A 54278-nucleotide genomic window follows, 5' to 3' on the forward strand; every position below is an offset into this window, starting at 1 on the left:
CATTAAGTCCCAAATATCCTGCTACAAGTGGTCCTAAAATCATCGCTAAGATAAATCCTATAAAGATTCCAGCCCCCATAATCGCCATTGCTTTGGTGCGTTGCTCTTCTCTTGTCAGTTCGGCGATTTGCGCGCTTATCACACTGCCAATCGCCCCTGCTCCTTGTAAAAATCGCCCGACAATAAGCATAGCAATAGAGTCTGAAAACGCACAGATAAGAGAGCCCGCGATAAAAATCAGTAGTCCTACAATAATGATTTTTTTCTTGTCGTATTTGTCGCTTAAGATTCCAAATGGGGTTTGAAAAATAATCTGTGTGATAGCATACCCACCAGCGGCAATGCCTGCCAAAAATGCGCTTGTCTCAAAACTTTTAGTATAAATGCCAATAGCAGGCAATGCGATAAAAAGCCCAAAGAAGCGCAACGATGAAACGAGTGTGAGTGCGAAAATGTCTTTAAACATTGGTGATTCCCTAAAATTTTTTATGATAATATAATCGAGTATGTTAGCAAAAAATAGCAATAAATGAGAATCTTAGGGCAAAATTTATTTTAGGATTTTTTTATATTGCAAAGTGATTTTCTGTAAAAACATTCGATTTCTATGCTAGAATTTCTTAATTAAATAAAATTATTAACAAGGAGTTAATTATGACAAAAATTTCTCACGCAATGACGACACGCAGTTCCCCCCCCCCCCCCCGTAAGCTAATCATCGCTTCTCTTGTGATAGCGATAGCAGGCTTTATCCCATTGCAGGCAGCTCCTAACATTGATGATTTATTTGATGCGAGGGCGAGATTTCAAAATCAAAAGAAAAAAATCAAGCCCAGTGATAAGAATGGCTTTTTTGTTGGTCTGCAAGTTTTATATGGCGACTTTTTATACAACGAAAATCATAAACATAAACAACTCTCAGGCTTAACTGTAACTAATGGCAAAGGAGATCCCATTAGCCATAGAGATAATGGGATAGGATATGGGTTTTTAGCGGGATATAACCATTGGTTTGGACGACATTTTGGCTTAAGGGTCTATAACTCGGTATTTTATAACGATTTTACCTTTGAGAGCAAGGAGTTGAGTTACAACAATCTTTTTACTATACCCGGTGGCAAGAATATAAAAACTTATCAAATCAATTTTAATGCCAATGTCGATGTAATGCTAAATTTCTTTTTCCGCAAGAATTTTACGGCAGGCGTATTTACAGGGGCGAGTGCTGGGATACAGTATTGGAACTCTTCACGCTTAGAAGAAATCTTAGGCGTATATAATGACCTTCAAAATACTTCCGTCAATGGTAACATTGGTGGGTATAATAAAAATAATCAGCGATTAGATGATAGTCGCTTCGGGCTTGATATGGCGATTACGGCGGGCTTAAGGGCGAATACTTATGGCTTTCAGACTTGGGAATTAGGCGTGCGAGTGCCGATATACTCTAGAGCAGTCCTCGATGGCGAGACAGCGACTAATATGCAAGGTGGCGGTATAATGCACGTAATGAATAATGTCATCAAATCAAGACAAGGATGGAATGTTTTTTTGAGGTATATGTTTAATTTTTAGGAATTTAGATACTTCATACTTTGAGCATTTTGCCTTTCAATACGACAAATTTGCATTTGTCATTGCGAGAATCGCGCAAGCGATTCGTGGCAATCTATATAGACTTCACTCAGTCATATTGTAAATATCCAAAATCTTATTTGTCATACTGAGGCTTCATAGAAGCTAAAGTATCTCTTTTTGTATTATTTTTAGATATTTCGCTTCGCTCAACATAATAAAACAATTTTATTTGCACCATACATAAATTTCCTTATAAAAAGGAAATAAATTTAAATTAAAATGCCAAAAGTGTGAAAAACTCTTGCAAAAAAATAATTTTTTTACTACAATTCACACCTTAAAAACATTGCAAAAGTAATGAGTTCTTTGTGCAAAAAGGATAGATATGGAAAAGATTAGATTGAAGTTAAAGGCTTATGACCACAGGGTTTTAGACCGCTCTGTTTCGGCTATTGTCGAGGCAGTTAAGCGCACAGGTTCAGAAATCAAAGGACCTATCCCACTACCGACTAAAAAGAGACGCTATACCGTGCTCAAGTCGCCACATATCAACAAAGATTCACGCGAGCAGTTTGAAATCCGCGTGCATAATCGTATCATTGATATAATATCAGCTACACCTGAGACCGTGGATAGCTTAATGAGTTTGGCACTTGCCCCTGAGGTTGATGTAGAAGTAACTTCAATGGATAAGTAGATTTGATTACATTTATAAAAGGATAGTTGTATGGAGTTTATCGTTGAAAAGATTGGTATGAGTCGCACCATAGGGAGCAAGAGCGAGGCGGTTACACTGCTTCGTGTCCTAAATGCTAAGGTGTGCGAAGTGGGCGAAAATGGTAAAGCCATAGTAGCCTACTCTAAAGGCAAGGGCACAAACAAACCCATAGCGGGAGCACAAAAAAAGTATAACTTAAGTAAAGAATTTAACAAGTTTGCTACACTTGAGTTAGAGGGCGCACAGCAAGGTGATTTGAGCCTTGATGTTTTAGAATCTGCTAAAACAGTGAAAAGCATATTTTACACCAAAGGGCGTGGATTTAGCGGTGCGATGAAGCGGTGGAATTTTCAAGGTGGTCCTGCGGCGCACGGCTCAAGATTCCATAGACGATTAGGCTCTATTGGGAATCGCGAGTGGCCTGGACGCGTGCAAAAGGGCAAAAAAATGGCTGGACATTATGGCAATGAGCTTGTGAATGGTAAAAATGTGGTGCTTTCGTTTGATAAGCAAAGTAATATCTTGGTGCTTAAGGGCTCTGTCGCTGGACATAAGGGTGCTTATGGCAGAATCCAAGTGATTTAATTATGGATTTATTAAAAAAGTTAAAATAAAGGTTAGGCAATGAGCAAGGCAATTTTCTTAGATGAGAATCTTAAAAAAAGTAGTGAGGTCGAGCTACCAAAGGCGTATGCCGACATCAACGAGCATAATCTCTATTTGTGTGTTAAGGCGTATGAGGCTTCTATCCGCGCAAATGGCGCATTAGCAAAGACTCGTGGCAATGTAAGTGGCGGTGGCAAAAAGCCTTGGGCGCAAAAAGGTGGCGGTAGAGCGCGCGCAGGGAGTATCACTTCGCCTGTGTTTGTAGGCGGTGGTGTGGCGCACGGACCGAGCAAGCGTAACTATACATTAAAAATCAACAAAAAGCAAAAGCGTTTGGCATTGGAATATGCGCTAGAGAAAAAGGCACAAAATGGAGCTTTATTTATCGTGGATTCTGTGTCGGTAAGTAGCGGGAAGACAAAAGATGCTTTTGCTAAGTTTTCAAAGCTTGGTGTGCGAGACGCGCTTTTTGTCGCGCAGTTTAGTGATGAAAAGAGTGCGTTAGCATTTCGTAATTTGCGTGATTGCTTTTTGGTAGATTTTGATGAGCTTAATGCGTATCTTGTGGCGACCTTTCGCTCAGTAGTAATAGAGAAGCAGGCTTTTGAGGCACTCATCGGTAAGGAATCTGCACAAAAACAAGACAAAGTAAAGCAAAGCACACAAAAAGAGGAGGCAAAAAAGCCCTCATCTAAGCCAGCAAGCACAAAATCCACAAAAAAACCTAAAGAGGCATAAGGAGCGACAATGGCAGATATAACAGATATTAAAGCAATTCTTTATACAGAAAAGTCGCTTTCTATGCAGGAGCGCGGTGTGCTTGTCGTGCAGACAGCTGATGGCGTAAGCAAAAATCAACTTAAAGCTGTTTTTAAAGAATACTTTGGATTCACCCCTATTAGAATCAATTCTTTAAGACAAGAGGGAAAGTCAAAGCGATTTCGTGGAAGAGCTGGCAAAAGAGCTTCTTTTAAGAAATTTTATGTAAAGATTCCAGAGGGCGCAAAAATCGATGCGCTATCAGTATAAGGAGTAACAAATGGCAATTAAAACCTATAAACCATATACGCCATCTCGCAGGTTTATGAGCAACCTTAGCTCAAAAGATATTACCGCTAAACCTAGTGTGCGCGGACTTTTGACAAAATTGCCTGTGAGTGCAGGGCGCAACAACAATGGCAGAATCACGAGCCGACACAAAGAGGGTGGTGCAAAGAAACTCTATAGAATTATTGACTTTAAGCGCAATAAATTTAATATCGAGGGTAAAGTGGTGGCGATTGAATACGACCCATATCGCAACTGCAGAATCGCGCTTGTTTCTTACCCTGATGGCGAGAAGCGATATATTTTACAGCCAAGTGGGCTAAGTGTAGGCAGTGTAGTCATTGCAGCGGAATCTGGGCTAGACATAAAGACAGGCTATGCGATGAAGCTAAAAGCTATCCCCATAGGCACAATCGTGCATAATATCGAAATGCACCCCGGTGCTGGCGGACAGCTCGCTAGAAGTGCAGGAGCAAGTGCGCAGATAATGGGGCGTGAGGGCAAATACATTATCCTAAGAATGCCAAGCGGTGAAATGCGCTATATCTTAGAAGAATGTATGGCGACAATCGGCGTGGTAGGAAATGAAGATTTTATCAACATTTCTATTGGTAAGGCAGGGCGTAATCGTCATTTGGGAGTGCGCCCACAAACTCGTGGTAGTGCGATGAACCCTGTAGATCACCCACACGGCGGTGGAGAGGGCAAGACAGGCTCTAGCGGACACCCTGTTTCACCTTGGGGCACGCCTGCTAAGGGCTTTAAAACTCGCAAGAAAAAAGCGAGCGATAGACTTATCATCTCAAGAAAGAAAAAATAACAAAGGAAGCAACAATGGCAAGGTCGATTAGAAAAGGTCCTTTTATAGATTCTCATTTGGCAAAGAAAGTCGCCAAAAGCAAAGAGGCAAAAGACAATAAACCTATCAAAACTTGGTCGCGCAGGAGCACGATTCTCCCTGATATGATTGGACTAACTTTTAATGTCCATAACGGTAGGGCATTTGTGCCTGTGTATATTACAGAAAATCATGTGGGATACAAGCTCGGGGAGTTTGCACCTACACGGACATTCAAGGGGCACAAGGGCAGTGTCCAAAAGAAAATTGGCAAATAAAGATTGATAAGTAGAGGTAGAAAATGAGTAAAGCATTGTTACGAAATATTAGACTTTCTCCAACAAAGGCGCGTTTAGTGGCAAGAGAAGTGCAAGGAATGAACGCAGAGCTTGCGCTTGCAAGTTTGGAATTTACACCTAATAAGGCAGCACGGGTGATTTATAAAGTCATCGCTTCAGCTGTGGCAAATGGAAGCTATGACGCCAAAGAGGTTATTATTACTTCTTGTAGGGTTGATGCAGGTGCGGTTTTACGCCGTTTCACACCTAGAGCGCGTGGTCGAGCCACACCTATTAGAAAGCCAATGTCGCATATTTTTGTAGAAGTTGGGACACAAAAATCTCAAGAAAAACAAAAACAACAAGCAAAAACTAAAAACAATGACAAAGTGGTTTCTAAAGAGACACAACAAAGCGCAAAAACTAGCACAACTCAACCTCAAGCGACAAAAACAAGTGCAACAGCTAAACCTAAGACTAAGGAATCTACACAAGTGGAATCTAAGTCAAAAACAACACAAACTAAACCTAAGGCTACAAAGGCAAATGTGCAATCTAGTGTAGATTCTGCAAAGCCAAAACAAACTAAGCCAAAGGCAAACAAAAAAACTGAAGGTGAGGGCAAATAAGTATGGGTCAAAAAGTAAATCCGATTGGGTTAAGATTAGGGATAAACAGAAATTGGGCTTCACGCTGGTTTCCAGCTTTTGATGAAGCACCTTCAAATATTTTAGAAGACCATAAAATTCGTAAATTTTTGAAAAAAGAAATGTATTATGCAGGGGTGAGTGAGATTATCATTGAGCGTGCAGCTGGGAAAGTCCGCGTAACTGTGGTCGCCTCTAAACCCGGACTTATCATTGGTAAGAAGGGTGTAGATATTGAGAAAAACCGAGAAATGCTTAAAAAACTTGTAAGTAAGGAAGTAACTATCAACATAAAAGAAGCAAAACGCCCACAAACAAACTCTCAACTTGCTGCAGAAAATATCGCAACACAATTAGAAAAGCGTGTGGCGTTTAGAAGAGCGATGAAAAAAGTTATGCAATCAGCGATTAAATCAGGCGCAAAGGGCATTAAAGTAAAAGTCTCTGGACGCTTGGCAGGAGCTGAGATGGCTCGCACCGAATGGTATATGGAAGGTCGTGTGCCACTTCATACACTTCGCGCAAAAATCGATTATGGCTTTGCTGAAGCATACACAACTTACGGAATCATAGGTATAAAAGTGTGGATTTTTAAAGGCGAAGTTTTGCAAAAGGGAATCCAACAAGAAAGAGATGAGAGAGAAGAAAGAGACAATGGAGCAGAAAGAGATTCTCAAAAAAGAACAAAAAGAGGGAGGCAATAAAAAATGTTAATGCCAAAAAAGACAAAATATCGTAAGCAGATGAAGGGGCGCAATCGTGGTAAGGCGATGCGTGGCTCGAGCTTGGCGTATGGAAATATCGGTATCAAGGCATTGGAGCTTGGACGCATTGATTCTCGTCAGATTGAGGCAGCAAGGATTGCCCTTACAAGACATATCAAAAGGGCTGGTAAGGTTTGGATTCGTGTTTTCCCCGATAAGCCACTTACTGCAAAACCACTAGAAGTGAGAATGGGTAAAGGAAAGGGCAGTGTGGAAAAATGGGTTATGAATATCAAGCCGGGTCGTATTATTTATGAAATGACAGGGATTGAGGAGAGTTTGGCACGCGAAGCATTAGCCTTAGCGCAGAGCAAGCTACCATTTAAGACAAAAATTATAACGAGCGAGAGTGAAAATGAAATTTACTGAGTTAAAAGATAAAAGCATTGCCGAGTTGCAAGAATTGTTAAAAGAAAAGAAGTCGTTGCTCTTTGAAAAGAGGCTTAAACTAAAGACAATGCAGTTGCCAAATACAAGTGAGCTAAGGGTTGTGCGCAAGGACATTGCTAGGATTAACACCGCCATAGGTGCGAAGCAAGATGTCAAGCAAAATACAAATAAGGATACAAAATGAGTGAAAAACAAGCACATAAAAGGGTGATTGCTGGCAAGGTTGTAAGTAAGGCTGGTGATAAGAGTGTTGTAGTTTTGGTGGAGCGCAAGGTGCTTCACCCAAAGTATAGAAAAATCGTAAAGCGATTCAAAAAATACACTATCCACGATGAGGGCAATAGTGTAAAAGTAGGTGATGTGGTAAGCGCGATTGAATGTAAGCCCATCTCTAAAACAAAGGCATTTAGCTTAAAGGAAATTATCACTAAAGGAGTCGAGCTATGATACAGAGTTTTACACGCTTGAATGTCGCTGACAATAGTGGTGCAAAAGAGATAATGTGTATAAAGGTGCTTGGTGGTAGTCATCGGCGATATGCGAGGGTTGGTGATGTGATTGTGGCTTCGGTAAAAAAAGCTATCCCCAATGGCAAGGTGAAAAAAGGGCAGGTAGTTAAAGCAGTTATCGTGCGCACAAAAAAAGAAATCCACAGAGAAAATGGTTCTCTTGTGCGTTTTGATGAAAATGCGGCAGTGATACTTGATGCCAAGAAAGAACCAATAGGAACGAGAATATTTGGTCCTGTTAGCCGTGAGGTGCGCTACGCAAACTTTATGAAAATTGTTTCACTAGCACCCGAAGTGTTATAAGGAGCGTATAATGGTAAAGTATAAGATTAAAAAGGGCGATACGGTAGAGGTCATCGCTGGCGATGAGCGTGGTAAAAAGGGCAAGGTGTTAAAGGTGATTCCCAAAAAGGCTCAGGTTATCGTTGAGGGATTAAAGATGGTAAAAAAAGCCATTAAACCTACGGAAAAAGAACCAAAGGGTGGATTTATCAATAAGGAAATGCCAATGCACATTTCAAATGTTAAAAAATCAGAAGGGGTTGAATAATGTTTGCATTACGAAAAAAGTATAAAGAGGAAATTGCGCCAAAGCTAAAAGGCGAGCTTTCACTTAGCAATCCTATGCTTGTGCCAAAGTTAGAAAAAATTGTTATTAGTGTTGGTGCTGGCGAACACGCTAAAGATTCTAAGATTATGCAAAATATCGCAGATACCATTTCGCTTATTGCTGGTCAAAAGGCAATTATTACCAAAGCAAAAAAGTCTGTGGCTGGATTTAAAATGCGTGAGGGAATGCCAATGGGTGTTAAAGTTACCCTTAGGGGAAATATGATGTATAACTTCTTAGAGAAGCTTATTGTTATTGCACTTCCTAGGGTGAAAGACTTTCGCGGGATTAAGCGTAGCGGTTTTGATGGACGAGGGAATTTTAGCTTTGGACTTAGCGAACAGCTTATATTCCCAGAAGTCGTGTATGATGATATTATGGTAACGCACGGTATGAACATTAACATCATCACTTCAACCAACAATGATAAGGAGGCATTCAAGTTGTTAGAACTATTTGGTATGCCTTTCTCAAAAGGACGATAAAATGGCAAAAAAATCAATGGTAGCAAAGGCAAAAAGAAAGGCAAAATTTGGTGTGCGCGCTTATACGCGTTGTAAGGTTTGTGGGCGACCGCATTCTGTGTATAGAGACTTTGGACTTTGTCGTGTATGTCTGCGAAAGATGGGCAATGAGGGGTTAATCCCCGGATTGCGTAAAGCAAGCTGGTAAGGAGCAAAAATGGTAAATGATGTTATTGCAGATTCTCTAACTAGAATCCGAAATGCTTCAATGAGACGCCTTGAAGTAACGAATTTGTATTATGCAAAAATCGTTGTTTCTATCCTTGAGGTTTTTAAGGCAAAAGGTTTTATTAGGGATTTTAGAGTAAATGAAAATAATGGCAAGCAGTCTATCACCGTGCAACTTCAATATGACGAGCAAGGTAGGAGTGCCATCAATGAGATTAAGCGAATAAGCACTTCAGGGAGACGCATATACAAGGCTCGTAGCGAACTAAAGCGGTTTAAAAATGGCTATGGTGTGATTGTAGTGAGCACAAGCAAAGGTGTGATTGCAAATGATGAAGCGTATCGCCAAAATGTCGGTGGCGAAGCGTTGTGTAGTATTTGGTAGGAGGGAAGTATGTCAAGAGTTGGAAAGCGACCAATTAGTATCCCTAAGGGTGTGGAAGTAAGTGTAAGTGGCTCTAAGATTCTCTTTAAGGGAGCAAAAGAAAGTCAAGAACTGGAGACTTTTGGACGCGTTGGCGTTGAGCTAAAAGATGCCAATCTTTGCTTTAGTAAAAAAGATGATAGCGTGCAATCTCGTGCATTTTGGGGGACATATAGAGCATTGGCGAACAATATCGTAGTCGGGCTTTCTCAAGGATTCTCTAAAAAGCTAGAGGTAAATGGTGTGGGCTATAAGGTCGCGGTAAATGGAAAAAAACTTGAGCTTGCACTTGGATTTTCACACCCTGTAGTATATGATATACCACAGGGCATTGAGATGAGTGTAGATAAAAATGTTATTACCATTAAGGGGAGCAACAAGCAGCAGGTTGGGCAAATTGCTGCTGAAATCCGTGAGTTTCGCCCACCTGAACCTTATAAAGGTAAGGGCATAAAATATAGCGATGAAGTTATCATTCGCAAAGCTGGTAAAACTTCTAAAAAATAAGGGATAAACAATGAGAGAAAATGTATTAGAAAGAAAAAAGCTTTTACGCATTAAGCGTAAGCTTCGAGTGAGAGGCAAAAATTCTGAGGGTAGAATCTATGGAGTGGCACAAGCACCTAGAATCTCTATCTTTCGTTCTAATAAATATTTTTATGCTCAGGCTATTGATGACACACAATCCAAAACAATCGCGGCGGTAGATGGCAAAAAGCTTGGTTTAAATAACAACAAAGAAAGTGTAAAGAAAATCGCTCAAGCCTTTGCCACAGACTTAAAAAAAGTTGGCATTTCTAAGGCGGTTTTTGATAGAAATGGATACTTGTATCACGGCGTTGTGGCAGCATTTGCAGATACTTTACGAGAAAATGGCATAGAGCTATAAAAAGGAAGCGTTATGGAAATCAACAGAGAAGAATTTAGTGAAGTAGTGGTGAATATTGGACGCGTAACAAAGGTGGTTAAAGGCGGACGAAGATTCCGTTTTAATGCGTTGGTGGTTGTTGGAAATAAGCAGGGACTTATTGGCTTTGGTTTAGGGAAAGCGAGAGAAGTGCCAGATGCAATCAAAAAGGCGATTGATGATGCATTTAAGAATATCATTAAAGTCAATATTAAGGGCACGACAATTCCTCACGACATTGAGTATAAATACAACGCAAGTAAAATTTTACTTAAACCCGCAAGTGAGGGGACAGGCGTGATTGCTGGTGGTTCAGTGCGCCCTGTGGTGGAGTTAGCAGGGATTAGGGATATTTTGACCAAATCACTTGGTTCAAACAACCCTTACAATATTGTGCGTGCGACATTTGATGCGTTAGCAAAGATGAAAGCCTAAAACATTAAGGAGTTTATAATGGCGTTAGAAAACATTAAGCCAGCTAGTGGTAGTGTAAAGAAAATCAAAAGAGTAGGGCGCGGACAAGGCAGTGGTATGGGTAAAACCTCTACTCGTGGTGGTAAAGGACAAACTGCTCGCACAGGCTATAAAGCAAAGAGAGGTTTTGAAGGTGGGCAACAGCCATTGCAAAGGAGATTGCCAAAGGTCGGTTTTACTTCTCGTGTGAAAAAGCCATACATAATCAATGCAGACAAAGCTAAGTCGCTAGATTCTCTTACAGAGATTACTGTAGAATCCTTACGCCAACATTTCAGTATCCCTTTGTATGTTGAGAAAGTCAAAATTATTGGTCAAAAGGCAAAGTCTTTTGCTACAAAGATTAAGGATAAAAATATCACAACAAGCGGTCAAACAAAGACCAAAGAAGCAAAGGCAAAATAGATGACGAGGGCATTGGTCAATAAGATTCTTATCACTCTTGCGTTTTTATTTGCGTATAGAATCTTAGCGTATATTCCCGTGCCCGGTGTCGATGTGGGCGTTATTAAAAACATTATAAACCAGCACGCAGATGGAATCTTGGGCTTATTTAATATGTTTAATGGTAATGCCGTAGAGCGATTTAGCATTATTTCTTTAGGTATTATGCCATACATTACTGCTTCGATTATTATGGAGCTTTTGAGCGCGACTTTTGCGGGATTAGCGAAGATGAAAAAAGAACGCGATGGAATGCAAAAGTATATGCAAATCATTCGTTATGTAACCATTGTTATCACAATTATCCAAGCAGTGAGCGTGAGTATTGGGCTAGGGAGCGTGCAAGAAGGCTCGCGCTCAGCTGTTACGCTAGATATGCCGACTTTTATGTGTCTTGCAGTGTTTTCAATGCTCACGGGGACAATGCTTTTAATGTGGATTGGCGAGCAGATTACCCAAAGGGGTGTGGGTAATGGTATTAGTCTTATCATTTTTGCTGGGATTGTTTCAGGGATTCCATCTGTTATCCAAACGCTCTTTGAGCTCGTCAATACAGACCAAATCAATATCTTTGTATTCCTTGGACTTATTGCAGTGGTGGTGCTTACCGTGCTTGCTATTATTATGGTGGAGCTTTCGGAGCGCAGGGTGCAAGTCTCTTATGCAAGGAAAGTAATTATGCAAAACCAAAATAAGCGCATTATGAATTACATTCCTATTAAAATCAATTTAAGCGGGGTGATTCCGCCTATTTTTGCTTCTGCTATTTTGGTGTTTCCATCTACATTACTTAATAGTGCATCATCAAATGATGTAGTGCGTGAAGTCGCTGTGATTCTTAGTCCTAATGGATATTATTATAATGCTCTTATGTTTTTGTTGGTAGTTTTCTTTGCGTATTTTTATTCTTCTATTGTATTTAATTCTAAAGATATTGCTGATAACCTCAAGCGACAAGGCGGGTTTATCCCCGGTATGCGTCCGGGTGAAAGCACAGCGACATTTTTAAATGCTGTGGCAAGCAATCTAACGCTTTGGGGTTCATTGTATCTTGCTATTGTATCTACGCTTCCTTGGCTTATTGTCAAGGCTACGGGCATTCAGTTTTACTTTGGTGGGACGGCTGTGCTTATCGTTGTGCAAGTAGCGATTGATACAATGCGTAAAATTGAAGCGCAAATTTATATGAATAAATACAAAACTTTAAGTGCAGTAAGTTTATAGGAGCGCGGATGGCTATAACAATTAAGAATCCTAAAGAAATTGCTTGTTTGCAAATCCCAAATGAAATAGTCGCGCAAGCTCTTTTGCTTGGGCAAAAAAGTGCCAAAGAGGGAATGAGTTTAAATGAGTTGGATTCTATTATTGAGGATTATATTTTATCAAGGGGGGCGACACCCTCATTTAAGGGGTTGTATGGATTCCCAAATGCTGTGTGTATTTCCGTGAATGAAGTTATCATTCACGGAATCCCTAGTGATTACACGCTAAAAAATGGTGATATTGTAGGCATTGATGTGGGTGTGCAGTATAATGGCTGGTATGGCGATGGAGCGGTAACTTTTGGGATTGGAGATATTAGCAAACAAGATGAGAATCTCATTAACTGTGCTAAAGACGCGTTGTATTATGCTATTGATTGTGTGCGAAGTGGTTTGCATTTTAAAGAGTTAAGCAAAATGCTTGAAGATTTTATCTATGCTCGTGGTTTTGTTCCACTAAGGGGATTTTGTGGACACGGAATCGGTCGCAAGCCTCACGAAGAACCAGAGATTCCCAATTACTTGGAGTCTCCAAATCCAAAGCAGGGTCCAAAAATCCGCGATGGAATGGTGTTTTGTATCGAGCCAATGATAGCGCAAAAAGATGGGATTCCAAAAATTTTGAATGATAATTGGTCGGTAATCGCACAAGATGGGCTAAATGGCAGTCATTATGAGCACACAGTGGCAGTTATCGGTGGCAAAGCACAGATATTAACGCAGGCATAGGAGAGCAAAATGGCAAAAGATGATGTGATAGAAGTTGATGGCAAAGTGGTTGAAGTGTTACCAAATGCCACATTTCGCGTGCAACTTGATAATGGACATATTGTGCTATGTCGTATTGCTGGGAAAATGCGAATGAATTACATCAAAATTTTGCTTGGCGATAAGGTGAAAATTGAACTTACACCTTATAGCCTCGATAAGGGGCGCATCATTTATAGGAGTAAGTGAGGTTAGATGATTGGGTTTGTAGAAGCTAGCGTTTAGGATTCTCGCCTAAATACAAAAGAGAATCTTAAGCGGTAGATTCTATAAATTTATGGAATCTAAGAAGGTTTTAATGCTTTTTTGTGTAGAATCCAACCTCTTTGGACACACAAAATAATCTTTTAAGGAGAATGGTATGAAAGTAAGGACTTCGGTCAAAAAGATGTGCGATAAATGCAAGATTATCAAGCGTAAGGGCGTGGTGCGTGTAATTTGCGTAACACCAAAACATAAACAAAGACAAGGATAACAATATGGCGAGAATTGCTGGTGTAGATTTGCCAAAGAAAAAGCGTGTAGAATACGCGCTTACTTATATTTATGGCATTGGGCTTAAGAGCTCACGGGATATTTTGCAGGCGGTTAATATTTCTTTTGATAAGCGCGTTAGTGATTTAAATGAGGGTGAAATCTCAAGTATTGCTAAGAAGATTCAGGAGAGTTACATAGTGGAGGGCGACCTACGCAAGAGGGTAACGATGAATATCAAGGCACTAATGGACTTAGGCTCTTATCGTGGTTTGCGACATAGAAAGGGATTGCCTGTGCGCGGACAGACGACCAAAAACAATGCTCGCACACGCAAGGGCAAGAAAAAAACCGTAGGTAGCAAATAATAAGGAGCGCAATAATGGCAAAACGCAATGTAACAAAGAAAAAAGTAGCAAAAAAAAATATTGCTAAAGCGATTGTTTGTATTTCGGCGAGTTTTAATAATACCAATGTAACTGTAACCGATGAAATGGGAAATGTTATTTGTTGGGCGACAGCTGGTGGTTTAGGATTTAAGGGAAGTAAAAAATCCACTCCTTATGCTGCGCAACAAGCTGTGGAGAGCGCGCTTGCTAAAGCAAAGGAACACGGAGTTAAAGAAGTGGGAATCAAAGTGCAAGGTCCGGGAAGTGGGCGAGAAACAGCGATTAAAAGCATTGGTGGAGTTGAGGGCATTAAGGTGCTTTGGTTAAAAGATGTAACGCCATTGCCACACAATGGTTGCAGACCACCAAAACGCAGACGCGTGTAAGCTAGATTCTATGAAATAATTGACAAAGGGAGCAAATATGGCACGATACAGAGGAGCAGTAGAGAAATTAGAAAGACGATTTGGTGTATCTTTGGCTTTAAAGGGTGAGAGGCGATTGGCTGGGAAAAGTGCGCTTGATAAAAGAGCGTATGGACCGGGTCAGCACGGAGCTCGTAGAGGGAAGATTTCAGAGTATGGACTTCAACTTGCCGAAAAACAGAAAGCTAAGATAATGTATGGGACAAGCGAGAGACAATTCCGCTCACTTTTTAAAGAGGCAAATAGACAAGAAGGCAACACAGGAGAAAATCTCATTCGACTTATAGAATCAAGATTGGATAATGTTGTATATCGTATGGGATTTGCTACTACAAGGCGATTTGCTAGACAGCTTGTTACGCACGGGCATATTTTAGTTGATGGTAAGCGAGTCGATATACCATCATACAGTGTGCGCGCAGGACAAAAGATTGAAATAAAAGAAAAAAGCAAAAATAATCCACAAATTGTGCGTGCTATCGAGCTTAGTGCGCAAACAGGCATTGTAGCTTGGATTGATGTGGATAAAGACAAAGCCTTTGGAATCTATACGCGCTATCCACAGCGAGAAGAAGTCGTTATACCTATTGAGGAAAGACTTATAGTCGAGTTGTATTCTAAGTAAAAATAAAAAGTAAAGGTGGTAAAAATGAAAGTAATTAAAACAGAGCCATATATTCCTGAGAGCGTTGAAGTCGAGGAGATAGGAGAAAATCGCATTAAACTCACGGTTTTTCCTTTTGAATCTGGCTATGCTATCACTCTTGCTCACCCTATGCGCAGATTGCTACTTTCTAGCTCTGTGGGCTACGCAGCTACTGCGCTTAAGATAGACGGCGTTACACACGAGTTTGATTCTATTCGCGGTGTGGTAGAAGATGTCTCACAATTCATCGCTAATCTTAAAAATATTCGGTTTAATATTGTCGATAAAAACGACAACAACGACTTGAGTAATGAGGTTACTTATAGTTTTAAAGGTCCAATGGTGCTTAATAGCAAGGATTTGCAAAACTCCGTTACTGATGTCGTGAATCCTGAAGTGTATTTAGCCACGATAAATGAGGGCTTTGAATTAAATTTTTCGTTAGTGATTAAAAAAGGCATAGGTTATGTGCCAAGTGAGGATTTGCGTCCTGATGTACAGGAGGGTTATATCCCGTTAGATGCGTATTTCACTCCTGTAAAAAGAGTAGTGTATGATATTAGCAATGTTTTACTAGAAGATAATCCAAATTTTGAAAAACTTGTTTTTGATATTGAGACAGATGGGCAAATTAAGCCATTAGAGGCGTTCAATGATGCTATCACCGTAATGTATAAGCAAATGAGTATTTATGGTGTGAATCTTAATGAGATTTCTCTACCAAACAAAAATGCAGAGGATTCTGGTGAGCTTAGAACGCTTCTTATTACTTTAGATTCTCTTAATTTAAGTGCGCGATGTTTCAACTGCCTTGATAGGTCGCACTTGAAATACATTGGTGAAATCGTGTTAATGCAAGAGAGTGAAGTAAAGGGTATCAAAAATATGGGTAAAAAATCCTATGAGGAAATCTCTAGTAAATGTAAAGAGCTTGGTTATCCCATTGGGGTGGAATTACCAAAGGAAGTGGAGCTTGCCTTTCAGCGTAAGCTCGCCAAACTTAAAGCATAAGGAAAGACAATGAGACATAATCACGGATATAGAAAGTTAGGGCGCACAAGTTCGCACAGAAAAGCGTTGTTAAAGAATCTTGCCATAGCACTCATTAAGTATGAGAAGATTGAAACAGGTGTTTTTAAGGCAAAAGAGTTACAAAGCTATGTTGAAAAACTTGTAACCACTGCAAGGAAAGGCGACTCAAATGCTCATAGGTTTGTTTTCTCTTACCTACAAGATAAGGAGAGCACCAAAAAGATTGTTACACAAATTGCCCCGCGTTACAAAGAGCGCAATGGTGGTTATACGCGTATCAATCGCACTCGCTTAAGAAGAGGCGATGCTTCTCCAATGGCAATTATTGAGTTTATCCAATAATTTTTACAAAGATTACAATCTTATAATTTTATAGAGAGCTTTTACTTAAGAAGTATCGCTCTCTGTATTTTAGATTTTTACACCCACGCGTAATTTCTGCATTATTCACAATAGACCTTTCATTTAAATCACACACAAAATCTTGCAATACCTCTTTTTTTACAAACACGGGCAAAAAGCTCTTTGGGCTTAAAGAAACAATCCCTAAAAACCTCCCGTTGCTATCAAAAATCCCCTTACCAAAGAGAAGATTCTCATATTCTTCACGCGCAATGTTGAAACCATAGGGGATTTCTCTATGTCTTTTTTCATCAAAGTAGCTCTCCGCACGCCCTAACTTTAAACTTTTTGGGACAAATGAATAGCCCTCATCGATAAATGAATAAAAGACTTTTTGGTTTTGAGTAAGTTTGCTCGTAGGGGAAAAAATATCAACAGCATATTTTTTTTGGATTCTATCGTGGTAGTAGCTTTTTTCTCGCACATTGCAATAATCATCGGTGCTAGCGATATTTTCAAGCAGTGCCAAGCCACTATCCATATCAATAGCTCTAAGGTCGAGTTTAAAGGCGCAAATAATAATGTTAGCACTTGTATCTTGTATTTTGGCAAAGATAGCACTCGGTATAAGGGAGTCACTATACACAATCTCTGAGGAAGTAAGATACAATCCATTCTTTACCATTGTGGCAAATCCCTTCCTCATACTGCCATCGTGGAAATGCACTTCGATAATAGCAGTAGAATAAATCCAACTTGGCAAAGGTTTTGTTGTAACTTTTTGCTGTGGGAGGAAAGGGTCTTTTTGTCTTTTTTGTGGGGCAGGGGATTTGGAGGGGGCTTTTTTGGTATTTTGAGGTTTTGGGGTCTTTTGATTATTGGATTCATCATCTTGTTTGTTGTCTTTATTTGTTTCATTGGTGTTTTTATCATTGTTTGCTGTGGTAAGTCTTTTTCGCAATTCTTCTTGCTCCTTAGGCGTGAGAGAGGAAATATTATCTGGGATATAATTCCACGCAGGTGATGCGCCTATGGGGTAATCCTCCTCTGAACACGCCACAAACGCCAAGATAATGCCAAGTAAAAGCCCGCCAATATATACTCTAATCATACATCAACGCCCTTAGTAAAAGCGGGGTAAAGCACTACTATAACTTCAAAAATAAGCCGTCCTAGCCCTGACATTTATCCTCTTTGTGGTTTTTGGTTTCTATGTATAAAATTTAAGCACTAATTGCAAATTGTTTCTTGTATATCGGTAAAATGTGGCTTTTTAAAAGCGAGATTGTATGTAAGATTCCCATTTGCAAGATTTGTGCTGGCTTTGGATATATGCAACACCGCTTAACAAACGCTAAAGGAACTACAATGAGTGAATTAAAAACATTTAACTTGCCACAAGAAGAGCTTGAGAAGCTTAATTATGCGACAATTACTACAAACAAAGGAAAAATGTGCATCAAACTTTTTCCAAATGATGCGCCAAATACGGTAAGCAATTTTGCTAGCTTGGCTAATGCAGGCTTTTATAATGGACTTAGCTTTCATCGTGTGATTGCTGGTTTTATGGCACAAGGTGGTTGTCCGCATAGCAAAGATAATCCACGCTTGGCTGGGACAGGTGGTCCGGGTTATGCGATAGCCTGTGAGTTAGAAAATAATCCTCATCTACACAAAAAGGGCACACTCTCAATGGCACACGCAGGGCGCAATACAGGTGGAAGTCAATTTTTTATTTGCTTTGCACCTCAGCCACATTTAGATGGAGAACACACGGTGTTTGGACGCATTAGCCCAGATGATACGCAGAGTTTAAAGGTGCTAGATTCTATCAAGCAAGGCGATGTCATAGAATCTATTGAGATTTCACAAGAAGTTTAAGGTTTGATTTGCTACAATTCTGCCTAATATTGTGTAAAAAGGACTTTTGCTTATGCATCGCACGCTAACAAACTTCACAAAGCAACCTACTTTTATCGACTTATTTGCAGGGCTTGGGGGGATTCGGCTTGGGTTTGAAAATGCAGGGTGTAAATGCGTGTTTTCAAGCGAGTGGGACAAAGACGCACAAAAAAGCTATGAGGCGAATTTTGGCGAGATTCCACGCGGGGATATTACCCAAATCACTTCAAGTGAGATTCCGCATTTTGATATTTTGTGTGCGGGGTTTCCTTGCCAGCCTTTTAGCATTATTGGCGAAAAGCATGGCTTTAGGCACGAGACGCAAGGGACGCTATTTTTTGAAATCGAGCGGATTTTGCGCGAGAAAATACCAAAAGCATTTTTACTAGAAAATGTGCGAAATCTACTAAGCCACGATAAAGGCAGGACTTTTAAGATTATTTTAGAACGGTTGCAAAATCTAGGCTATTTTACGCATTTTGCAGTGCTAAACGCGCTAGATTTTGGACTGCCTCAAAAGCGCGAGAGAATCATTATTTGTGGATTTAGAGAGAAGTTAGACTTTGCTTTTCCTAGCGGGATTTACGGACTTGGTGGTGATTCTCACAAGGCAAAATCCTTAAGCGAGATTCTAGAATCTCGCGTGGATAAAAAGTATTTCGTCCGCGAGGCAATCAAAAAATTGCGCATAGCACGAATGAAAAAAGAGATTGCAAAGCCCTATATCACGCACGAAAATGTCGGTGGTAGTGTAACGCCTCATCATTTTTCTTGCGCGCTTCGTGCGGGGGCAAGTGCGAATTATTTGCTTGTCAATAATGAGCGCAGACTTAGTGAGCGCGAAATGTTGCGCTTACAAGGATTCCCAGAATCCTATAAAATTGTCGTGTCTTATAGCGCGTTTAAAAAACAAATCGGCAATAGCGTGGCAGTGCCTGTGATAGAAGCAGTAGCAAGGCAAATGCTAAAATCAATGCAAGATTCAAATCACAAAGCTACGCAAAAAGTATGGATTAAGGCGGTATAATGGCAAAATCCACAAAAACTCCCTTTGTTAGATGAGTTTGCTGATTTTGCAAAATCTATCATTGGCATTAGTAGGGCAAATCTTAATATTACGCAAAAAGCACATTTTTATCGCGTAGGCGTTACAAACGCAGCAGATAGAGGGCTTGATATGTATGCAAATTTTGGCATAGCCGTGCAAATCAAACATTTAAGCCTTGAGGCAGAAATGGCGCAAAATATCACGCAAGGTGTGCGAAGCGATAAAGTTGTCATCGTTTGCAAAGACGCGGAAAAAGACATTATCGCCTCACTTTTATCCCAAATAGGCTATGGTGCTAAAATCGCTAGCATTATCACGCAATCGCATTTGGTTGAATGGTATGAAAAGGCGTTGCGAGGAAAATATAAAGACTTGCTAGGTGATGAAGTGTTGCGTAATTTGCAAGTAGAGATAATGGAGGAATTTCCACCTACAAAGGATTTGCCTAGTATGCTAACAAGCAGGGGATATGAATTGTTACCACAAGATGAGATTTTTAAAATTTAATAAGGAGTCAAAATGGAAATTGTAAAAACTATGGGTGAATTAAAAGAACAAGTGGTGTTTGTGATAGATGAAAATAATCACATTGCGCCAAAAACTACGCAAGATGAGGAAAATTTAATAAATGCGTGGGGAATTAACGATGATATTTTTGAAGCATTTTTGGACTTTCTCAACGAATCTACAAGCGATAATGACGAAAAAATCGCATTGATTAGTAGCCCCGAAAAATATGAATTTTTGGAGGGCGGGGAAATCTATTTTAAAGCATTGTATAGCTTTGATTCAGAACCTGCACAAGAACAATTAGAAAGCAAAATTGATGACATTGTAGAAAATGCTATTTTTAGCTGTGATGAATTGATTTTGATACAAAAAGATAGCTATTAGTTTTGGCAGGCGAATGGAAACTCAAAACAAAAAATCCTAGCTTGTTTGATTAGATTAAGCATTAAGTAGGATAATAGGAATTTTTGAGATTTTGTGGTTGTTGGATAAAATATTTAATTTTTTGCTATGAAGTCATCAATCGCTTGCATATTCCATTGTTTGTAGCTTCTACTATGGTATTTTGCAATGATTTCTTTGATAATGGGTTTTCTGCAAAGCTCCACTTTTATGCGCTTTATCTTGTGTTTCTTTGTAAAATTTCACTATTTCTATAAATTCGCATAAAAACGCATTCATATCCTTTTCAAATTCAACTAACTCATATTCTCGCAATAATGCGCTTTTTGTTTTGTTTCTAGGACTTTCAATATACTCAACAAGTGGTGTAAATATATAGTCTTGCAATCCGTATTGGTTTTCAAAACATACTTTAGTGTATATAATCTCATAAATGGTGTTAGACAATTTTCCCTTAGCTTTAAGTTGGCAAAGTTGCTTTGCTTTAGAATCCAGCTCCTTTAACCACACCTTGCGCGCATTGTCATCGACTATTAACAAGACTTTTGAAATATACTCAGAAACGGTAATATCCAAATCCAACCATCTATTTATAAAATCCTTTCGTGATAAAGGAAAGGCTATAATGTTGCTTTTCCACGGTAATTCTGTCATTTGTCGTTCCTTAATTTTTTGTGTTTTATATATTATACTTCGTTTAAAACTTCTTTATTATTGTGTTTTACAAATGCTTCAACAATTTGTGAAAAATATGTGAATTTTGGACTATTTTTAAGATTTTTTTAAGAATAATTACTATATTATACCCCGATAATTTTTGAATCCTAAGGGGTTAAGTATGGAACTTTTAAAAGAATATATTGATATTTGCATATTTTGCATATTAGGAATTATGAGTTTTTTAGTTGTATGGTTTAGTATCGAGCGTGTGTTGTTTTTTATGAAGTTAAATATCCAATCCTATCCAAACAAAGAAGAGTTAGAGGAAGCTTTAAGTAAGAATCTTACCGCGTTGTATATTATTTATTCAAATGCGCCTTATATCGGTCTTTTAGGCACGGTGGTTGGCATTATGATAACTTTCTATGATATGGGAGTGAGTGGCGGACTCGATGCCAAAAGCATTATGATAGGGCTATCCACTGCACTTAAAGCGACTGCGCTTGGACTTGTAGTAGCGATTCCTACATTGATTGTGTATAATGTGTTTTTACGCAAAGTTGATGTATATCTCAATCGTTACGCTATTTGGCAAGAGAAAAAATAATATTATTTTTGATTGAATTATGAGAATAAAGCTAATTATGGAGTATATGCTATGAGGCTTCCTAAAAAAGACGGATTGAATGTTATCCCGCTTATTGATGTAATGCTAGTGCTTTTGGCTATCGTGCTAAGCGTCTCTACCTTTATCGCGCAAGGGCAGATAAAAGTCGAGCTTCCTAATTCTAGCCAAGAGAGCACTCCCACAGAATCTCAAATCATCACACTTTCAGTCAAAGAGGAGGGTGAGATTTTTTATGATAATGTGGCAGTAGATATAGACACTCTCAAGGAACGAATTGCGGAGCTTGATTCTAAAGTGCTTTTAAAACTTGAGATTGATAAAAATGCGAAGTTTGATATTTTTGTTCAAATCGCAGATATTTTAAAAGAAAATGGGCACGAAAATGTCAGTATTGCCACAACAAAAAAATAATGCCGAATGCTTTTTTACACCTATGCGTGTGGGATTTTTATGTTCTTTGATATTGCATATAGCTGTGGCATTGTGTTTTGTTGATTTTGTGCGCCAAAGCGTAGTAGAAGAAAATGGTATGAATGAAGTTATGCTCTCTCTTGCGACTATCCAAAATCCAAGCAATGAAGATTCTCACGAACCAAAACCTAAGCCAAGACGCCATCATAAACCTAAGCCAAGACCTCACCACACGGCAAATCCTATCCAAGAGCATATCCAACAAGAGGAATCTTCTCAATCAACAAGAGCAGCCCAAGCAAATCAACAAAACGAAGGCGATGTAATCGAAACGCTTACATACCACGAGGGTGAGCACAACGAGCTGTATTCGCAAATTAGAAGAGAAATAAACAAAAAACAAAAACATCCACCAATGATGGTTAAACGCAGGCTTGAAGATGAAGTGTTGGTAGAATTTGTCATCTATACTGATGGTAAGGTTACTAATATACGCGTAGTGCGTCCATCTAAGCACGATGACTTCAATCGATATGCTATCAAGGCGATAAAAGATGCCTCCAAGCATTTCCCTCGCGTAACTAAAAACTTACGACTTGAGATTCCACTAGAATATAAACTCAAAAGACTTTAAGAATTTGCTATTTTTAAGAATTATTTTGTTAAGATTCATTAAACAAAATAGAGTTTTTGTTGAATTCTTAAAACAAAAGGTGGCGTGATGATAGAGTTTAGCATTGTAGAATCCACCAAAATCAAAGGCGTGTATATCATCACACCAAGCATTGCTAACGATAATCGTGGCAATATCTACACTTCATTTCTAAAAGAGCAAATTGAGGCACTTCTCCCAAAAGGACTTTACTTCAAGCACGATAAATTCTCGCACTCTACCCAAAATGTTTTGCGTGGAATCCACGGCGATAGCAAGTCGTATAAATTCGTATCTTGCGTGTATGGCGAGATTTTGCAAGTGGTGGTGGATTGCCGCAGGGATAGCCCGACATATTTGGCGTATGAGAAATTTTGCATTCGTGCAAATGCCACGAGCACAGATTCTAGCAAAAACGCGCAAAAATTTATTTTAATCCCGCCAAATATGGGCAATGCGTATTTTGTGCGAAGTAAAGAGGCGATTTATCACTACAAGTTGGCTTATGAGGGCGAGTATATAGACGCGCCAGAGCAGTTTTCGCTTTCCTATAATGACGCAAAAATCGGCATTGATTGGGAGCTAAATGGCGTTATGCCTGTGCTTTCGTCACGCGATTTGCAAAGTGTGAATCGTGGCACAAGTGAGGGCGCAAAATAGGCGTAGATTCAGAATTTAAATTGTAAAAAGGAGCAACAATGCGAGAAATAAAAGAAGGCGATTTAGTGTTAGCAAGGCATATTAGCGAGGCTGATTGCGTGGATTCTAAAAATGGTGGGCTAAACTTTTTTTCAAATGATGAGGAGTTTATCCAAGTGGGATTTTGGGGCTATGATAGTGGCAAAAAGCTCCTAGCACACATTCATAATGAAGTCGAGCGCAAGGTGTATTGGACGCAAGAGGTGCTTTTTATCAAAAAGGGGCGGATTAAAGCGCGAATCTATGGCACAAAGGAAAACTTTGTCGAGGAGTTTGAAGCGGTGGCTGGAGATATTTTGATAATGCTTCGCGGGGCGCACGGCTATGACATACTTGAGAATGGCACACAAGTGCTAGAAGTCAAAAATGGTCCTTATGTGGGCGCAGAGCTTGATAGAAGGAGGATAGAGCAGTGAAACTCCACCTTGGGTGCTGGCATAGAAATATTCCTGATTTTATCAATGTGGATTTATGCGATATGCCACATATTCACTACAAAAGCAGCATTGATGATTTATCGATGTTTGAAGATGAAAGCGCGGAGCTGATTTATAGTTCGCATAGCTTTGAGTATTTTGATAGATTTGAGGCGGTAAATGTCATTAAAGAATGGCATAGGGTGCTTAAAAAAGGCGGGACATTGCGACTTGCTGTGCCAGACTTTGACAAACTTATCGAAGTGTATCATCTCACGGGCGATTTGACAAAGATTTTAGGACCGCTCTATGGCAGAATGAGCGTGAAAAATGCCAACGCGCAAAATCCTAATCGCAACGATTCTAATGCAAAAGATTCTGTCGGGGGGGGGGGGGATTTAATGATATATCATAAAACCGTGTGGAATTTTACGCTTTTAAGCGAATTTTTGCAATCTAATGGATTTAGTGATGTGCGGCGATATGATTGGCGAAAAACAATTCACAAGGATTATGATGACCACTCACAAGCCTATTATCCGCATTTGGATAAAGAAAATGGGATTTTAATCTCACTCAATGTCGAAGCGACAAAAATCTAAGCAACATAACGCAAAAGGGTTTAAATTTTAAAATGCAAAGGAGAGTGAAATGGAATTTATTATGCAAATGCGTCCGTGGTTTGGCGCGGAGGAAAAGCGTGCATTAAGCGAATATATGGACGAAGATGGCTTTTTGACAGAATTTAAGCGCACACAAAATTTTGAGCAAATGATAGCCGATTTCACGGGTGCAAAACATTGTATCGTGGTAAATAACGGCACGATTAGCCTAACGCTTGGGGCATTGGCGGTTGGCATTGAAGCGGGTGATGAAGTCATCGTCCCCAACTACACGATGATAGCCACGCCAAATTCGGTGAAAATGATAGGTGCAAAGCCCGTGTTTGTCGATGTGGAGCGCGAAACTTTGTGTATGGATATAGAGCGGGCAAAGGAGGCTATCACGCCACGCACAAAGGCGATAATGCTAGTGAGTGCAAATGGACGCTATCCAAAAGCGGGGATTGAAGCCTTTGTGAATCTCTGCAAAGAGCGTAATCTCGCTCTTATCGAGGATAGCGCACAATCGCTTGGCTCATTTTATCCAAATGGCAAACATATCGGCACGATGGGAGCGATTGGGAGCTTTTCTTTTTCCGCACCTAAAATTATCTCCACAGGGCAGGGCGGTGCGCTTATCACAAATGACGATAATCTAGCTTCTAAAATCCGCAAACTTAAAGACTTCGGGCGTAGTGGCGGGGGAAATGACATACACGACACCATAGGCTATAATTTTAAATTTACCGAACTTCAAGCCTGTGTGGGAATCGAGCAGATGAAAAAGTTAGAATCTAGAATCGCGCGTAAAAAAGAGATTTATAGGCTTTATGAAAAGGGCTTACAAAATATCAAAGGCATAGAGCTCTTCGCGCAGGATTTAAGTTGCACGGTGCCGTGGTTTTATGACAGCTTGTGTGAGAGGCGAGAGGAACTCCAAGAGTTCTTAAAACGCAACAATATCGGCACACGCGTAATGTATCCGCCGATAAATAAGCAAGTGGCTTATCAAGTAAGCGGTGAGCATAATATCTCAAATCTCATCGGGCAAAAAGGGCTATGGCTACCCTCAGCTACGCAACTAAGCGATGATGAAGTAGGGTATATCTGCGAGAAAATAGGGGAGTTTTATGGTGAATCTATAAACTAATTTTATGTATAATGCGAAATTTTATACCAAAATCCACATAAAGGGTAGTTATGAAATCTAAAAAGCAAATTGAATTAGCAATAACGGATTGGAGTGATAATTCCATTTTTAATAAGTCAAATTTTCGTAATAATTGGATTATTCAACTTTTGCAAAAATATTTGAGCGATAAATATGAGTTTAAGTGGAGTGATAACCCAAAGTATTTAATTTATAATGTATTTGGCGATTCGTATTTGGAGTATAGCAAAGATTGTGTGCGGATTTGTGTCGCTTGGGAAAATATAGCGATAGATTGGAATCTCGCTGATTATGGTATAAGCACCTATCTTATGGATTTTGGTGAGCGTTGTTTGTCGTATCCGTATTATTTTCTGCATAAAGATGATTTAAGATTCGCATTAAAAAAGCATTTGATTAACGATAAAAGAAAAAAATTTTGCTCATTTATGGTAACAAATGGCGATGCTGATAAAATCCGCGGTGAGTTTTTTGAAAAACTTTGTGAATATAAAAAAGTAGATTCGGGTGGCAGGTGGAAAAACAATATCGGCGGTCCTATCGGCGATAGATGTGGCGATTTTAGCACAAGCAAAAGAGAGTGGCAAAAGGGATATAAATTTAGCCTTTGTTTTGAAAACTCATCTCAAAAAGGCTATGTAACAGAAAAAATCCTCCAAGCATTCTCTGCTGGGTGTGTGCCGATTTATTGGGGCGATGAGAGTTTGTGCGATGAAAAATACGCGAGATTTCGCCCTGTGTTTAATCCCAAAGCCTTTATCAATGTGCATAATTTTGATAGCATAGATTCAGCGATACGCGAAATAGAGCGCATTGATAACGATAATGGTGCGTTTGAAGCAATGCGAAAAGAGCCTATTTTTCGTGCGGAATGTTTGGAGGAATTTTTGGGCGCAAAATTTGCAAACGAGGGTGGGCAAAATGATATTTGGAGTGCGGAAAATATCGAGCAAACCACACAAACCATTATCTATAAAAGTGAAAAAATGTTTGTTGATTTTTTTGATAATATTTTCACAAAAGAGGAAAAACAAATCAAATATGGAGAGCGTTTGAATATACATTTTAATGAGCGCAAATATCAGGCAAAAAAGAAAAAACAAAGAGAAAAACGGCGCAAAATCGAAAGAGTAATCGAATATCCTTTCAAAAAACTACGCAACTATATCCGCGATAAATTCCGCAATTCACAATAAGTTTATCGTTATAAACGCGCGGATTTTACTCAAAATATCTCAAAATCTTATAGCCATTGTCTTGCAAAAATTTATCTTTTTGCATTAGCTTCAAATCACTTTGCATCATATCTTTGATAAGCGAATCTAAGTCATATTTTGGCTTCCAGCCTAGCTTCTGTCGCGCTTTGGTAGAGTCGCCTAGCAACAAATCCACTTCTGTGGGGCGAAAATATCCGCTATCTACTTCGACTACGACTTTGCCTTTTTCTAGCTTGTAGTCGCCACGACACGCCTTTATGATGCCCTTTTCATTTACGCCTTCACCGATAAATTCGATTTCGATACCAACAATTTCAAATGCCTTTCGCACAAACTCACGCACTTCGGTAGTAACGCCTGTGGCGATGACAAAATCTTCTGCCACTTCTTGTTGCAAAATCAAATACATTGCCTCGATATAGTCCTTTGCGTGTCCCCAATCGCGCTTAGAGCTTAGATTCCCAAGATAGAGTTTTTCTTGCAAACCAAGCGCGATTTTTGCCACTGCACGCGTGATTTTACGCGTTACGAATGTCTCGCCACGAATGGGGCTTTCGTGGTTAAATAAAATCCCATTGCTTGCAAAAATATTATACGCCTCGCGGTAGTTTATCGTAATCCAATACGCATAGAGCTTCGCGCACGCATACGGAGAGCGCGGATAAAATGGCGTTTTTTCATTTTGCGGACAGCCTTGAATAAGCCCATAAAGCTCACTTGTGGAGGCTTGATAGATTTTAGTTTTGTCTGTCAATCCCAAAAGCCGCACCGCTTCTAAAATCCGTAAAGTCCCTATGCCATCGGCGTTTGCGGTGTATTCTGGTGTCTCAAAGGATACGGCTACATGGCTCATCGCAGCGAGATTGTAAATCTCATCTGGTTGCACTTCTTGGATAATGCGCGTGAGATTCATCGAATCCGTCAAGTCGCCGTAATGCAGGAAAAAATTGCAATTTTGCTCGTGGTAGTCTTGATAAATATGGTCGATTCTATCGGTGTTAAAGAGCGAAGATCTGCGCTTTATGCCGTGAATCTCATAGCCCTTATTGAGTAAAAATTCCGCCAAATACGCGCCGTCTTGCCCTGTAATCCCTGTGATAAGTGCTTTTTTCATCTATGCTCCTTTTTAAATTTTAAAATTTAAAGCCAAATTCAAGCCCATTTAAGATTTTGCACGCGCTTTATCAAACTAATCTTTTCACAAAGCCACGCATTTGGCAAACCTCTATCTTTTTGCTCTAGCCCCGCGCAAAGTCATCTTCTATCCGCACGATGTCATCTTCGCCCGTGTATTGCCCCACTTGGACTTCTACGATGACAAGGGGGATTTTGCCCTCGTTTGCTAGGCGATGAACCTGCCCCATTTGTATGTATGCGCTTTCATTTGCCCGCACTAGCTGGGTTTTGCCCTCTATGGTTACGGTTGCACTCCCGCTTAGCACTATCCAATGCTCGCTTCGGTGGTAGTGCTTTTGTAGGCTTAGACGCTTGTTTGGCTTGACTTCGATTCGTTTGAGTTTGTAGCCATTTGCGACTTCTAGGACGGTGTAGTTCCCCCAAGGGCGCGTTATGGTATGGTAGCACTCATCGTTGTTTTGTATTTTTTGCGCGATTTGGGCGATTTGCTTTACTTGTTGGGATTCTCCTCTTTTGCAAAGCAAAAGCGTGTCAGGCGAATCTATGGCGATGAGATTTTCTACGCCCACCGCGCAAACGCGCTTGTTTTGGCTACTGCTTACAAAGAGATTTGCCTTTGATTGCAATAAAATAGAATCCTGCGGGGCGACATTGGCATTTTCATCGGCATTTGTCTTTGCGAGTTCATCATAGAGGCTATCAAAGCTCCCCAAATCGCTCCAGCCCATATCTACGCTTACGCATTTTAGGGCTTTGCATTTTTCCATTAGCGCGTAGTCGATACTATCTGCGGGGATTGCGCTCATATCAGCGATTTTTATCGTGCGAGATTGCGCGCTTTCATCGCCTTGTTTGTTTTTATTATTTGCCCCCCCCCTAATTTGGTTTGTGTTACTTTGCAGCGTGTGGTTTAGTGCTTTTTGGCATTCTTGCAAAATCTTTGGGGCGTGAATTTTCATCTGCTCTAAAAACGCGCTGATTTTGAAGCAAAAAATCCCCGCGTTAAAGAAAAATTCTCCAGATTCTATAAATTCCTTTGCCTGCTTGTAGCTTGGCTTTTCATAAAATCCTTTCACTTCATCATTTGCGCCAGCGTGGATATAGCCAAAGCCCGTTTCTATTGCTTTTGGCGTAATGCCAAAGCACACGAGAAAATCTTGCTGTGCGTAGTCTTTAGCTTTTTGAATGGCTTGTTTGTAGGCATTTTCATCGCGGATTAAGTGGTCGCTTGGCGTGATTAGCACGATTTGGTCTTGGGAAATGCTAGTTTCTAGTAGGCTAAGGATTGATAGCGTTATCGCAGGGGCAGTGTTGCAACTTTTTGATTCTACGAGGAAATGCGCATTTGGCGTGATTTTTTCACCCTCACAGAGATTTTCATAAAGATTTTGGGCTAAAAAATACTGCTCATTATTTACCGCGATAATCGTGTGTTGGCAGATTTTGGCATTGCGCTTGAGGGTGAGCTCATAGAGGCTTTGCTTCTCAAAAAGGGGCAAAAATTGTTTAGGGAAATTGCCACGCGAGAGCGGATAAAGCCTCGTCCCACTACCACCACAAAGGATAAGATTTGTCATTATTTGTTCCTAAAGAATTTAAAGTATTGATAAACCTAGGTAGAAATTATAACTAAAAATCAAAGCACATAAGCAAATAACACATTATTAAATCTTGGATTTATAGAATCTAATACCACAAGTTGTCAATCAATCGTGTTTTGCCAACTTTTACTGCGATAAGAAAAATGCTTTTTGTCTTTTGCACTTTTTGTATGGGTTTAAGTGTGTGTGAATAAAACCTCGCGTATTCTAACTCTACTTCACGCAAGCATTCTCTTGCCATTGATTCAAGCGTGGCGACATTTTCTATGCCGTTTTGAATCTGTGAGGCGATAAGGTCAATACATTTTGGGATACATAGCGCAGATTCTCGCTCTTTTGGGCTTAGATAGACATTGCGTGAGCTTAGAGCTAGCCCATCGACATCACGCACAATCTCGCAAGGCACAATCTCAACGGGCAAGAATAAATCACGCACCATTTTTTGTATGAGGAGGACTTGTTGGGCATCTTTTTTGCCAAAATACGCACGAGTTGGGTTTGTGAGGTTAAAGAGCTTTAATACCACTTGCAAAACACCTGCAAAATGGCTCGGTCGACTAAATCCCTCTAAAATATATCCCATAGTGCGGGGCGGGTTTAGGGTGGTTTCATCGTGCGCACTAAGGCTATGAGAATCTAGTGGGTAGATTTCTTCTATATTTGGTGCAAATACCGCGCTTACACCAAGATTCTCACAAAGGTCTAAATCTTTTTGCAAGTCGCGTGGATAAGTGTCAAAATCTTCATTTGGTGCAAATTGTGTGGGATTGACAAAAATGCTCACTAAAGTATGAGAATTATTGGCTAGAGATTCTTGCATTAGGCTTTTGTGTCCATTGTGTAGTGCGCCCATTGTCGGCACTAAACCTAATGATTGACACTCTATCCTAAAATCTCTCACTTCTTTAATGGTGCGTAAAAGTCGCATAAAAGCCCCTTTGTTGAATTGAGTAGGAATTTAGCAACTTTTATGCCTTGCCTAAAGCTTAAAAACTATCAATAACAAAAAGATAGTATTATTTGTGATATAAATTTTGCTATAATGCTTGGATACTTTGTTTGGTGTATTACTTTTTTTGAGGAGTTTGCTATGGCATTGCTTAATAAAATTTCACTTAAAATTAAGATTCTCTTGCTTGTATTATTGCCACTTTTTGCAATGTTGGTTGTAATGCTTGGCTCGCTTTATCAAACAGAACAACAACTTCAAACAACTAAACAACTTCAAATGCAAATCACAATATCAGAAAAACTTTCTTTATTGGTCCACGAAATGCAAAAAGAACGAGGATTGAGTGCAGGATTTTTAAGCAGTAGGGGGAATAATTTTGCAAATGAATTAAAAGAGCAACGCAAACTTACCGATAACGCGCTTTTAAATTTACAAACTAGCGTGGAAGATTCTAAGGATTTAAGCGTAGGATACAAGGCAATTTTACAAAAGAGTTTAGATGGGTTAAAGGATTTGCAATCTGTGCGCTCAAATGCTGATAACTCTATAAGTCAAACGCCAGCTTTGCCTCAAACCATTGGCTTTTATACAGGCACAATAACAAACTTACTTCACAGCATTGTAGAATCAACAAGGCTCATAGAAGAAGGTGATATTACAAGATTGCTTTTTGGTTATCTCAATTTTTTACAAGCCAAAGAGAGTGCGGGCTTAGAGCGTGCCACAGCAAACGCTATATTTGCGGGTAAATCTCCAGCAAGTGATACGCAGTATAATACCTTTATAAGTTTGCTTGCCAAACAAGAATCATACAATAATGCTTTTAAGGATTTTAGTGATACAAAAAGTATCGAGGCATTTGAAAAATCTTTACACAATCAAAGTTTTGAAGAAGTTGAAAAAATGCGCCAAATTATCAAACAAAAGTATAAAGAGGGCGAATATGGCATAGAAGCAAAGGTGTGGTTTGATACTATCACGCAAAAAATCAATATTTTAAAAGATATAGAAGATGGTGTGGTAAATAATCTTAAACTTGCGCTTCAAAGTGATTATGAACAACAGAGTGCAAGTTTTTGGCAATCTTTAACCATAGAGGTTGTTGTGTTGGTGCTTACGCTCGCATTGTGTGTGATTATTACGAAAAATATTTTGAGTAACCTTAATGTGATGAATGATAAACTTTTCTACATTACCAACAATAAAGCACTTAATGAGGAGATAACAATAAAATCTAGCGATGAAGTAGGTAAAATGGCAGGCTCACTCAATACATTTTTGCGCTATGTGCATAACATATTTAAAGATATTTTAGGTGCGATTAAAAACAACCAAGTAGTGGTAAAAACCATAAATGAAGTCTCAAAAGAGCTCGATTCTAACACCAATAAGATTGAACACATTAGTCAAGATAATGCAAATTTAGGAGAAAAATCTCGCGAATTACTCAATAAAAGCATTGAACTATCGCTAAGCACTAAGGAGCAACTCCAAGAAGTCTTAAATAATATGCAAAACACCAAACAAGTCGTAGAGCATATTGGGCAACAAGTCCAAGAAAGCATAACTAAGGAGCAAGATTGCGCGCTTAAGATTCGCTCTCTTGCAGAGGAAGCACAAAATATTCAAAATGTGCTTTCAATGATTACAGATATTGCTGAGCAAACAAACCTCCTTGCCCTTAATGCCGCTATTGAAGCAGCACGCGCAGGAGAGCACGGGCGAGGGTTTGCCGTAGTGGCTGATGAAGTGCGAAAACTCGCTGAAAAAACCACAAAAAGTGTAAGTGAAACAAGTGCAGTGATTAAGAGCGTGGTGCAGTCAGTTGAAGAAATCAATACACAAATAGAATCAAATGTCAAGTCGATGGATACTCTCACACAAAGTTTTGAGACAATGCAGGGTGATATTGATGTCATTTCACAATCTATCACACAGGCAAGTCAAAAATCACTAGATTCTCAAGAAATGAGCAATGTTGTAAATAGTAATGTTTCTAATCTTATTGACAACGGGCAACAAATTGATATTTTTGCTAAAGAGCTTGCAAGGATAAACACACAAATGCAAGATACGCAATATAAACTTAAACAACAAACAGAGGATATTAGCCAATCACTTGCAAGATTTAAGATTTAAAGAAATAAAATGGTGTTTTGTTGGGGAGAATCTCAACTCTAAATGCTATAATGTGCGCAAAATTTGTTTTATTTAAGGTTTTGTAATGATTACACTAAAGCAGGCATTAAGCCTAAACCAAGAACAGCTCCAAGAGGTTTTTACCCAAATTAAACAAAAAGTCGCACAAAATATTGAGCTCAATGCCTATATTATGGAATCTAACGGCGAGATTCCCATTTCTACAAGCACAACGCAGACGCAAAATAAACTAGGCGTGCCAATTCTCATTAAAGATAACATTAGTGTTAAGGATTGGGAAATTACCTGTGCGAGCAAGATTTTAAAAGGATATAAATCCCCATACAATGCCACCGTAATTGAGAATCTCCACGCAAATGGAATGTGTGGTTATGGACGCGCTAATATGGACGAGTTTGCGATGGGAAGCACAAGTGAGTCGAGTTGCTATGGGCGCGTGAAAAATCCGCGTGATATTTCGCGTGTGCCGGGTGGTAGCTCTGGCGGTGGAGCAGCTGCGGTAGGCGGGGGGCTTGCTATTGCATCTCTTGGGAGCGATACGGGTGGCTCTATTCGTCAGCCTGCTGGTTTTTGTGGTTGCGTGGGGTTAAAGCCAAGCTATGGGCGCGTGAGTCGCTATGGACTTGTGGCGTATAGCTCAAGCCTAGACCAAGTGGGTCCAATCACGCAGAATGTCGAAGATTGTGCGATTTTACTTGATAGTATTAGCGGACACGATAGCGCAGATTCTACTTCTTTGGCTCTCCCAGCGACTAATACATTTAAAAACCTTGATAGCAATGTGCGCTACAAGGTGGGAATCTTGCCAGAGTGGCTAAAAAAAGCTGATGAGCCCACACAAAAGCGATATGAGGAAATTATAAAAATACTTCAATCAATGGGACATACTATCATAGACATAAATGCTCTTTCACAAAAGCCAATGCTAGAGACAGATTATCACATATCAACTTATTATATTTTAAGCACAGCAGAAGCCAGCTCTAATCTTGCGCGATTTGATGGCGTGCGATATGGGAGTAGGGCACAAGCAAACAATCTCAAAGAACTTTATCTTAACACACGCTCGCAAGGCTTCGGTGAGGAAGTCAAAAGGCGTATATTGCTTGGGTGCTTTGTGCTTAGCAGTGGATATTATGATGCGTATTACTTAAAAGCACAAAAAATGCGTGAATACATTAAATCTCAATATAGCGATGTATTTGCGTCTTGCGATGTGTTGCTAACGCCCATTGCTCCAACAATCCCACCAAAATTTGGTGCGACTAGCACGCCACTTGAAATGTATCTTAGCGATACTTACACTATTGGTGTGAATCTCGCTGGATTGCCTGCTATTTGCGTGCCATCAAGTAGTGATAAACAAGAGATTCCCATTGGAATGCAGTTTATCGGTGCTTTTGGAGCTGAGCAAGAGATTTTAAATGTCGCGTATGGATTGCAAAAGGAACTTGGAAATTCATAAGAGATTGTATAAATAAGAAATAATTAAGGGAGAATAAATGAAATCACTACAAAAAGCCTTAACATTTGAAGATGTGTTGCTTATTCCAGCGTATTCGGAGGTTTTACCCAAAGATGTGAGTTTGCGTACTCGTTTGAGTAAAAACATTACACTTAACATTCCCATTGTCTCTGCAGCGATGGACACAGTAACGGAATATAGGACTGCTATTGCTATGGCGCGTGCTGGTGGGATTGGTATAATCCACAAAAATATGGACATTAAATCTCAAGCAGACCAAGTAAGAAAGGTAAAAAAAAGCGAGAGTGGTGTTATTATTGACCCTATTTACATTTTAGCGGACGCTACTTTAGCAGAGGCAAAGCAAATTACTGATAATTACAGAATCTCTGGCGTGCCTGTGGTGGATTCTCATAGCAAACTTATTGGAATCTTAACTAACCGTGATATGCGCTTTGAGACCAATCTAAAGAAAAAAGTCGGCGATGTGATGACGAAAATGCCCCTTATCACAGCGAGTGTAGGCACGACACTTGAGCAAGCGCGTGAAATGATGCAAAAGCACAAAATCGAAAAACTCCCAATAGTTGGGAAAAATAATACTCTAAAAGGACTTATAACCATTAAGGATATTCATAAGCGCATTGAATATCCAGATTCTAACAAAGATGATTTTGGGCGATTGCGTGTGGGCGCAGCATTTGGTGTGTTTGATATAGAGAGAGCGCAAGAGCTAGTTGATGCGGGAGTTGATGTGTTGGTGTTAGATTCTGCGCACGGACATTCTAAAAATGTCATTGAAACGGTCAAAAAGGTAAAGAAAAAACTTAGCGTTGATGTCGTGGTGGGGAATGTCGTAACAGCAAGTGCCACAAAAGCTCTCATAGAGGCGGGTGCTGATGGGATAAAGGTCGGCATTGGTCCGGGCTCAATATGCACTACGCGTATTGTAGCGGGCGTTGGTATGCCACAGGTTTCTGCCATTGATGCGTGCGCACAAGCTGCCAAAAAGCACAATGTGCCAATTATCGCTGATGGTGGGATAAAATATTCTGGTGATGTCGCAAAAGCTTTGGCTATTGGTGCTTCTAGTGTGATGATAGGCTCGCTACTCGCAGGCACAGAAGAAACACCGGGTGATTTAATCCTCTATCAAGGGCGACAATATAAAAATTATCGTGGTATGGGGAGCATTGGTGCGATGAATAAAGGGAGTGCGGATAGATATTTCCAAGAGGGGACAGCACAAGATAAGCTCGTCCCAGAGGGGATTGAGGGGCGTGTGCCATATCGTGGGAAAATTAGCGAAGTTATCCATCAGCTTACAGGCGGACTTCGTAGCTCTATGGGCTATCTTGGTTCATCAAGCATTGAAGAATTGTGGCGTAAAGCAGAGTTTGTGGAGATTACAGCCGCAGGCTTGAGAGAATCTCATGTGCACGATGTGGATATTACTAAAGAAGCACCAAATTATCACGGATAAACCTAAAAACATAAGGAATAATATGGCACAAAAGACATTATTAGAGCAAAGCAGCGAACAAAAAGATTTTGAAACGCTTATAGCACAGGCAAAAGAAGTTGTCGCTAAGCTCAATGCGAATGATATTGGATTAAAAGATTCGTTGCTTTTATTTAAAGAGGGCACAGAGATTCTTAAACAAGCCCAAGATATGTTAGAATCTGCCAAGTTGGAATTTGAGGAAATTACCCAAAAAATGAAATCTTAAAATAACTTCGTAGCGCAAGGAGGCGTGTAAATGGAAATTGTCCCACTACTTACAAATGATTTGAATGTTGTTACTTTCTTATTGTTGTTAATGCGTTTTAGCGGGGTGTTTGCGTTTTTTCCATTTTTTGATTCCACGCTTATCCCTGTAAGTGTGCGTGGAGCAATGATATTTTTTATGACTTTGGTTTGCTTTCCATTAGCCCAATATAATTTAGGGCAAATCACAGTGGTTGATTTAATGGTGGCTGGACTTTTTGAGTTGTTGTTTGGATTTTTAGCGGGATTATGCTTGCAGATTGTGTTTGCGATGATTAGCTTTGGTGGCGAGATTATTAGCTTTTCTATGGGACTTACAATGGCGAGTGCCTATGACCCTCTAACAGGAGCACAAAAGCCTATCATAGCGCAACTTTTAGCAATCCTAGCTTTATTGCTTGCGTTAAGTTTTGACTTTCATCATATTGTGCTTATGCTTATTGCTCAAAGTTTGGATTCTGTGCCTGTGGGGAGTTTTGTCTTTGAGCCAAAAGGAATGGCGCATTTTGCTGGTGCGTTGGCGTCCTTGTTTGTCGTGGGCTTTAGTATGGCGTTTCCTATTGTAGCGATTATTTTGTTTTCAGATATTATCTTTGGTATGATTATGAAAACACATCCGCAATTTAACCTGCTTGTTATTGGATTCCCTGTAAAAATTGCTATTGCTTTTTGTGTGTTGATTGTTATCCTCCCATCAATGTATATGCACTTTAAGCGTGAGCTAGATAGTGCGTTTTATGCAATGAAGTCTATTTTTGCACCATAATTAAGCTAAAATAAATGATTTTTTGGCTAGAATGTCGCCTTAAATCCAATGTAAGGAAGTCCAATGAGAATGGAACAAATTGTCGCAAAAGCCCTTGATAGACTTAATAATGACCGCTACATTTTATCAAATCTCATCTTTGCACGCGTAAAGGAACTAAGTCTTGGTGCGCCCGTGCTTGTAGAAAATATGAATACAAAGACTCATAAACTCACTGATATTGCTATATTTGAAATAGCTGAAGGAAAAGTAACACTAGAGAAAATCCAAGACGAAAATGCTGATTTTTTTTAGAATCTTCTCTATGGATTCTCAAAGAAAATGAGGCAAGGATGTAGTTTTGAGTTTTTTTGAAAAAGTTGGAGTGGTTGATAGTGTCGATTTGGCTATAAATAAACTCCAATCTCTAACGCCACTAACCCCTAAAATCCAACAAGCAATCCAATGTGCTAGTGAATATCATCAAGGACAGCTCCGCAAAAGCGGTATCCCTTATATCGTTCATCCTATTTGTGTGGCGTGTATCGTAGCATTTTATGGTGGCGATGAGACGATGATTTGTGCGGCATTACTCCACGATGCAGTCGAAGATACGCACTGCACGATAGAAGATGTCGGACAGGGCTTTGGCTGGGAAATTGCTCATTTAGTCGATGCGCTCACAAAAATCGTAGAAATTCGCGAAGAAGAAATTGGCAATGCGAGCAATGAAAAACTTGTCGCTTCCGCGCTTTCTTTTCGTAAAATTTTGCTTGCTTCAATCAAAGACATTCGAGCGTTTGTGATTAAAATTTGCGATAGATTGCATAATATGCTGACTTTAGACGCACTCCCTCATCACAAGCAAGTGCGCATCGCAGAGGAAACACTTCTTGTCTATGCGCCAATCGCTCATAGACTTGGAATCTCATCGCTTAAAGCCGAATTAGAGGATAAGAGTTTCTTTTATCTTTTTCCCAAAGAATATGAGAAAATTGACTCGTATATTAGAGACAACTACCAATCCATTATTTTAAAACTGAATTCTTTTATAGATTCTATTCGCACTTTATTACAAACCAATGGCTATAAAGATAAGGACTTTGAGGTCGAACATCGAATCAAACGGTATTATTCTATTTATCAAAAGATGCAACGCAAAGGCGTTAGCATTGATGAAATCCTAGACTTGCTTGCAGTGCGCATAATCGTCAAAAAGCCACTTGATTGTTACAAAGTGCTTGGTATTTTGCACCTTAACCTTAAGCCTGTGGTTTCGCGTTTAAAGGATTATGTCGCAATTCCAAAGGAAAATGGCTATCAAACAATCCACACCACTATTTTTGATAAATCAAGCATTTTTGAAGTGCAAATCCGCACTTTTGATATGCACAAATCCGCACAATATGGAATCGCGGCGCATTGGAAGTATAAGCGCGGTGGAATAGACCCAAATTTAAATTGGGTAAGCAATTTACAATATCAAGACCAATCCATTGAGGAGTTTTATGAGCTTGCTAAAAATGATTTATACAAAGAGGATATTGTCGTATTTTCACCAAAGGGCGATACTTATAACTTACCTGTCGGTGCTTTGGTGCTTGATTTTGCCTATGCTGTGCATACCGATGTGGGGAATAGAGCAAAAAGCGCGTATGTGAATAACCAACAAGCCTCATTGCTCCAACCACTTAAAAACAGCGATATTGTGCGTATCATCACGGCTGAGGAGAATGAAGAGGTCAAGCCTCGTTGTAGTTGGATTGACGCGATTAAAACCTCTAAAGCAAAGTCTCAAATTAGAATCTCGTGCCAATCTCGCATTAAAGAAGTTGATAGGATTTCTGCGATAAATATTTTATCCACAATGTTTGAAAGAACCCCAGCACAAATACAAGAGTATCTAAAGGATTATAATTTAGATTCTCAAGTGCATAAAATAATGCACGACAGAGGTTTTTTTAAAAATACAAAAAATTATTTAAGGACACATTTGCAAAAACAAAAGGGAGTTTTAGATTTTTTTAAGCTTAATAATCGCTTCAAAGTGCGTCAGATTAGACTTGATAACATTGTCGTATTTAGCAATTTTTCTATTAACGAGGCGTTGTTTGATTATTGCTGTCAGCCAAAATATGGTGATGAAATCATCGCTATAAAAAACGAAAATAAAATATTTATCCATCATAAACTTTGTGCGAGGGCAAATGAACAAATCAAGCAAGATACACAAATGGTTTTTGCTCAATGGGCGCAAAACCAAAAGGCTGTGTATAAAATTATTGTCGCTTTTGAGGATAAACGCGGAGTAATAGGGCAGTTTTTAAGCACTTTAGCCAAACATCAAATACGCATACTGAAAGTAGATTACGATAGAATGAATAGCACATTTTCTACATTTTGTGAAGTGTTTATTGAATTTGCTGGGAGTGTCAAAACACTGAAAAATACGCTAGAATCTCAATACAAAATCATTGAATTTAGTGCATTAAAAGATGCGTATTCTTAAAATGGAGTAAATATATGAAGCAAACAAATCTCAACGACTTTGAAAACGAGCTAGATTCCAAAAAGAAACAAGAATTACAAGACGCTATGAATGAAATAGGGCGCGGTTGCACAGAATTTATCGGGCAGGAATATATTCGTGCGTTAGTGGCGAGATTTTTACATACTAAAGAGCGATTTATTGTCAAAGCGGGCTTTGACCCTACCGCGCCTGATTTACATTTGGGACATACTGTGCTTATTCAAAAACTTGCTACCTTTCAAAAGTTTGGCGGAGATGTGAAGTTTTTGATTGGGGATTTTACTGCGACAATCGGCGACCCAAGCGGGAAAAGCGAGACCAGAAAACCGCTCAGTAAGCAAGAAGTAGAACAAAACGCACTTACTTACAAAGAGCAGGTGTTTAAAATTTTAGATTCTGCACACACAGAGGTTTGCTTTAATTCTAAATGGCTTGGCACACTTGGCACAGCGGGAATCATCAATCTCACTTCAAAATTTTCTGTCGCTAGAATGCTTGAGCGCGATGACTTTACAAAGCGATATAAAAATAATCAACCCATTTCTATGGTGGAGTTTATGTATCCGCTTTTGCAGGGGTATGATTCTGTGGCGTTGGAATCTGATATTGAGCTTGGAGGAAACGACCAAAAGTTTAACTTGCTTGTTGGTAGGACACTGCAGCGCGCCTATGGGCTTAATAAAGAGCAAAGTGTGCTTACCGTGCCACTTTTAGAGGGGCTTGATGGCGTGCAAAAGATGAGCAAATCACTAGGCAACTATATTGGCGTAACAGAGGAAGCAAAGACAATGTATGCTAAAATCTTAAGTATTTCGGATTCTATGATGTGGCGGTATTATGAGTTGCTCTCTACAAAAAGTCTTAAAGATATACACCATTTACAATCCCAAGTACAACAAGGCACACTCCACCCAAAAGTAGCCAAAGAAAATCTTGCCTTAGAGCTTACTGCTCGCTATCATAATGAGAATCTTGCCTTGCAAGCCAAAGAAGAATTTGATAAAATTTTTACAAATAGGGAAATTCCAAGTGATATTGCTACTTTTGTATTCCAAAATGGTGAGTGGATTTGCAAAATTGCGCTAGAATCTAATCTATGTGCTTCGACTTCACAAGCGCGCAGAGACATTAAAGCAGGTGCGCTCAAACTTGATGGAGAAAAGGTGAGCGATGAGAATCTTAAGCTTAACAAAGGCGAATATACTTTGCAAGTGGGTAAGAGGAAGTTCGCAAAAATACTCATACAATAAAATAAGGATATTAAATGCTTAAACCGCTAAAAATAGGAAAACATACAATCAAATACCCCATATTTCAAGGTGGTATGGGTGTGGGTATCAGCTGGGATAACTTGGCTGGGAATGTTTCAAAGGAGGGTGCTTTAGGCATTGTAAGTGCCGTTGGGACAGGATACTACAAAAAAATGCAGTTTGCACAAAAGCTCATTAGTTCAAAGCCCTTTGAGGCGATAAATTTTTATTCTAAGCAAGCCTTAAATGAAATTATCAAAAATGCTCGAAAGATTTGTGATAACGCTCCACTAGGTGTAAATATCCTCTATGCTATCAATGAATATGGGCGCGTGGTGCGAGATGCGTGCGAGGCTGGAGCAAATATTATCGTTACAGGCGCAGGATTGCCAACTAATATGCCAGAATTTGCTAAAAATTTCCCCGATGTTGCGCTTGTGCCTATTGTCTCATCAGCGAAAGCATTGCGTATTATTTGTAAGCGTTGGATGGATAGATATGCCAAGATTCCCGATGCAGTGGTTGTCGAAGGACCGCTAAGTGGCGGACATCAAGGCTTTAACTATGAAGATTGCTTCAAACCAGAGTGTCAATTAGAATCTATCGTGCCTGAGGTGGTTAATGAGAGTAAAAAATGGGGGAATATCCCCATAGTTGCTGCGGGTGGCATTTGGGATAGAAATGATATTGATAGGATTTTTAAACTTGGCGCACAGGGCGTGCAAATGGGCACGAGATTTTTGGGAAGTTATGAATGTGATGCTGTGGCGTATAGAGAGATTATGCCAAGCGTGCAAAAAGATGATATTGAGCTTGTGAAGTCTCCTGTGGGGTATCCTGCGCGTGCGATAAAGATGGGCGTTTTATCACGCATTAAAGAGGGAAATGCGCCCAAAGTCGCTTGTGTGAGTAATTGTGTTTCGCCTTGCAAACGCGGTGTAGAGGCTAAAAAAGTGGGATATTGCATTGCAGATTCTTTAGGAGCTGCGCATTTGGGTGATTTGCAAAATGGACTTTATTTCACAGGAGCAAATGGATATAAAATCCAAAAAATCCAAAGTGTTAAAGAGATTATCACCGAACTCACAAGTGATAAAGAGTAGGTATGCGTGTTTTTATTCTTTCTTTACTATGTTGTTTATCTTTAGCTTTTGGTGAGCATAAGATTCTTAATATTGTCCCATTTGGGGATAATAATCTAAAAATTGTTTTTGATAGTGAGATTGCAGGGTTAGAATTAAAAGAAAGCAAGCTAAATGATGGGCGAGTGTTTGTCGATATACAATCAATCTTAGTTGTAGGCAAGAAAAATTTTGCTTTTAAGGATAATTCTACTGCTACCATTGCGCAAAACACGCCACAAATCGTGCGTATTGTCATTAAGCCAACAAAAGACTACGCACTCATCAAAGAAAAAGAGAATCTTTATGTGAAGTTTGGCGTCAAAGATTCCAAACCTTCTCAAGCACAATCCACCCAAACAGATAAAAACACCAAAGAATCTCCCTCAAAAGAATCACTAACCAAAGAAACACTAGAGCCCAAACCACAAACAAACTCTACATCTAGTAGCAAGAAAAAGAAAGTTATCGCCATAGACCCCGGACACGGAGGCAAAGATTGCGGTGCTATGGGTGTGGCGAAAGTATGTGAAAAAGTTATTGTTTTAGAAGTGGCAAAAGTCCTAAGCACAGAGCTTAAAAAGCGTGGCTATAATGTATTTATGACGCGCGATAAGGATACTTTTATTGATTTAATTAAGCGCACACAATTAGCCAATGATAAAAATGCGGATTTGTTTGTCTCTATACACGCAAACTCTATCCCTAAGGGAAAAAAATCTCCAAGTGGCATAGAAACCTATTTCCTTTCTAACAATCGTTCTGAGCGTTCGCTTAAGGTTGTAGAAGCCGAAAATATTGGCGATATTGAAATAACCAACTATTTTTCTAAGCAAATCACACTTAATATTATCAATACTCATCGTCTCATTGCCTCAAGCAAGCTGGCAGTGGATATTCAAGGCGGTATGCTAGAATCTGTGCGTAAAAAACATAAAAATACTATTGATGGTGGTGTGCGTGATGGTCCATTTTGGGTGCTAGCAGGTGCGTTAATGCCATCAATTCTTATAGAAATTGGCTATGTTTCACACGCCACAGAAGGAAAATTACTTACAAGAAAAGACTATCAAAAACTCATAGCTCAAGGCATAGCTGATGGAATTGATGAGTATTTTGAGAAAAATTAAGGCTGTATAATTTCATAACAAGGTAGGCAAAACAAATGAAAGTTTATACTAATCGCACTCACACCGTCCTCTCTAGTATCTTTTTCGCGCTTTTTTGTTGGATTATGATAAGCATTTTGGGTTCAGCTTACACGGAGACTTTTTCTTATATCTTTTTTATTTTTGTGCGTGATGGCAATGTTTTTGATGTAATAAAAACCACTATTTTGCTTTGTGGGGCTGGATTGTCATTATTTTTTGTGATTTTTTGTGCGATTAAGAAGAAAACAAATATTTTTTTAAGTCTTTTTATGTTTGTGTGTTGTGTTGGTTTTATTAGCATTGCTTTTTATACGCAAGATACACAAGAACAGGATATAAACGCGCTATTATCCATAGAATCTAGCATTGAGCAAAGAGACGCGTGGGAGATTTTGCTCGGGTATAAGGTGCGTATTTTGCTTAGTGTGTTTATATATGTATTTTTTATTTTTTTGCCACTTATTTTTACTCTCTTTGGTTTGCGGGCAGATTCCCAAAGTGCTGTTGGTAGGATTCTTTCTTTTATTTCCCCATCTCTTTGTATCGTTGTTATGGCACTTTTTGCTTGTTCGTTTCAGCCATATTATTATAGAGAAAATATTTTTGATTACTTGGATTTGTTTGCTCTTTTGTGTGGCGTGGCACTTTTTGTTGCTGTATTTATGAGAAATCGCCATAAACTTGACTTTTTTGGATACGCCAATGTTGCTGTGTTTGTTGCAGGAATGGTGTGTGTTTTGCTGTGTTCAGTAGTTTTGGCGTCAAGTTTGGATTATTTTGTAGTGCGTTATATGATGTATGCGTTTGTCTTTGTGAGCTGGATTGTAGAGTGGGGTAGTGCATATATACTTCGGGGGGGGGGGGGGAGTCTAAATGAGAATTTTCCCTAAAATCTCTTTAACCGTGTTTTTTAGTTTTTATTTGCTCTACTAAAGTTTTGGATTCTTAGCCTACAAAAGACACTTTGATAATTTGGCATTTTTTTTGCTTACTCATAGTGAAATTTTCACATTATCTATGGAGAGAGCAATGAAAAAAGTCATATTTCTTGTAATGCTAATGATTGGCGCGCATTTAGTCTTTGGTGAAGAGCCCATAGATTCCCAAGATGCTACTATTAAACAAGAACCAACCCCAGAACAAAACATAACACAGGATTCTCAACCTCAACTTCCACAGCTTGAGCCAACTCCCGAGCAAACCGCAGAAAATAACGCTGTTGAGCAATTTAATGAGCAAATGAGAAATGCTAATGCAGCACTAAATTCCGCGATGGCGTTTGCAAAAATGGGCGAATACAACAAAGCCTTAGAGCTTTTTACCCAATCTTGCAAGGCTGGAAATGCTGCTGGTTGCTTTGGTAGCGGACTTATCTATATGCACGGAATGACAAATGGTGTGCCAGATGCAAATACAGCGGTAAAGTATTACGCCCAAGCGTGCTCTGGTGGCGATGCTACTGCGTGTGCGAATCTCGCTCTTGCTTATGATAGCGGTAATGGAGTTACCCAAGACAAAAAACTTGCGACTGATTTATACACAGTGGCGTGCTCTGGTGGCGATAGTCTTGCTTGCACGAATTTAGGCTGGATGTATGCCAATGGCGTTGGTGTGCAAAAAGATTATGCAAAGGCTTTACAGGCTTATCGCTCGGCGTGTAATTTAGGAAGTGATTTGGGGTGCTATAATTTAGGCTTGATGACAAATACAAACAATGTCTATGGAATGACTAAAGACAAAATGGGTATATTAGAGATGAATTATGTTGCTTGCCAGCAAGGAGACTTAGTCGCGTGTGGGAATCTAGGCTATCTTTATGCTAAAGGCGAAGAGGGCGCAGAGCAAAGCTATTATTATGCGGCGAAGTATTTTAGTATCGCGTGTGATGGCGGTCATATGCAAAGTTGCAATAACTTAGGTGTGTTATATGATAGTGGCTCAGGTGTGAAGCAGAACAAAGCGCGTGCAGTAGAGCTCTTTGGGTTGGCGTGTGATTATGGCATAGATGGTGGATGTAGGAATTACGCTTCAATGATGAATTATGGTGGTTTATCCTCTAATACACTTGGTGGCTTGCTAGGGTTTTAATAAACATTTAGGATTTATATGCGTAAAAAACTCAGTGCATTGTATGGCGTTGCGCGTGGTGAGTGTAAGCGCATATATGATTACTTCGAGCAAAATCAACCGCTTATTTATGCGGCATCTTTGAGCTATTATAGTATTTTTGCACTCATTCCACTTTTGTTGGTGTTTTTTTCTATTTTATTGAGTTTGCCTCAATTTCAAAGCGAAGTGCAACATATCAAAGAAATGCTCCTTTCAAATCTCGTGCCTACGAACTCTGATGTATTTTCCCAATACCTTGATACATTTATCCAAAATGGTTCAAAACTTGGAATGATGGGTTTGGCGTATGTGTTGGCGACTTCGATTTTATTTTTTCGTAACTTTGAGTATGTTTCTACCAAAATGTTTAACTCTAAGCCTAGAGGATTCTTAGATTCTATTATTGTGTATTGGACGATGATTACGCTTTTTCCTATTTCGCTTGCGCTTTCGATTTATTTTAGTGGCGAAGTGCAAAAAACGCTTAAGGGTGTGGCGGATTTTAGCTTTTTGTTTGAGATTTTGCCCTATTTTATTACTTGGGTGATGTTTTTCTTGCTCTTTAAGATTTCGGCAAACAAACGCCTACCATTCATCTCGCTTGCACTCTCAAGTTTTCTTAGCACGGCAGTTTGGCTTATCACGAAGTGGGGGTTTATGTATTATATTTTTTACAACCAAACTTATAAAAGTATGTATGGACAAATTAGCATTTTATTGTTTTTAATGCTGTGGATTTATATTTCTTGGTTTATTGTGCTTTGTGGAATGCGCTTTTGTGAGGGATTTTCTAGTGATTTTGGGAGAAACGCCAAAGAGAATCTTGCCTAAGCAAGCACCCTAAAGATTTAACTTTTCAAGAATCTTGCAAAATCACTGGACAATGGAATAAGTTCCCTTATTTTTTGTGAGAATCTCAAGCAGATTCCCAGATTTAAACATATTGCAAATTAAAATAGGCAGTTTGTTTTCTTTTGCGAGGGCTATCGCTGTGTCGTCCATCACGCGGATATGGTCTCTTAGTGCATCATCATAGCTTACATTATTAAGCATTTTAGCATCTGTGAATTTATGCGGGTCTTTGTCATACACGCCATCGACCTTTGTCGCCTTGACTATGACATCTGCTTCAATCTCAACAGCCCTAAGTGTAGCCGCACTATCAGTAGTAAAGAATGGATTCCCCGTGCCTGCACCAAAAATCACTACACGCCCTTTCTCCAAATGCCTAATAGCACGGCGATGAATGTAGTTTTCACAAACTTCCCTAATTTCTATGGCACTTTGCACGCGTGTATCCACACCAAAAGATTCTAATGCTTCTTGCATAGCCACAGAGTTAATCACGGTGGCGAGCATACCCATATAGTCCCCACTCGTGCGCCGTATAAGTCCGCCTTGAGAAGCACTTAGCCCGCGAATGATATTCCCCCCGCCGATAACTAGCCCAATCTCTAATCCCGCGTCTTTTAACTCTTTAATTTCCTTAGCGATATATTCTAAGATACTCACATCAATGCCAAAACCACTTTTTCCAGCTAATGCCTCGCCTGAAAATTTCACTAACACACGATTATATTTTTTCATTTTTTCTCCTTATTGTTTTGGTATTGATTGAGGAATCTTGCAAATCCAACAATTCTTTAATGCAATCATAATATAAAAAAATTGCATATCACACTAATACAACACAAAAATTCTTTATTTACTTCAACAATAACACAAAATTTGTCTTGTATTTTTTAAGTTCTAAGCTGGTTTTAGAGAAATTTTTGTTTGTATTTAAGTTATAATGCCACTTTGTATTGTTGCATTGCATAAAGCAGGCAGTTGTTTGCAATGTAGAAATATATAAAGGGATAAAAATGCAAAGCTTCTCAGATATTTTATTAACCCTGCAATCATATTGGAAAGAGCAGGGTTGTTTGATTGTCCAGCCCTATGACATTCCTGCGGGGGCTGGGACATTTCACCCTGCGACTTTGCTTAGGAGTTTGGATTCTAAGCCGTGGAGTGTCGCGTATGTCGCGCCATCGCGCCGTCCTACTGATGGACGCTATGGGGAGAATCCAAACCGCTTGGGGAGCTACTATCAGTTTCAAGTGCTTATAAAGCCAAATCCTAGCAATATCCAAGAGCTGTATTTGGAGTCGCTAAAGCAACTTGGCATCGATACGACTAAGCACGATGTGCGCTTTGTGGAGGATAATTGGGAATCTCCTACGCTTGGTGCGTGGGGGCTAGGCTGGGAAGTGTGGCTAGATGGTATGGAGGTTACGCAATTTACTTATTTTCAGCAAGTGGGTGGGCTACCCTGCGAGCCTGTGGCGGTGGAAATCACTTATGGTGTGGAGCGACTTGCGATGTATATTCAGGGTGTGGAGAGCGTGTTTGATATTTTTTGGGGGCTAGATTCTCTTAAACAGCGCGTGTATTATAAAGATGTGCATAAAGAAAGTGAGTTTGAGTTTAGCAAATATCATTTTGAAGTGGCAGATACTGCTATGCTTTTTAGCGCGTTTGAGAGCGCACAGGGCGAGGCGAAGCGGTGCTTAGAGGCTAAGTTGCCATTGCCTGCGTATGATTATACTATGCTTTCAAGCCATTATTTTAATGTGCTTGATGCGCGCAAGGCTATTTCAGTCGCACAACGACAAAACTATATCCTAAAAATCCGCGAGCTTGCCAAAGCGTGCGCTATGCTGTATAAAGAGCAAGAGGACGAGCGAGAAGCACGGATAAACCATAATTCGTAGGGTTAGATTCTCGTATCTTGCTTTTTATGTTGTTTAATTTTTAAGAATCTTAAAACTCTAGGGCACTATTAAGTGCCTCTTGAGATTTTTTGAGTGCTTCGAGTTTGTATCGCTCTTGGTCTATGTTGTTTGGAGCTTTGGTTTGTGTGTTTTGGTTTGGCTCTTTTTTGCCTTTTAATTCGCTTGGTTGTGTGCCGTGAGGCATTTTGACAAACACATCTTCATAATTTTGTTTGCCAAGTTTATGACGAATATAAATTTCTCCACTTTTATCATTATAGATATAAGTGTCTATCCCATCGCTAAACATTTTCCAATCAGCAAGGCAACTGCCTATAAACACAACACATATTAGAGTAACTTTCCATAGTGCTTTCATTGTTACACCTCCATTTGTAACTTATCTTTGGGAGCACGATTTTACCATAAAGTTTATCAGTTTTGCATTTGTTTTAGAAGTTCGCTACATTTTTTACTAAAATCCAAGAGTTGGCGTTGTTTTTGATAAAAGCTATTTTGGTTAGCGATTAAATACGCAGAAGATTCCATAATGACTTCATCGATTTTGAGATTATTTTGTTGCATTGTCGTTCCCGTTTCGACAATATCCACGATTCCATCACTTAATCCAACCAATGGTGCGAGCTCAATGCTCCCATACAATTTGATGATTTCGATAGGGATTGCCTTTTTAGAGAAGTGTTTGTGAGTAATGATTGGCATTTTGGTAGCGATTTTAATTTGGGGCTTTTGATAATCTAGATTCTTGCCAACCTCCGAGCCAACTACAACTTTACAATTACCAATGCCTAAGTTAAGGAGTTTGATAGTGTTTAGTATGCCGTGCTCTTCAATCACATCAAGTCCAACAACGCCAATATCAGCGGCTTGGTAATTTACATAAGTGATAACATCTTGGCTACGCACGAGCAAAAATCTAAACCCATCTTTTTGTAAAATTAGCTTTCTATCATCAAAGCCAAATTCACAACCAAAGATTTTGGAAAATAGCTCAAGGCTATCTTTGGCGATTCTCCCTTTAGGCAAGGCGATTGTTATCATTGCAAGAATCCTTTTGTTTGATAAAATTTTCGTAAGCCTTTTGCATTCCTTTAAACACAACAGCTTCATCAAAAATACTATTTTCAAAGAATCGACTAAAAAATTTTCCATCACCACCTGTAAATGTGATTTTTTTGCCCCTTGCGCTATCGCCTATCATTAAAATAATGCTTTTAATACACCCAAAGCTAATGGCAGCTCGTGTGTTGAGAGGAAGGGCATCAAGTTTGGTGCTTAAATCTATATCATAATCAAGCACATTAGAAATGCTTTTATAAGAATCTCTGTATGCCTGTAAGCCGGGTAAAATATAGCCTCCTAAATGCACATTGTCTTGCACAATGTCTATGGTGATTGCACTACCTGCATCAACGACAATGCCACTTTCAATCCCTGCGCAAGCGGCGATTCTATCAATGCCAATGCCACTATATCCCGTGTTAATCTCAAAGTATGGAGCTAGGTTAATGCAGTTTTTATGAGAGGCGAGAAGTTTTTTTTCCGCCTTTTTATTTACGCTAATGTAATAAATACACACTTCTGGTTTTTTGGGTTTTAGGGCATCTAGTTTTTCTTTGCGTATTTCGCCCTTGTAAAAAAAATGTAAAAATGTATTCCCCACATCACACAATACCATTAAAACCTCTTATAAACACCATCATAAAAGATGCTATCATTGGTGTAAAAAATATATTTTTTAGCTGGTAGCTTTATTTTATATATTGTTGGTTCAAAGTTTTGTAAATCCACTTCTATGAGATGTTTATGTCTATCAAGAGTGTAGAGCTTGCCTTCTTTAACCACAATAGAAGCAAGTTTAGCGTATTCTAAATTTGTCTCACGCAAAGGTTTTAGAGTGTTGTCAAGTTCTATAATTTTCCCATCACTGCTTAAAACCAAAAGTCTATTGTTATACACAAGCATATCATTGAAGTTCCCATCGTAGTTGAAAGTTTTATTATTGCCTAAAATAGTGCTAATGCGTTTTTGTGTAGCGGTAATGATGAGATTCTCGTGGGCGTAAAGATAGATAATGTTGTTGAAAAATTTATCACTTTGGATAAGAATGTCTTTTGTGATGTTTTTTGTGTTTGTGTTGTAGATGAGAATCCTCCCATCGAGTGAGGGAAAAATAATAGTGTTTCTATCAAATATAGGCGAGACATTAAGTGAGTTTATAGCGATTACAGATGAAAGTTTTTGAGTAAAAATCTCCTTTTTAGCACTTATATCAATAAGTGCTATGGCATTTTCTACACTTACAAGAGCAATGAGATTCCCGCTTAGAGTAGCACTTGCCACACATTTATCAAATGGAATATCTTGCAGGGATTCTTGCTTGGAATCAACAATAAGCAAATTCTTACAACCTTCTTGTAATAAATACTTTTCGCCACTTTTGGCTAAAAATTTTTGATTTGGTTTTATGGTGAGTAAGATTTCTCCTTTATTGTCAAGCACATCATTGTTTGCAAGCACCGCGCCATTACGCGAGGAGTGGGTAATCTTTGATGGAAGTTTTTGCGCAAATTCCATTGTAAGATTCGTATCAGATGTGAAATATTTTTTTGATGAGCACCCATTTGTGAAAAGCACAATTCCAATAAGGAAAAACAACAATATTGCAATTTTGTGCGTCAAAAAATCCCAAAGAAAATATCTAAGTATCATTGTTGATTGTCCTTATTTGTAGTGCTTGATAAGCTCGCCAAATTTTGCAAATGGGGAATTTTCATCAATAAGTTGAGCCTTATGTTTTGCTTCTTGTGTTCTCCCCTCTCTAAGAAGCAAGACAGATTCTTGTAATAGGGCAAAAGCCTTCAAATGTTTATCATCAATAGAATCTAGTGATTTTAGAGCTTCGTCTAATTTTGGGTTAAAGGATTGCTCTTGGTTGCTTTCAAGTTCTTGTAAGATTTTTGCAACAGCATTTTGCGCATTTTGATAGGTTGCGATTTTTGCGATAAAGGCATTTTGAGAATCTGTGAGAGCGAGAAATTGCTCTTCGCTAGGATTATGCGAGAGGACATATAAATCGTGCAACACAGGATTATTTTCTTTAATGATACGCAAAAGATTTTCAGAATCTTCGTTTTCATTAGCATTGAGTAAATCATAATACGCCTTAGCAGCCTTATCGTGTTTGCTTTGTGTGATTGCAGTATTAGCAAGCCAAGCGATGATTCCAACTATAACGATTACACCAAAGGCAAATAGTATCTTTTTATATCGTTTGAAGAGGACTTCAAAGCGAAATGCACTCTCTAAAATCTGCCCATCTCTATCAAAAGAATCTTTAATTTGTTCTAAGTCTTTTTTTATACTCATTGTTTCTCCTAAATTGTATTGTTTCTAAGATTGCTTGTATGTGCCTTTTTCACTCACACCACTTGAGCCAAAGCCACCACTTGAGCGCAAAGTTTCGCTAAGCTCTGCAACTTCCTCAAACTCAGCCTTATATACCTTGCTTACTATACATTGGGCGATTCTATCGCCAGCATTGATAGTAAAATCCTCATCGCTTAGGTTGATAAGAAGTGTTTTTATCTCCCCGCGATAATCACTATCCACCGTCCCAGGAGTGTTTAGCACGGTTATACCATTTTTGAGTGCAAGCCCAGAGCGTGGGCGCACTTGGAGCTCGTATCCATCTTGGATTTCAAAGGCAAGCCCTGTTGGGATAAGTTTGCGCTCTTTTGGCTTTAAAGTATGAGAATCTAAGCTATGTAAATCAAACCCAGCACTTTGTGGAGTTTGATATTGTGGGATAATCGCTCTAGATTCTAATTTCTTAATCTTAATTTTCATTGATATTCCTTAAGGTTTGCGTTAAGATTATCATATTTAGCAGGGGGATTCTACCATAAATAAGGCAATTTAATCCTCTAAACTAAATGCTTTGTAGCCAATTTCTAAAATTTCAAAATCGCTCTCCCCACTTGGAAGTTTAATCGTTACCTCCTCACCCACTTCCTTACCAATGAGACTTTTAGCAATGGGCGATGAGGAAGAGATAAGTCCCTTTTGTGGATTGCTCTCTAATGCGCCTACAATAGTATATGTAAGCTCTTTATCTGTATCAAGGTTTAAGATTTTTATCGTGCTTCCAAAGCTCACTTTTTTGTGCTCTAGCTTGCTTGGGTCGATGATTTGTGCATTTGCTAGCATTGTGCCAAGCTCGGCTATGCGAGATTCTATAAATGCTTGTTTTTCCTTTGCGGCGTGATATTCGGCATTTTCTTTTAAATCTCCGTGTGAGCGAGCAATATCGATTTCTTTGACAATGTGCGGTCGTTGGACTTCTTGCAAGTCTTTTAATTCAGCCCTTAGTTTGTTGTAGCCATATTCTGTCATTGGTTCTTTGTTCATTTTTACTCCATTTTGGAAAGTTTTATGTCATTATAGCTAATTCCACATTAACTAAATTGCTAAATACTAAGAATTGCTTGGATATGCTTTGTCGCTTCAAGGGTATCTTGGTAGATATTTTGCGTTTGTTGTCGCAAATCTTTAGAATCTCCATACCCACACAACACACCCACACCCGTAATTCCAGCATTGTTAGCCGCTTGCAAATCAAGTATCGTATCGCCTATCATAAAGCAAGAGGACATTGCAATGTCGCATTTTTTCACCTCACGGATAGAATCTAGCGCGCAAATAATAGGCTCACTATGAGGTTTTGGGTTGCTGACATTTTCGATTCCAACTACAACACTAAAGTAATGCAAAACACCAAAGGATTCTAAAAGTTTTGCGCTAAAATCCCCACGCTTAGTGGTAACAATACCTAAATGTGCAAATTCATAGGCAAACATTATCGCTTCTTTGGCATTTGGTAGAAGTGTCGTGCCTGCTTCCATTTGCGCACGATAGGACAAACGATAGGATTTGATAAATTCACTCACTTCATCTTTTGAGACACCTTGCGCCAAAAACATATCCTCCAGCGTGTGTCCGATACTTTGCTTTACAGATTCTAGGCTTGGAGGTTGTAAGGCGCGCTCTTTATATGCTTGAGAAAAGCTAAAATAAATTGCAGGAGTGGAATCTATAAGTGTCCCATCAAGGTCAAAAAGAATAATGGCATTTTTTGGCATTATTTTGTCCTCTTTTCACGCAATTTACTTATCTTTTATGCGAAGTGCGCCGTGTTTAAATTCATAATACATCACACATAAACTCACCACGCTAGCGCATATCAAAGAAGCTGGGTAGCTCGCCCAGATTCCATCGATACCAAAATACGCGCTTAGCACATTTACAAATATTACCATAAACAAAAGATTTGTGCAAAGCGTAACGATAAATGAACTTATTGGGCGTTGGATTGATTGCAAGAAAATCGAACTTACTAAATTTAACCCCAAAAATATATAGCCCAAAAAATAGATGTGCATAGCGTTGGTAGTGGGCTCAAGTAGAGAATCTGCTAAAATATCCTTTTTGCCTAAGAATAATCCAGCAATAAAGCTATCAAACAGAATAAATCCTCCATAAAGAGTGATACCACAAATGGTGGCAAATGCAACAATAAGTTTATAAATATTTTTTACCCTGCTAAGTTGCCTTGCACCATAATTAAAACTCGCTATGGGCTGAAGCCCCTCCGCGCACGAAAGGATAATGGTAAAAATCACAATCCCACTATACATAAGGATACTATAAACCGCAAGCGCGTCTGTGCTACCGAGATTCTCTAATTTATTATTCACAAGCACCATTATATATGAGACACTAAGCTCTGAGAAGCTCATCGGCACGCCATTACGCATAGAAGCAAGCACAAAAGAGAATCTAAAGGATTTGATAAAATAAATTTTCCCGCGCTTTGTGATGAAATGACTGAGTAACACACTCATTCCTAAAAAATGTCCGATTATCGTGGCACTCGCTGAGCCAGCAATCCCAAAATCAAACACAAACAAAAATAAATAATTTAAAATGACATTTGCAACAGAGCCAATTATCATTGCACTCATCGCTAGAATCGGGCGTTTGTCATTTATAGCAAAAATATCAAGCAATGGGTGAAGCACAATAATAAATGAGCCCAAAAATGTTATGCGTAAATATTCTTTTACCAATGGCATAATCTCATCATTTGCGCCTAAGGCAAAAGCAATATCCTCCACAAAAATACATAAGATAATGCCAAAAATCACACTGCTCACCCCAGCGAAGTAGCACACAGAGCTAAACATAAGCCTTGCGCGATGTTCTTGTCCCTTGCCTAAATAATATGAAGCAATGCTCGCTGCGCCCATACCAAAAAGCAATTCAAAAGCAATAAGCACGGGAAAAACGGGCCAACACACACCAATAGCAGCTATGGCTTCGCGACCGATAGCTTGTCCCACGAAGATTCCATCGATTGTGGAGTAAGTAGAAAGAGCAAGCATAGCGCAAAGATTAGGGATAAAAAAGTAAAAAAACAAGCGTATAAGAGAATCTTTGCCTATATCAATAGACTTTTTCATTTTGTGTTCCTCAAAAATTCATTTGTGTAATTATAAAAGCAAATTTTACACTAAAATTACGCTATAATATGCGCGTGTTTAGCAAGGAGTATATGTGAAAAACGACAACAATGAGGCAATATTCCAATCATTGCAAAGTTTTTTTAGTGCTTTGTGTGATAATATCGGCGAAAATTCTACAAGAGAAGGACTAAGTCAAACACCACAAAGAATCTTACAATCCTACCAAACACTTTTTGAGGGCTACACGAAGAATCCAAAAGCCGTGCTTGGCGCGGTTTTTAAAGAGGGATTATGCGATGAAATGGTGATAGCAAAGGACATTGAATTTTATTCAATGTGTGAGCATCATCTTTTGCCATTTTTTGGGCATATTAGCATTGGTTATATTCCTCATCAGCATTTAGCT

Annotated in this window: 72 protein-coding genes and 1 pseudogene (2 of these 73 cut by a window edge); 57 read left to right on the forward strand and 16 right to left on the reverse strand. The window is 39.2% G+C overall.

The genetic code is table 11. The annotated features are described in order from the left end of the window. A protein-coding gene (locus ACWIUJ_RS02960) for an MFS transporter (protein ID WP_454168875.1) crosses the window boundary here: on the reverse strand, positions 1-466 show its start. Its footprint begins 854 nt before the window's first position; 466 of the gene's 1320 nt are visible here — the first part of the coding sequence; the start codon lies at positions 464-466; its stop codon lies off the left edge, out of view. Positions 467-654: 188 nt separating this feature from the next. Here ACWIUJ_RS02960 and ACWIUJ_RS02965 point away from each other — a divergent pair, with 188 nt between their 5' ends. From ACWIUJ_RS02965 to rplQ, 30 genes and pseudogenes are all read left to right on the forward strand, one after another. Continuing rightward, entirely contained in the window at positions 655-1575 is a 921-nt protein-coding gene (locus tag ACWIUJ_RS02965; protein WP_454168876.1) for an outer membrane beta-barrel protein, read from the forward strand. Between the two features lie 388 nt (positions 1576-1963). Next, entirely contained in the window at positions 1964-2275 is a 312-nt protein-coding gene (rpsJ, locus tag ACWIUJ_RS02970; RefSeq protein ID WP_454151906.1) for a 30S ribosomal protein S10, read from the forward strand. A 30-nt stretch (positions 2276-2305) separates the two neighbouring features. After that, a complete protein-coding gene (rplC, locus tag ACWIUJ_RS02975; protein WP_454168878.1) occupies positions 2306-2881 on the forward strand; it encodes a 50S ribosomal protein L3 in 576 nt (191 codons plus the stop codon). A gap of 39 nt (positions 2882-2920) precedes the next feature. Continuing rightward, positions 2921-3517: pseudogene (gene rplD, locus ACWIUJ_RS02980) on the forward strand (50S ribosomal protein L4); the annotation flags it as partial. A gap of 132 nt (positions 3518-3649) precedes the next feature. Next, positions 3650-3931, forward strand: a complete 282-nt coding sequence (locus ACWIUJ_RS02985) for a 50S ribosomal protein L23 (protein ID WP_454151902.1) — start codon at positions 3650-3652, stop codon at positions 3929-3931. A gap of 10 nt (positions 3932-3941) precedes the next feature. After that, the gene (rplB, locus tag ACWIUJ_RS02990) at positions 3942-4769 is read left to right on the forward strand and encodes a 50S ribosomal protein L2 (RefSeq protein WP_454151900.1); all 828 of its coding nucleotides are present in this window, start codon (positions 3942-3944) and stop codon (positions 4767-4769) included. A gap of 14 nt (positions 4770-4783) precedes the next feature. Next, a complete protein-coding gene (gene rpsS, locus ACWIUJ_RS02995; RefSeq protein ID WP_454151898.1) occupies positions 4784-5065 on the forward strand; it encodes a 30S ribosomal protein S19 in 282 nt (93 codons plus the stop codon). A 23-nt stretch (positions 5066-5088) separates the two neighbouring features. Then, complete coding sequence (gene rplV, locus ACWIUJ_RS03000) at positions 5089-5694, forward strand: 50S ribosomal protein L22 (RefSeq protein WP_454168879.1); 606 nt, start codon at positions 5089-5091, stop codon at positions 5692-5694. Positions 5695-5696: 2 nt separating this feature from the next. After that, positions 5697-6416 (forward strand): 30S ribosomal protein S3, encoded by a 720-nt coding sequence (gene rpsC, locus ACWIUJ_RS03005; RefSeq protein WP_454168880.1) that lies wholly within the window; start codon positions 5697-5699, stop codon positions 6414-6416. 3 nt (positions 6417-6419) lie between these two features. Continuing rightward, positions 6420-6845: a 50S ribosomal protein L16 gene (gene rplP / locus ACWIUJ_RS03010; protein ID WP_454151892.1), complete on the forward strand. Its 426-nt coding sequence runs from the start codon at positions 6420-6422 to the stop codon at positions 6843-6845. After that, the gene (rpmC, locus tag ACWIUJ_RS03015; RefSeq protein ID WP_454152042.1) at positions 6832-7050 is read left to right on the forward strand and encodes a 50S ribosomal protein L29; all 219 of its coding nucleotides are present in this window, start codon (positions 6832-6834) and stop codon (positions 7048-7050) included. The genes rplP and rpmC overlap by 14 nt, the downstream gene beginning before the upstream one ends. Beyond that, positions 7047-7313, forward strand: coding sequence for a 30S ribosomal protein S17 (rpsQ, locus tag ACWIUJ_RS03020; RefSeq protein WP_454151891.1), 267 nt, complete (start codon positions 7047-7049; stop codon positions 7311-7313). The genes rpmC and rpsQ overlap by 4 nt, the downstream gene beginning before the upstream one ends. After that, a complete protein-coding gene (gene rplN / locus ACWIUJ_RS03025) occupies positions 7310-7678 on the forward strand; it encodes a 50S ribosomal protein L14 (RefSeq protein WP_454151889.1) in 369 nt (122 codons plus the stop codon). The genes rpsQ and rplN overlap by 4 nt, the downstream gene beginning before the upstream one ends. A 10-nt stretch (positions 7679-7688) precedes the next feature. Next, on the forward strand, positions 7689-7925 hold the full coding sequence (gene rplX / locus ACWIUJ_RS03030; protein ID WP_454151887.1) for a 50S ribosomal protein L24: 237 nt from the start codon (positions 7689-7691) through the stop codon (positions 7923-7925). Continuing rightward, positions 7925-8470, forward strand: a complete 546-nt coding sequence (gene rplE / locus ACWIUJ_RS03035) for a 50S ribosomal protein L5 (protein WP_454151885.1) — start codon at positions 7925-7927, stop codon at positions 8468-8470. The genes rplX and rplE overlap by 1 nt, the downstream gene beginning before the upstream one ends. 1 nt (position 8471) lies before the next feature. Next, positions 8472-8657, forward strand: a complete 186-nt coding sequence (locus tag ACWIUJ_RS03040; RefSeq protein WP_454151883.1) for a type Z 30S ribosomal protein S14 — start codon at positions 8472-8474, stop codon at positions 8655-8657. A 9-nt stretch (positions 8658-8666) separates the two neighbouring features. Beyond that, entirely contained in the window at positions 8667-9062 is a 396-nt protein-coding gene (gene rpsH / locus ACWIUJ_RS03045; RefSeq protein WP_454151881.1) for a 30S ribosomal protein S8, read from the forward strand. Positions 9063-9071: 9 nt separating this feature from the next. Then, the gene (gene rplF / locus ACWIUJ_RS03050) at positions 9072-9608 is read left to right on the forward strand and encodes a 50S ribosomal protein L6 (protein WP_454151879.1); all 537 of its coding nucleotides are present in this window, start codon (positions 9072-9074) and stop codon (positions 9606-9608) included. 10 nt (positions 9609-9618) lie between these two features. After that, positions 9619-9990 carry a 50S ribosomal protein L18 gene (gene rplR, locus ACWIUJ_RS03055; protein WP_454168882.1) on the forward strand — a complete coding sequence of 124 codons (372 nt, stop codon included), beginning with the start codon at positions 9619-9621 and terminating at the stop codon, positions 9988-9990. 12 nt (positions 9991-10002) lie between these two features. Beyond that, a complete protein-coding gene (gene rpsE, locus ACWIUJ_RS03060) occupies positions 10003-10443 on the forward strand; it encodes a 30S ribosomal protein S5 (RefSeq protein ID WP_454151875.1) in 441 nt (146 codons plus the stop codon). An 18-nt stretch (positions 10444-10461) separates the two neighbouring features. Then, positions 10462-10887 (forward strand): 50S ribosomal protein L15, encoded by a 426-nt coding sequence (rplO, locus tag ACWIUJ_RS03065; RefSeq protein WP_454168884.1) that lies wholly within the window; start codon positions 10462-10464, stop codon positions 10885-10887. Next, a complete protein-coding gene (gene secY / locus ACWIUJ_RS03070) occupies positions 10888-12150 on the forward strand; it encodes a preprotein translocase subunit SecY (protein ID WP_454151871.1) in 1263 nt (420 codons plus the stop codon). A gap of 8 nt (positions 12151-12158) precedes the next feature. Next, a complete protein-coding gene (gene map / locus ACWIUJ_RS03075) occupies positions 12159-12917 on the forward strand; it encodes a type I methionyl aminopeptidase (RefSeq protein ID WP_454168886.1) in 759 nt (252 codons plus the stop codon). Between the two features lie 9 nt (positions 12918-12926). Then, complete coding sequence (gene infA / locus ACWIUJ_RS03080; protein ID WP_454151867.1) at positions 12927-13145, forward strand: translation initiation factor IF-1; 219 nt, start codon at positions 12927-12929, stop codon at positions 13143-13145. A 172-nt stretch (positions 13146-13317) separates the two neighbouring features. Further along, positions 13318-13431, forward strand: coding sequence for a 50S ribosomal protein L36 (gene rpmJ / locus ACWIUJ_RS03085; RefSeq protein ID WP_454151865.1), 114 nt, complete (start codon positions 13318-13320; stop codon positions 13429-13431). 4 nt (positions 13432-13435) lie between these two features. After that, the gene (gene rpsM, locus ACWIUJ_RS03090; RefSeq protein ID WP_454151864.1) at positions 13436-13798 is read left to right on the forward strand and encodes a 30S ribosomal protein S13; all 363 of its coding nucleotides are present in this window, start codon (positions 13436-13438) and stop codon (positions 13796-13798) included. 14 nt (positions 13799-13812) lie between these two features. Further along, positions 13813-14205: a 30S ribosomal protein S11 gene (gene rpsK / locus ACWIUJ_RS03095; RefSeq protein ID WP_454151863.1), complete on the forward strand. Its 393-nt coding sequence runs from the start codon at positions 13813-13815 to the stop codon at positions 14203-14205. A 37-nt stretch (positions 14206-14242) separates the two neighbouring features. Then, a complete protein-coding gene (gene rpsD / locus ACWIUJ_RS03100) occupies positions 14243-14869 on the forward strand; it encodes a 30S ribosomal protein S4 (RefSeq protein ID WP_454151862.1) in 627 nt (208 codons plus the stop codon). 24 nt (positions 14870-14893) lie between these two features. Beyond that, positions 14894-15901: a DNA-directed RNA polymerase subunit alpha gene (locus tag ACWIUJ_RS03105; RefSeq protein WP_454151861.1), complete on the forward strand. Its 1008-nt coding sequence runs from the start codon at positions 14894-14896 to the stop codon at positions 15899-15901. A 9-nt stretch (positions 15902-15910) separates the two neighbouring features. After that, entirely contained in the window at positions 15911-16264 is a 354-nt protein-coding gene (gene rplQ / locus ACWIUJ_RS03110; RefSeq protein WP_454151860.1) for a 50S ribosomal protein L17, read from the forward strand. Between the two features lie 28 nt (positions 16265-16292). On the opposite strand, the gene ACWIUJ_RS03115 is transcribed toward rplQ, so the two are convergent. Continuing rightward, the gene (locus tag ACWIUJ_RS03115) at positions 16293-17375 is read right to left on the reverse strand and encodes a hypothetical protein (RefSeq protein ID WP_454168888.1); all 1083 of its coding nucleotides are present in this window, start codon (positions 17373-17375) and stop codon (positions 16293-16295) included. A gap of 257 nt (positions 17376-17632) precedes the next feature. Between ACWIUJ_RS03115 and ACWIUJ_RS03120 the strand changes: the two genes are divergently transcribed. The 4 genes from ACWIUJ_RS03120 to ACWIUJ_RS03135 are packed head-to-tail and all read left to right on the forward strand — an operon-like array spanning position 17633 to position 20108. Then, positions 17633-18145, forward strand: coding sequence for a peptidylprolyl isomerase (locus ACWIUJ_RS03120; RefSeq protein ID WP_454151858.1), 513 nt, complete (start codon positions 17633-17635; stop codon positions 18143-18145). 52 nt (positions 18146-18197) lie between these two features. Then, the gene (gene dcm / locus ACWIUJ_RS03125; RefSeq protein ID WP_454168890.1) at positions 18198-19193 is read left to right on the forward strand and encodes a DNA (cytosine-5-)-methyltransferase; all 996 of its coding nucleotides are present in this window, start codon (positions 18198-18200) and stop codon (positions 19191-19193) included. A 24-nt stretch (positions 19194-19217) separates the two neighbouring features. Next, positions 19218-19721, forward strand: a complete 504-nt coding sequence (locus ACWIUJ_RS03130; RefSeq protein WP_454168892.1) for a HaeII family restriction endonuclease — start codon at positions 19218-19220, stop codon at positions 19719-19721. A gap of 12 nt (positions 19722-19733) precedes the next feature. Continuing rightward, complete coding sequence (locus tag ACWIUJ_RS03135; protein WP_454168894.1) at positions 19734-20108, forward strand: hypothetical protein; 375 nt, start codon at positions 19734-19736, stop codon at positions 20106-20108. A 171-nt stretch (positions 20109-20279) separates the two neighbouring features. On the opposite strand, the gene ACWIUJ_RS03140 is transcribed toward ACWIUJ_RS03135, so the two are convergent. Beyond that, a complete protein-coding gene (locus tag ACWIUJ_RS03140) occupies positions 20280-20780 on the reverse strand; it encodes a hypothetical protein (RefSeq protein WP_454168896.1) in 501 nt (166 codons plus the stop codon). 184 nt (positions 20781-20964) lie between these two features. Between ACWIUJ_RS03140 and exbB the strand changes: the two genes are divergently transcribed. The 8 genes from exbB to ACWIUJ_RS03180 all read left to right on the forward strand — a co-directional run bounded on the left by exbB (position 20965) and on the right by ACWIUJ_RS03180 (position 26561). Beyond that, positions 20965-21393, forward strand: coding sequence for a TonB-system energizer ExbB (gene exbB / locus ACWIUJ_RS03145; RefSeq protein WP_454151855.1), 429 nt, complete (start codon positions 20965-20967; stop codon positions 21391-21393). A 51-nt stretch (positions 21394-21444) separates the two neighbouring features. Then, a complete protein-coding gene (gene exbD, locus ACWIUJ_RS03150; RefSeq protein WP_454168898.1) occupies positions 21445-21825 on the forward strand; it encodes a TonB system transport protein ExbD in 381 nt (126 codons plus the stop codon). Next, positions 21797-22459, forward strand: coding sequence for an energy transducer TonB family protein (locus ACWIUJ_RS03155; protein WP_454168900.1), 663 nt, complete (start codon positions 21797-21799; stop codon positions 22457-22459). The genes exbD and ACWIUJ_RS03155 overlap by 29 nt, the downstream gene beginning before the upstream one ends. An 84-nt stretch (positions 22460-22543) precedes the next feature. Further along, positions 22544-23137 (forward strand): dTDP-4-dehydrorhamnose 3,5-epimerase family protein, encoded by a 594-nt coding sequence (locus ACWIUJ_RS03160; RefSeq protein ID WP_454168902.1) that lies wholly within the window; start codon positions 22544-22546, stop codon positions 23135-23137. A gap of 38 nt (positions 23138-23175) precedes the next feature. Further along, positions 23176-23592 (forward strand): hypothetical protein, encoded by a 417-nt coding sequence (locus ACWIUJ_RS03165; protein WP_454168904.1) that lies wholly within the window; start codon positions 23176-23178, stop codon positions 23590-23592. Beyond that, a complete protein-coding gene (locus ACWIUJ_RS03170; RefSeq protein WP_454168906.1) occupies positions 23589-24194 on the forward strand; it encodes a class I SAM-dependent methyltransferase in 606 nt (201 codons plus the stop codon). The genes ACWIUJ_RS03165 and ACWIUJ_RS03170 overlap by 4 nt, the downstream gene beginning before the upstream one ends. Positions 24195-24243: 49 nt before the next feature. Then, entirely contained in the window at positions 24244-25344 is a 1101-nt protein-coding gene (locus ACWIUJ_RS03175) for a DegT/DnrJ/EryC1/StrS family aminotransferase (RefSeq protein ID WP_454168908.1), read from the forward strand. A 50-nt stretch (positions 25345-25394) separates the two neighbouring features. Then, a complete protein-coding gene (locus ACWIUJ_RS03180; RefSeq protein WP_454168909.1) occupies positions 25395-26561 on the forward strand; it encodes a glycosyltransferase family 10 domain-containing protein in 1167 nt (388 codons plus the stop codon). Positions 26562-26586: 25 nt separating this feature from the next. On the opposite strand, the gene gmd is transcribed toward ACWIUJ_RS03180, so the two are convergent. From gmd to panC, 3 genes are all read right to left on the reverse strand, one after another. After that, on the reverse strand, positions 26587-27696 hold the full coding sequence (gene gmd, locus ACWIUJ_RS03185; RefSeq protein ID WP_454168911.1) for a GDP-mannose 4,6-dehydratase: 1110 nt from the start codon (positions 27694-27696) through the stop codon (positions 26587-26589). Positions 27697-27820: 124 nt separating this feature from the next. Then, positions 27821-29296, reverse strand: coding sequence for a mannose-1-phosphate guanylyltransferase/mannose-6-phosphate isomerase (locus tag ACWIUJ_RS03190; RefSeq protein ID WP_454168912.1), 1476 nt, complete (start codon positions 29294-29296; stop codon positions 27821-27823). Between the two features lie 109 nt (positions 29297-29405). After that, complete coding sequence (gene panC, locus ACWIUJ_RS03195; protein WP_454168914.1) at positions 29406-30248, reverse strand: pantoate--beta-alanine ligase; 843 nt, start codon at positions 30246-30248, stop codon at positions 29406-29408. Positions 30249-30410: 162 nt separating this feature from the next. Here panC and ACWIUJ_RS03200 point away from each other — a divergent pair, with 162 nt between their 5' ends. The 13 genes from ACWIUJ_RS03200 to ACWIUJ_RS03260 all read left to right on the forward strand — a co-directional run bounded on the left by ACWIUJ_RS03200 (position 30411) and on the right by ACWIUJ_RS03260 (position 45402). Continuing rightward, positions 30411-32411 (forward strand): methyl-accepting chemotaxis protein, encoded by a 2001-nt coding sequence (locus tag ACWIUJ_RS03200; RefSeq protein ID WP_454168916.1) that lies wholly within the window; start codon positions 30411-30413, stop codon positions 32409-32411. A gap of 85 nt (positions 32412-32496) precedes the next feature. After that, entirely contained in the window at positions 32497-33897 is a 1401-nt protein-coding gene (gene gatA, locus ACWIUJ_RS03205; protein ID WP_454168918.1) for an Asp-tRNA(Asn)/Glu-tRNA(Gln) amidotransferase subunit GatA, read from the forward strand. A gap of 37 nt (positions 33898-33934) precedes the next feature. Then, positions 33935-35380, forward strand: a complete 1446-nt coding sequence (gene guaB, locus ACWIUJ_RS03210) for an IMP dehydrogenase (protein WP_454151822.1) — start codon at positions 33935-33937, stop codon at positions 35378-35380. Positions 35381-35402: 22 nt separating this feature from the next. Next, on the forward strand, positions 35403-35627 hold the full coding sequence (xseB, locus tag ACWIUJ_RS03215; RefSeq protein WP_454168920.1) for an exodeoxyribonuclease VII small subunit: 225 nt from the start codon (positions 35403-35405) through the stop codon (positions 35625-35627). A 30-nt stretch (positions 35628-35657) separates the two neighbouring features. Then, positions 35658-36431: a flagellar biosynthetic protein FliR gene (gene fliR, locus ACWIUJ_RS03220; protein ID WP_454151818.1), complete on the forward strand. Its 774-nt coding sequence runs from the start codon at positions 35658-35660 to the stop codon at positions 36429-36431. A gap of 63 nt (positions 36432-36494) precedes the next feature. Then, positions 36495-36725, forward strand: a complete 231-nt coding sequence (locus ACWIUJ_RS03225; protein WP_454151816.1) for a DNA-directed RNA polymerase subunit omega — start codon at positions 36495-36497, stop codon at positions 36723-36725. 46 nt (positions 36726-36771) lie between these two features. Beyond that, positions 36772-38919, forward strand: a complete 2148-nt coding sequence (locus tag ACWIUJ_RS03230) for a RelA/SpoT family protein (protein ID WP_454168922.1) — start codon at positions 36772-36774, stop codon at positions 38917-38919. Between the two features lie 14 nt (positions 38920-38933). Next, the gene (gene tyrS, locus ACWIUJ_RS03235) at positions 38934-40190 is read left to right on the forward strand and encodes a tyrosine--tRNA ligase (protein WP_454151812.1); all 1257 of its coding nucleotides are present in this window, start codon (positions 38934-38936) and stop codon (positions 40188-40190) included. Positions 40191-40204: 14 nt separating this feature from the next. Next, positions 40205-41293 carry a nitronate monooxygenase gene (locus tag ACWIUJ_RS03240; RefSeq protein WP_454168924.1) on the forward strand — a complete coding sequence of 363 codons (1089 nt, stop codon included), beginning with the start codon at positions 40205-40207 and terminating at the stop codon, positions 41291-41293. Positions 41294-41295: 2 nt separating this feature from the next. Beyond that, complete coding sequence (locus tag ACWIUJ_RS03245; protein WP_454168926.1) at positions 41296-42441, forward strand: N-acetylmuramoyl-L-alanine amidase family protein; 1146 nt, start codon at positions 41296-41298, stop codon at positions 42439-42441. A gap of 35 nt (positions 42442-42476) precedes the next feature. Then, complete coding sequence (locus tag ACWIUJ_RS03250; RefSeq protein WP_454168928.1) at positions 42477-43352, forward strand: hypothetical protein; 876 nt, start codon at positions 42477-42479, stop codon at positions 43350-43352. A gap of 139 nt (positions 43353-43491) precedes the next feature. Then, positions 43492-44550: a tetratricopeptide repeat protein gene (locus ACWIUJ_RS03255; protein WP_454151805.1), complete on the forward strand. Its 1059-nt coding sequence runs from the start codon at positions 43492-43494 to the stop codon at positions 44548-44550. 18 nt (positions 44551-44568) lie between these two features. Further along, positions 44569-45402: a YihY family inner membrane protein gene (locus ACWIUJ_RS03260; RefSeq protein WP_454168930.1), complete on the forward strand. Its 834-nt coding sequence runs from the start codon at positions 44569-44571 to the stop codon at positions 45400-45402. Between the two features lie 42 nt (positions 45403-45444). Here ACWIUJ_RS03260 and pyrH read toward each other — a convergent pair whose 3' ends face one another. Continuing rightward, positions 45445-46158 (reverse strand): UMP kinase, encoded by a 714-nt coding sequence (pyrH, locus tag ACWIUJ_RS03265; RefSeq protein ID WP_454151801.1) that lies wholly within the window; start codon positions 46156-46158, stop codon positions 45445-45447. 278 nt (positions 46159-46436) lie between these two features. On the opposite strand from pyrH, the gene glyQ reads away from it, so the two are divergent. After that, positions 46437-47327 carry a glycine--tRNA ligase subunit alpha gene (gene glyQ, locus ACWIUJ_RS03270; protein ID WP_454168931.1) on the forward strand — a complete coding sequence of 297 codons (891 nt, stop codon included), beginning with the start codon at positions 46437-46439 and terminating at the stop codon, positions 47325-47327. 49 nt (positions 47328-47376) lie between these two features. Here glyQ and ACWIUJ_RS03275 read toward each other — a convergent pair whose 3' ends face one another. The 9 genes from ACWIUJ_RS03275 to ACWIUJ_RS03315 form a co-directional block, all read right to left on the reverse strand. After that, positions 47377-47706: a hypothetical protein gene (locus tag ACWIUJ_RS03275; protein ID WP_454168933.1), complete on the reverse strand. Its 330-nt coding sequence runs from the start codon at positions 47704-47706 to the stop codon at positions 47377-47379. Positions 47707-47762: 56 nt separating this feature from the next. Continuing rightward, complete coding sequence (gene hisG / locus ACWIUJ_RS03280) at positions 47763-48389, reverse strand: ATP phosphoribosyltransferase (protein WP_454168935.1); 627 nt, start codon at positions 48387-48389, stop codon at positions 47763-47765. Further along, complete coding sequence (locus ACWIUJ_RS03285) at positions 48367-49026, reverse strand: type III pantothenate kinase (protein WP_454168936.1); 660 nt, start codon at positions 49024-49026, stop codon at positions 48367-48369. The genes hisG and ACWIUJ_RS03285 overlap by 23 nt, the downstream gene beginning before the upstream one ends. Then, on the reverse strand, positions 49026-50060 hold the full coding sequence (locus ACWIUJ_RS03290; RefSeq protein ID WP_454168937.1) for a plasminogen-binding protein: 1035 nt from the start codon (positions 50058-50060) through the stop codon (positions 49026-49028). Before ACWIUJ_RS03290 ends, ACWIUJ_RS03285 begins: the two co-directional genes overlap by 1 nt. A 12-nt stretch (positions 50061-50072) precedes the next feature. Next, a complete protein-coding gene (locus ACWIUJ_RS03295; protein ID WP_454168939.1) occupies positions 50073-50717 on the reverse strand; it encodes a hypothetical protein in 645 nt (214 codons plus the stop codon). Between the two features lie 24 nt (positions 50718-50741). After that, a complete protein-coding gene (gene dut, locus ACWIUJ_RS03300) occupies positions 50742-51197 on the reverse strand; it encodes a dUTP diphosphatase (protein ID WP_454151788.1) in 456 nt (151 codons plus the stop codon). Between the two features lie 69 nt (positions 51198-51266). Beyond that, a complete protein-coding gene (greA, locus tag ACWIUJ_RS03305; protein ID WP_454151786.1) occupies positions 51267-51758 on the reverse strand; it encodes a transcription elongation factor GreA in 492 nt (163 codons plus the stop codon). A gap of 59 nt (positions 51759-51817) precedes the next feature. After that, the gene (locus ACWIUJ_RS03310) at positions 51818-52489 is read right to left on the reverse strand and encodes an HAD family hydrolase (protein ID WP_454151784.1); all 672 of its coding nucleotides are present in this window, start codon (positions 52487-52489) and stop codon (positions 51818-51820) included. 24 nt (positions 52490-52513) lie between these two features. Then, the gene (locus ACWIUJ_RS03315) at positions 52514-53869 is read right to left on the reverse strand and encodes an MATE family efflux transporter (protein WP_454151782.1); all 1356 of its coding nucleotides are present in this window, start codon (positions 53867-53869) and stop codon (positions 52514-52516) included. A gap of 130 nt (positions 53870-53999) precedes the next feature. On the opposite strand from ACWIUJ_RS03315, the gene folE reads away from it, so the two are divergent. Next, a protein-coding gene (gene folE / locus ACWIUJ_RS03320) for a GTP cyclohydrolase I FolE (protein WP_454152041.1) crosses the window boundary here: on the forward strand, positions 54000-54278 show its 5' portion. Its footprint extends 261 nt past the window's final position; 279 of the gene's 540 nt are visible here — the first part of the coding sequence; the start codon lies at positions 54000-54002; its stop codon lies off the right edge, out of view.

The organism is Helicobacter sp. 23-1046 (genome assembly GCF_053654635.1).

Coding starts and splice junctions, on each gene's coding strand:
- panC (WP_454168914.1), bottom strand. CDS start 30,248: ATGCGACTTTTACGCACCATTAAAGAAGTGAGAGATTTTAGGATAGAG.
- ACWIUJ_RS02965 (WP_454168876.1), top strand. CDS start 655: ATGACAAAAATTTCTCACGCAATGACGACACGCAGTTCCCCCCCCCCC.
- gmd (WP_454168911.1), bottom strand. CDS start 27,696: ATGAAAAAAGCACTTATCACAGGGATTACAGGGCAAGACGGCGCGTAT.
- rpsK (WP_454151863.1), top strand. CDS start 13,813: ATGGCAAAACGCAATGTAACAAAGAAAAAAGTAGCAAAAAAAAATATT.
- rpsJ (WP_454151906.1), top strand. CDS start 1,964: ATGGAAAAGATTAGATTGAAGTTAAAGGCTTATGACCACAGGGTTTTA.
- dcm (WP_454168890.1), top strand. CDS start 18,198: ATGCATCGCACGCTAACAAACTTCACAAAGCAACCTACTTTTATCGAC.
- ACWIUJ_RS03245 (WP_454168926.1), top strand. CDS start 41,296: ATGCGTGTTTTTATTCTTTCTTTACTATGTTGTTTATCTTTAGCTTTT.
- ACWIUJ_RS03255 (WP_454151805.1), top strand. CDS start 43,492: ATGAAAAAAGTCATATTTCTTGTAATGCTAATGATTGGCGCGCATTTA.
- rplN (WP_454151889.1), top strand. CDS start 7,310: ATGATACAGAGTTTTACACGCTTGAATGTCGCTGACAATAGTGGTGCA.
- gatA (WP_454168918.1), top strand. CDS start 32,497: ATGATTACACTAAAGCAGGCATTAAGCCTAAACCAAGAACAGCTCCAA.
- rpsQ (WP_454151891.1), top strand. CDS start 7,047: ATGAGTGAAAAACAAGCACATAAAAGGGTGATTGCTGGCAAGGTTGTA.
- rplQ (WP_454151860.1), top strand. CDS start 15,911: ATGAGACATAATCACGGATATAGAAAGTTAGGGCGCACAAGTTCGCAC.
- rplF (WP_454151879.1), top strand. CDS start 9,072: ATGTCAAGAGTTGGAAAGCGACCAATTAGTATCCCTAAGGGTGTGGAA.
- ACWIUJ_RS03260 (WP_454168930.1), top strand. CDS start 44,569: ATGCGTAAAAAACTCAGTGCATTGTATGGCGTTGCGCGTGGTGAGTGT.
- hisG (WP_454168935.1), bottom strand. CDS start 48,389: ATGATAACAATCGCCTTGCCTAAAGGGAGAATCGCCAAAGATAGCCTT.
- rpsS (WP_454151898.1), top strand. CDS start 4,784: ATGGCAAGGTCGATTAGAAAAGGTCCTTTTATAGATTCTCATTTGGCA.
- glyQ (WP_454168931.1), top strand. CDS start 46,437: ATGCAAAGCTTCTCAGATATTTTATTAACCCTGCAATCATATTGGAAA.
- rplE (WP_454151885.1), top strand. CDS start 7,925: ATGTTTGCATTACGAAAAAAGTATAAAGAGGAAATTGCGCCAAAGCTA.
- ACWIUJ_RS03225 (WP_454151816.1), top strand. CDS start 36,495: ATGAGAATGGAACAAATTGTCGCAAAAGCCCTTGATAGACTTAATAAT.
- rplR (WP_454168882.1), top strand. CDS start 9,619: ATGAGAGAAAATGTATTAGAAAGAAAAAAGCTTTTACGCATTAAGCGT.
- guaB (WP_454151822.1), top strand. CDS start 33,935: ATGAAATCACTACAAAAAGCCTTAACATTTGAAGATGTGTTGCTTATT.
- ACWIUJ_RS03295 (WP_454168939.1), bottom strand. CDS start 50,717: ATGAGTATAAAAAAAGACTTAGAACAAATTAAAGATTCTTTTGATAGA.
- ACWIUJ_RS03135 (WP_454168894.1), top strand. CDS start 19,734: ATGGAAATTGTAAAAACTATGGGTGAATTAAAAGAACAAGTGGTGTTT.
- ACWIUJ_RS03190 (WP_454168912.1), bottom strand. CDS start 29,296: ATGACAAATCTTATCCTTTGTGGTGGTAGTGGGACGAGGCTTTATCCG.
- rplC (WP_454168878.1), top strand. CDS start 2,306: ATGGAGTTTATCGTTGAAAAGATTGGTATGAGTCGCACCATAGGGAGC.
- secY (WP_454151871.1), top strand. CDS start 10,888: ATGACGAGGGCATTGGTCAATAAGATTCTTATCACTCTTGCGTTTTTA.
- rpmJ (WP_454151865.1), top strand. CDS start 13,318: ATGAAAGTAAGGACTTCGGTCAAAAAGATGTGCGATAAATGCAAGATT.
- rplB (WP_454151900.1), top strand. CDS start 3,942: ATGGCAATTAAAACCTATAAACCATATACGCCATCTCGCAGGTTTATG.
- ACWIUJ_RS03285 (WP_454168936.1), bottom strand. CDS start 49,026: ATGGTATTGTGTGATGTGGGGAATACATTTTTACATTTTTTTTACAAG.
- rpsE (WP_454151875.1), top strand. CDS start 10,003: ATGGAAATCAACAGAGAAGAATTTAGTGAAGTAGTGGTGAATATTGGA.
- exbD (WP_454168898.1), top strand. CDS start 21,445: ATGAGGCTTCCTAAAAAAGACGGATTGAATGTTATCCCGCTTATTGAT.
- rplX (WP_454151887.1), top strand. CDS start 7,689: ATGGTAAAGTATAAGATTAAAAAGGGCGATACGGTAGAGGTCATCGCT.
- ACWIUJ_RS03040 (WP_454151883.1), top strand. CDS start 8,472: ATGGCAAAAAAATCAATGGTAGCAAAGGCAAAAAGAAAGGCAAAATTT.
- pyrH (WP_454151801.1), bottom strand. CDS start 46,158: ATGAAAAAATATAATCGTGTGTTAGTGAAATTTTCAGGCGAGGCATTA.
- greA (WP_454151786.1), bottom strand. CDS start 51,758: ATGAACAAAGAACCAATGACAGAATATGGCTACAACAAACTAAGGGCT.
- ACWIUJ_RS03310 (WP_454151784.1), bottom strand. CDS start 52,489: ATGCCAAAAAATGCCATTATTCTTTTTGACCTTGATGGGACACTTATA.
- ACWIUJ_RS03165 (WP_454168904.1), top strand. CDS start 23,176: ATGCGAGAAATAAAAGAAGGCGATTTAGTGTTAGCAAGGCATATTAGC.
- rpsM (WP_454151864.1), top strand. CDS start 13,436: ATGGCGAGAATTGCTGGTGTAGATTTGCCAAAGAAAAAGCGTGTAGAA.
- ACWIUJ_RS03315 (WP_454151782.1), bottom strand. CDS start 53,869: ATGAAAAAGTCTATTGATATAGGCAAAGATTCTCTTATACGCTTGTTT.
- ACWIUJ_RS03105 (WP_454151861.1), top strand. CDS start 14,894: ATGAAAGTAATTAAAACAGAGCCATATATTCCTGAGAGCGTTGAAGTC.
- ACWIUJ_RS03275 (WP_454168933.1), bottom strand. CDS start 47,706: ATGAAAGCACTATGGAAAGTTACTCTAATATGTGTTGTGTTTATAGGC.
- tyrS (WP_454151812.1), top strand. CDS start 38,934: ATGAAGCAAACAAATCTCAACGACTTTGAAAACGAGCTAGATTCCAAA.
- ACWIUJ_RS03175 (WP_454168908.1), top strand. CDS start 24,244: ATGGAATTTATTATGCAAATGCGTCCGTGGTTTGGCGCGGAGGAAAAG.
- rpmC (WP_454152042.1), top strand. CDS start 6,832: ATGAAATTTACTGAGTTAAAAGATAAAAGCATTGCCGAGTTGCAAGAA.
- map (WP_454168886.1), top strand. CDS start 12,159: ATGGCTATAACAATTAAGAATCCTAAAGAAATTGCTTGTTTGCAAATC.
- rpsD (WP_454151862.1), top strand. CDS start 14,243: ATGGCACGATACAGAGGAGCAGTAGAGAAATTAGAAAGACGATTTGGT.
- rplV (WP_454168879.1), top strand. CDS start 5,089: ATGAGTAAAGCATTGTTACGAAATATTAGACTTTCTCCAACAAAGGCG.
- rpsC (WP_454168880.1), top strand. CDS start 5,697: ATGGGTCAAAAAGTAAATCCGATTGGGTTAAGATTAGGGATAAACAGA.
- xseB (WP_454168920.1), top strand. CDS start 35,403: ATGGCACAAAAGACATTATTAGAGCAAAGCAGCGAACAAAAAGATTTT.
- rpsH (WP_454151881.1), top strand. CDS start 8,667: ATGGTAAATGATGTTATTGCAGATTCTCTAACTAGAATCCGAAATGCT.
- fliR (WP_454151818.1), top strand. CDS start 35,658: ATGGAAATTGTCCCACTACTTACAAATGATTTGAATGTTGTTACTTTC.
- ACWIUJ_RS03240 (WP_454168924.1), top strand. CDS start 40,205: ATGCTTAAACCGCTAAAAATAGGAAAACATACAATCAAATACCCCATA.
- ACWIUJ_RS03290 (WP_454168937.1), bottom strand. CDS start 50,060: ATGATACTTAGATATTTTCTTTGGGATTTTTTGACGCACAAAATTGCA.
- ACWIUJ_RS03120 (WP_454151858.1), top strand. CDS start 17,633: ATGAGTGAATTAAAAACATTTAACTTGCCACAAGAAGAGCTTGAGAAG.
- ACWIUJ_RS02985 (WP_454151902.1), top strand. CDS start 3,650: ATGGCAGATATAACAGATATTAAAGCAATTCTTTATACAGAAAAGTCG.
- rplO (WP_454168884.1), top strand. CDS start 10,462: ATGGCGTTAGAAAACATTAAGCCAGCTAGTGGTAGTGTAAAGAAAATC.
- dut (WP_454151788.1), bottom strand. CDS start 51,197: ATGAAAATTAAGATTAAGAAATTAGAATCTAGAGCGATTATCCCACAA.
- infA (WP_454151867.1), top strand. CDS start 12,927: ATGGCAAAAGATGATGTGATAGAAGTTGATGGCAAAGTGGTTGAAGTG.
- ACWIUJ_RS03155 (WP_454168900.1), top strand. CDS start 21,797: ATGTCAGTATTGCCACAACAAAAAAATAATGCCGAATGCTTTTTTACA.
- exbB (WP_454151855.1), top strand. CDS start 20,965: ATGGAACTTTTAAAAGAATATATTGATATTTGCATATTTTGCATATTA.
- ACWIUJ_RS03250 (WP_454168928.1), top strand. CDS start 42,477: ATGAAAGTTTATACTAATCGCACTCACACCGTCCTCTCTAGTATCTTT.
- ACWIUJ_RS03140 (WP_454168896.1), bottom strand. CDS start 20,780: ATGACAGAATTACCGTGGAAAAGCAACATTATAGCCTTTCCTTTATCA.
- rplP (WP_454151892.1), top strand. CDS start 6,420: ATGTTAATGCCAAAAAAGACAAAATATCGTAAGCAGATGAAGGGGCGC.
- ACWIUJ_RS03180 (WP_454168909.1), top strand. CDS start 25,395: ATGAAATCTAAAAAGCAAATTGAATTAGCAATAACGGATTGGAGTGAT.
- ACWIUJ_RS03115 (WP_454168888.1), bottom strand. CDS start 17,375: ATGATTAGAGTATATATTGGCGGGCTTTTACTTGGCATTATCTTGGCG.
- ACWIUJ_RS03200 (WP_454168916.1), top strand. CDS start 30,411: ATGGCATTGCTTAATAAAATTTCACTTAAAATTAAGATTCTCTTGCTT.